The sequence below is a fragment of the Novosphingobium sp. AP12 genome, assembly GCF_000281975.1.
GTDB lineage: Bacteria > Pseudomonadota > Alphaproteobacteria > Sphingomonadales > Sphingomonadaceae > Novosphingobium.
Window position 1 is genome coordinate 1 of the sequence record NZ_AKKE01000070.1, and the last position, 57,671, is coordinate 57,671.

Sequence of the window (57,671 nt, forward strand, 5' to 3'; positions counted from 1 at the left end):
GGCGGGGCTGCCGGTGCGCCGCTTCCACGGCGTCGGCCCGCGCGGCGCAGAGAAGATGGCACGGCTCGGCATCGAGACTGGGGCGGACCTCGCGGCCCGGGACCTCGCCTTCCTGCGCGCTAACTTCGGCAGCTTGGCGGAGTACCTGTTCCGCGCCGCGCGAGGCGTCGACCTGCGGCAAGTGCGCGCCGACCGGCAGCGCAAGTCGGTAGGCGGCGAGCGTACTTTCTTCGAGAACATCGAGGACCCGCAGGCGCTGCGCGAGACGATGGACCACATCGTTGACGTCGTCTGGGAGCGCATCGAGCGTGCGCAGGCCCGCGGCCGGACAGTCACGATGAAGCTGCGCTACGCCGACTTCCAGACCCTCACGCGCGCGCGCTCGCTCTCCCGATCTGTAGCTGACAAGGGCGAATTTTCAGCCATCGGCCATGCACTGCTGGACGATCACCTGCCACTGCCCCAGCCTATCCGGTTGATGGGGCTTACTCTCTCAGGGCTGGAGCGGGAAGAGCAGGAGCTATCGCGGCTGCCTGGCGAACGGCAACTCTCGCTGCTTTAGCTCTCTTGCTTCGATGCTCCTTGCGAGCCTGCGCCGATCGCCGACCAGTAACTGTCCACCCAAAGCGGCAGCGCCGAGCGGTGGCTGCGCAGAACCTCCTCGGGGAGCGCGTCGAGCGGAAAGAATTGGGCTGCGACGATCTCTCGTCCGTCGGGCACTGCTCCGCCGTCCACCTGCCCGGCGACGGTGCGGACCGCATCGTTCGAGCCATGCAAGTCCTGTGGCCGCAACGCGAGCAGGCGTGCCTGAAGCAGGATGCAGCCCGTTTCTTCGCGCAGCTCGCGCATGCCGGCGACCACAGGGTCCTCGCTACGGCGAAGTCCTCCACCAGGGGGCATCCAGACCGGCGGCCCATAGGAATGCCGCACCAGCAAAAGACGGCCAGCCCGGTCGAGCGCCAACACGCGCACACTTCCGTGAGGAGGACGCCATACGCGCCATAGCTGCACCCGGAGAAGGTGCGCCAGCCGGTAGAGGGACCTGTGAAACGGCGCCGGAAGCAGGTTTAGCAGAAGCAGGTGACCTTGTGGCGGGCCGCCTTAAGCAAGCGGGTGATTGGCAGATCGCGCTCACCTTTCATCGCGGCTTCGAACACTGTGCGCTTGTCGGCGCCGCGAATCACAAAGACCATTTCGTCGCTGTCGACCAATGATGGAATAGTGAGCGTAAGCCGGTCGAAGGGTGCCTCGGGGGGCAGCGGGTCAGGGGTCAACTGGCGAACGGCGAGCCTATCGTCCGCGCGCGGATCCGTGTTGGGGAATAGCGACGCCACGTGACCATCTGCACCCATGCCCAGCCAGGCGATCGCAAAATGAGGCGGCTGCGCGTCACGCGTCAATGGGACGATCCGGGCTCCGGCCGGTTCAAGTCGAGCGCGAATTTTCCCGACATTACTGGCGGGATGATCTTCGGGCACGATGCGGTCGTCTCCCGGCCAGACACTGATGCGCTGCCACGGCAAATTGACCCGGGCCAACCTGTCGAAGATGGGAAACGGGGTTGATCCGCCGGGCACGGAGACGGCGATCTCAGCCGAAACTGCAAGGGCAGCGCGAAGGTGCTCAGCGAGCCACGTGGTTATGGCGCCGTCGTCGGCGTCCTCGATCAGTTTGATATCAGGCATGGGGGAGACCTATCACTCCCCCGCCCTTTCCGGAACTCTTACGCGATGATTTCGCGCAGGAACCACGCGCGCTGTTCGGCCTGGTCGGTCCAGTCGTCGATGATGCCGTCGGTGGCGTTGTCGCCCGCTTCACCGGCGAGTTCCTTGGTCGCCTTCAGCGTCTCGACGTAGGCCGAGTTGTCTTCGAACAGCGCCTTGACCATGGCCATCGCGTCGAGCTTCGTGTCGTCCTCGTCCTTAATCGAGGTCTTGGCGGCGATCGCGCCGATCGAAGTCAGCGTGGTGCCGCCCAGCTTGCGCACGCGCTCGGCGATAAGGTCGGTCAGGCCGAAGACCTCGGTCGCCTGCGCGTCGAACAGCAGGTGCAGGTCGTGGAACTGCGGGCCGCGGACATGCCAGTGGAAGTTCTTGGTCTTCACGTAGAGCGCGAAGGTGTCGGCGAGCAGCCCGTTGAGGCTGTCGATCAGAGCGGCCTTCGAGTTGTCCTTGGAAGTCATGTCGATTCCCTCTTCTGCGGTGTGTTGTGAACACGAATACGGACCAGGAACGCGAATGCAAAGCCCCGGTTCGATCGCAATTGTCGATCAGAGAATACCGAATTCCGAAAGGAACATCGCCGTCGCCGTGAGCAGAAGCAAAAGTCCGGCGGCGCGCCGGGTCCAGCGTGCGGCGGGCAGTGCCAGGAGGTCGGGCCGCGCCCAGGCGAAGGCGACCAGGACGGCTCCGCCCGCGGCACCCGCCGCGCCGGCATACCACGGGGCAGCAAAGCCCACGCCCATGCCGAAGATGACGAAGCGCGCCGCGTCGACGATCTGGTGGGCCACCAGCACCAGCGCCAGCGCGCCGAGAGAGTTGGTAGGCTCGCGGGGTGTCTTTCGTGGCGACAGGACCATCGATTCCAGCCCCGCGAGCCCCAACGCGATGGCGGCGAAGATCGTGCGCGCAGGCGGCGGCAGCTGCGCCAGCATAAAACGCGCCGCGTATGCCGCGATGAGCGCCGTGAACACGGAAGCGACGACAGCGACGATCAGCACCGCCGGCCGCCGCCCTTGCCGCGCCGCCAGTCCAGCGACCGTCACCTGGTCCCGCGCGCCGAGACCGGCGAGCAGGACTGCGATCAGGGTGAGATAGAACGCGGGCATTCAGCTCGGCCGCCGCGTCCGGCCCTCACCCCTTCTGACAGGCGACGATGGCGGTAATGACGTTGGCGGTGTCGGCCGGATCGCGCACGCAGACGGTGTCGAGGCCCATGGCCTTAGCGGGATAGTCGTTGCCGCCGGGGAAGATGGCGTCGCCGATGAACAGGATGTCGGCCTCGGCGACACCGCTGTGTTCGGCCAGGCGCCTGAGGCCCCAAGCCTTATCGACGCCCGGCTGGGTCACGTCGACCGAGGTGGCGCCGCCCAGGTTAATCGAGACGCCGGGCAGGCGCTTGACGAGGTCGGCCTGGATCACCTTGCGCTTGGCGAAGTCCGGGTCCCACACTTCCTTCGCTTCGAGCGGGGCCTGCTGGCCGAGCGCGGAGAAGGTGATCTGGCTGCCGCGATCCTCGATCCGTTCGCCCCAGACTTCCTCGGGCGTGAAGCCGGTCGCCGCCAGCGAGGCGTCGAAGGCTTCGAGGATTTCACGTTTCTGATCCTCGGTGAAGAGTTCGGCGTAGATCGGCTGCCACGCGCCCTCGCGGTGGCGGTAGAGCTTGGCGCCGCTGGTCGGCATCATCCACAGACGTGAGACGTCGGCGTGGGCGGGCAGCCGGCTGGCGACCTGCTTTTCGAACTGCGGCCAGTCCCCGCCCGAGATCACCGCGACCTGGGCGACGGTGAGGAGCTGCGCGAAAAGGTCCGCCATCTCATCAGTCAGCGGCTGCTTGCTCAGCGCCAGGGTTCCGTCGAGGTCGAACGCCACGATTTTTTTCATTCCATGCCTTTCGCGCTTGTTCTGCCTGCGCCGCTAACGGCACACCGGTTGCATCCAAAGCGTGTGCCAGACGATCAGGCAAGTGCCAAAGGCGTCCGACACCGTGATGGTTGCGATTTTATTCGCACATGCAAAAAGTTCGGGTCAACAAACCTCTTATGGGGTCGTTGGCCCGAGTGATGCCACTGATTGATGGCGAACATGTTGCACTGCGGCGCCAGGAAAGGGAACATCCCTGCGCTCCGATCGTTGGGTCCTTTCAGGGCGAGTGGCAATTTGCGTCGCCCGGCCGTGCGTGTGCCCTGTTTCGCGCCGCAGTCCAGCGCAGTCTCATGCATTCCGGGGGCGAGACCGAACGACGATGAACGACTTAGACGCCACGCTTTCATCCACTGCGCCCGAGCGGGAGACAGGCGATTCGTTGCCTTTTGACTTGTCTCCACCACAACCGCTTGACCCTGACGCCTCCGCGGTCTTCCTCGATTTCGACGGCACTCTGGTGGAGATCGCCGACCATCCTGACGATGTCATCGTAGCGCCCGGCCTTTCACAGCTTCTCGCTGACCTCGCGCGCCGGCTGGACGGCCGATTCGCCATCGTCACCGGCCGCTCGATTGCCGCACTGGAATTGCTGCTGGGTCCGGTCGAGGTCGCGGTCGCCGGATCGCACGGGGGCGAATTTCGCCGCTCCCCCGCCGCGGACATAGAACCGCTCGCCGAGCCGTTGCCGCCCGAAATCGTCTCTGTTCTGGAAGACTTTGCAACGGCCAACGGCGGGTTGCTGGTCGAGCCCAAGCCGTTCAGCGTCGCGGTCCACTACCGCCATCATCCCGATGCGCTGGAGGGCTTGCTGACCTGCGCGCAGAGCCTTGCCTCGGCCGCCGGGCTGTCAATGAAGCATGGCAAGCAGGTCATCGAACTGGCCATGCCGGGCTCCGACAAGGGCACTGCCGCTGCCCGATTCATGGCCCTTCCCGAATTTGCGGGCAAAACGCCGCTGTTCCTCGGCGACGACGTGACCGACGAGGACGCCTTCCACGCCATGCGCCGTCTTGGCGGACAGGGCGTGCTGGTCGGCCCGATGCGCCCCACCGCCGCCGCGACGCGCCTGCCCGGAGTCGCCGCCGTCCACGCATGGCTGAAAGCCGGGCTCGAAGGAACCACACGCCCATGAACGTACCCGAAGCCGGCACGCTCGGCGCCAACGCCGCGGAAACCGCCACGCCCCTGAGCACGCTCGAGCTATGGCCGATCGGCAACTGCCAGGTCAGCGGGCTGATCGACGAGGCGGGCGCGATCGTCTGGGGCTGCGTGCCGCGCGTCGATGGCGACCCGACATTTTGCGCGCTCCTACGCGGCAACAAGGGGCAGGACGCGGGCACCTGGCGCTTCGAACTGGAGAACCAGGTCTCCGTCAGCCAGCGCTACTTGCGTAACACCCCGATCCTCGTCACCCGGCTTGAGGACTCGAACGGTGGCGCGGTGGACGTGTTCGACTTTGCGCCGCGTTTCGAACGATCGGGTCGGATGTACCGCCCGGTCGCCTTTGCGCGCATCGTCCGGCCAGTGTCAGGCGCGCCGCGCATCCGCACGATCCTCACCCCGATGAGCGGCTACGGGGCAAAGCTCGCCCCGATCACGCAGGGCTCGAACCATATCCGCTACCTGGTCGAGCGCAACGCCATGCGCCTGACGACCGATGCGCCGGTCGGCTACGTGCTCGACGAGCGCTGGTTTCGGCTGGAAAAGGCGATGCACTTCTTCCTCGGCCCCGACGAGCCCTTCGCAGGCGATGTTGAGCACGACGTCGAGACCATGCTCCAGATGACCGGCAACTACTGGCGCCAGTGGGTGCGCGGGCTCGCCACCCCGCTCGACTGGCAGGATGCGGTAATCCGCGCCGCGATCACGCTTAAGCTGTGTCAGCACGAAGAAACCGGCGCGATCGTCGCCGCGCTCACCACATCGATTCCCGAGGCGCCGGGCTCGATGCGCAACTGGGACTATCGCTACTGCTGGATTCGCGACGCCTACTACACGGTGCAGGCGCTCAACCACCTCGGCGCTCTCGACGTGCTGGAGAAGTACCTCGGCTACCTGCGCAACATCGTCGCTGACGCGCCAGGCGGCGTGATCCAGCCGCTCTATGCGGTGAGCGGGGCGAAGGAAATCATCGAATGGGAAGCGCCCGACCTCCCCGGCTATCGTGACACCGGCCCGGTGCGCATCGGCAACGCCGCCTACTACCAAATTCAGAACGACTGCTACGGTCAGATCGTCCTGCCCTCGATCCAGGCGTTCTGGGACCAGCGCCTGCTGCGTATCGCCACCGAGGACGACTTCCGCGAGCTAGAGAAAGTCGGCGAGATGGCGTGGAAGACCCACGACCAGCCCGACGCGGGGTTGTGGGAGCTGCGCACTCGCACGGCGGTCCATACCTATTCTAGCGTGATGAGCTGGGCCGCCTGCGACCGTCTCGCCAACGCCGCCGAGCACCTTGGCCTCCACGACCGAGCCGCGCTGTGGCGAGAGCGGGCGACGACTGTGCGCGCCAACATCGACGAAGGCGCGTGGCATGCGATCGAGGGGCACGACGCGGGCGGCCACTACGCCGCCAGCTTCGGCAGCGGCCAACTCGACGCCAGCCTGCTGCAGATGGTGGAACTGCGCTATCTTCCCGCCGACGATCCCAAGTTCAAGGCCACGCTAAAGGCAGTGCAAAAAGCGCTCAGGCGCGGCGAACACATGTTGCGCTACGACAACGAGGACGATTTCGGCCTGCCCGAAACCGCCTTCAACATCTGCACCTTCTGGCTGATCGAGGCGCTGCACCGCAGCGGCGAGGACGAGGAAGCGCGCCGCATCTTCGAGGCCATGCTCGCCCACCGCACTAGATCGGGCCTGCTATCCGAGGACATGGATTTTGAGACCGGCGAGCTGTGGGGCAACTTCCCGCAGACCTACTCGCTGGTTGGCATCATCAATTGCGCCGGGCAGCTGTCCCGGTCCTGGCGGGACTGGCGCTGACGGCGCCATAGTCCCCCATCCCTGCGCCGGTCGCGGCGTCTGAACATCATGCGCCGTCCAGGCGCGACCGAGGAAGTAACATGAGCCGTCTGATCGTCATCTCCAACCGGGTCAGCGTTCCCAAGGCGGCCGGCGCCGCGGGCGCGCAAGGTGGGCTCGCGGTAGCGCTCAATTCGGCGCTGCGCGAACACCGGGGCATCTGGTTCGGCTGGTCGGGCCAGGAAACCGCCGAGTTCACCGGCCACCTCGACATGCAGCGCAACGACGACGTCACCACCGCAACCATCGACCTCGAGCCGCAGGACATCGACGAATACTACAACGGCTATGCCAACCGCACGCTTTGGCCGCTGTTCCACTACCGCATCGATCTCACCGAATACGACCGTAACTTCGGCGAGGGCTACGAGCGCGTGAACGAGCGTTTCGCCGATTCGGTGCTGCCGCTGATCGAACCCGACGACCTCGTCTGGGTCCACGACTACCATCTGCTGCCGCTCGGCTCGATCCTTCGCGGCAAGGGGGTGAAGAACCGCATGGGCTTGTTCCTGCACACGCCCTGGCCGCCGACCCGCCTGCTCGCCTCGCTGCCATTCCACGAGCGGCTTGTCGCCTCGATGCTGGAATACGACGTGCTCGGCTTCCAGACCGTCGAGTGGCTGGAGAGCTTCCTGCATTATGTGCAGAAGGAAATGGGCCTGAAGGTCAACCTCGACAATTCGATCGACTACAAGGGTCGCAAGGTCGTCGCCCGCGCCTTCCCGATCGGTATCGACTATGCCGAGTTCACCGAAGCCGCCGGCAGCCAGGAGGCCCAAGACGCCTACAAGGCGCTCAAGTCCAGCGTGCGCGGCCGCAAGATCCTCATCGGCGTGGACCGGCTCGACTATTCCAAGGGCCTGGGCGAGCGGTTCGAGGGCTTCGCCCGCTTCCTGTCCGATTATCCCGCGCAGGCCGGCGACGCGGTGCTCCTTCAGATCGCACCGCCAAGCCGGGGCGACGTCGCCAGCTACCAGCAAATCCGCGAGGATCTCGAGCGCAAGACCGGCCACATCAACGGCGCCCATGCCGACGTGAACTTCGTGCCGATCCGCTACGTCAACCGCGGCTACGACCGCGCCATGCTGGCGGGCTACTACCGCGCTGCCGACATTGGCCTCGTTACGCCCCTTCGCGACGGCATGAACCTCGTCGCCAAGGAGTACGTCGCCGCGCAGGATCCCGAGGACCCCGGGGTGCTGATCCTCTCGCAGTTCGCGGGCGCTGCGCTGCAGCTCAAGGACGCGCTGCTGGTCAATCCGCATTCTGTAGAGCACGTCGCCGAGACCATCAAACGCGCGCTGGAAATGCCTCTGCCCGAGCGTAAGCGGCGGCACGCCAAGCTGCTCGCTTCCGTTCGCGACGAGGATGTGATCCATTGGCGCGAGCAGTTCGTCCAGGCGCTGATCGGCAAGGACAAGGCGAAGGACGGTGGCAAGGATGGAGGCAGCAGCGGCCTGTCGCGTGAAGAGGCCGCCTGAGCGCACCCTCCTTTCGTCGACCCTCTGGTTATCGCGGTCCTAACAACAATCATCATAATTTTGATGCTCGCCTGCAACCGTTCTGACCTCTACGACGATTATGGAGTGGGTGCGGGGCAGAGTCTCGCCGGCTGGCGCGGCGAGTCCGAACACGGCCGACCGAAAGATAACAAGAGGACGCCGGGCAACCGGACGGCTGAGAGAAAATGACGGCAATTCTCTATGGCGAGTGCGTAAGCGCCCGCGATACAGCTACTGTGCGGATCTGGGCGCTCGCGAACGAAGGTTGCGACCTCGAGATCGACACGCCGACGGGCATGTTCGACAGTGATGTCGCGCTGTGGATCGGTGCGGTCGGCCCGTTCGCGGCGACCATCACCCAGACCCCGATCGAGCCGAGCGCCCGCCGCGTCGCGGTGCGCTTCAAGGAGCCGCTCGACGGTCGCATCCTCCAGCATTTCAACGCCTGACGCATCAAGCGTCTGAAGAAACGGACTGGCCGCCGATGCCCGGCTTCCGCGGTCTTAAGAGCAGCGGGGGGCGGGCACCACGATGCCGGGTCCTCGACCGTCTCCCGTGCGAGATCGCAATCCGCGCGCCGGAACGATCAAGAGCAACAATTCGACACGGCGCTGCAGATATTGCAGAAATCTTAACCACCTACCCTGTGATGCGGACAGCCCGTTGATTTTCGGCTGATGCGAAACGGCAGGGGCATTCGCGAACTTGTTTGAAACGTTTTGGCCAGCGCTGGAAGCGCGTCGCCACACAACCGCCGAGATCGCGCAGCAGCCGAGCGGTCGCGCTCATGCCAAGCGCATGCTGGCATCCATCCCGCCTACTCTGTTTGCCGTGGATGCATTTTTCTTGAGCACGCCGCGGCAAGGCAGACACCACTTGCGGATCTTGTCCCGGCGACAAGCCCGGACAATCTTGGGGCGCGCGCCCGCGAGCAGGGGCGATGTCACGCCTTACGCTCCATCGATCCAACCACTGCAAGAACGGATTGAACATGCCGCTGGCGCAGCTCCGATCATTTGACGATTTGCTTGTTTGCCCGCGTTGCAAGGAACCGCTTGACCGCAGTGCTCGCGGCAATCTGCGCTGCACGTCTCAGACCTGCTCCATAGGGAACGCCGAGTTTCCCGGCGTCGAGGGCTGTGATCTGCTGGTGGATTTCCAGCGGAGCGTGGTGGACCGCGAGGCGCTGCTCGAAAGCAGCGGCGAGAGCGTCATCGAGCGACGCCCCTGGAAAGAGTTGCTCCAACGTGTCGTCGACGGCGGCAATCGATTTGCGCCTCATTTCGCTGAGGATATCGTGGCGCGCCTTGAGCAATGCGAAACGCACACGCCGACCCTGCTTGTCATTGGCGGGGGGCAGATCGGCAGCGGATCACAAGCCCTCTATAGTTCGCAGAAGGTAAGAATCATTGCTCTGGACGTTTACCTGTCGCCTCATGTCAATATCATCGGCGATGCTCACCACCTGCCGCTTCGCGATGAGAGCATCGATGCAGTATGGATCCAGTCCGTACTGGAGCATGTCACGAAGCCCGAAGCGGTCGTTGCCGAATTACACCGGGTCCTGAGATCTGACGGGTTGGTTTTTGCCGACACCTCTTTCCTCTGGCCGGTCTGCGAAGAAGCATTCGATTTCCAGCGGTTCAGCGCGAGCGCCCATCGCTGGCTGTTCCGCAACTTCGAATTGATTGCCGCAGGCTCCTCGTCCGGACCAGGAACCGTCGCAGCGGTGGCCCTTCGCTACTTGCTCCAGTCGCTGTTGCGCAGCACCCGGCTCGGGCAGATTGCCGCATTCCCCTTCTCCGCACTACGTCTGCTGGATCGCTTCTGCGACAACAGGCGAGCCATCGATGGCGCTGGAGGAACGTTCCTTTACGCCCGCAAGACCGGACAAAGCTTCACCGAGTCCCATCTTGTTGATTACTACGCGGAGCAGCCGCGCTTTCAGGCGAAGAGCCGGCCGCTTCGGCGTTGACCGCGCCTTACCCCCTAATCGCCCTCACCTCCAAAAATTTCGCCGGAAACGCCTGAGGCCTCAAAAGGTTATCCCGAAGTTGCCAAAAGTAGGTATTTTGTCATAGAAAGGGCCTACCCGATCGACGAGGGTGTTTATACCTCCAGAATTCTCCGGATTGACAATGGCGACGCTCCTTTGACGATGGAACTTCCGCGAATAGCGCGCGCACTTGAACACCAAGCCGGCGATCGGACCATCGCGGACGGCGGACTTCCAATCGCCCGCTCGCGCCAGCGCAGGCGGATGCAATGCTACCTGGTGCTACTCACTGCCGATCTGGTCGCGATCCTCGCCGGGTTCGCTCTGGCCGGGCATCTCATTTCAGCGGTCACCGGCATAAGCGCGGCTCTGGATGATGTGGCGCCGGTGCTAGCGATTTTCCTCGTTCTAGCGCTGCACAACGGGTCTTACACGATCGCCACCCTGCAGGAGGCCTGGAGCGGCATTGGCCGCGCGGTGATCGCCTTGTTGATCGCGATCATCACGTCGGTTTTCGCGCAATTCCTGATCCGCCCGCGTATAGAACTTTCTCCAGGAATGCTCAGCGGCGGCGCGGTCTGCGCGGCATTCCTGATTGTCTTGATCCGCCTGCAATTGCGAAAGTTTGTCTTCTGGAACTGCGGCTCCCACGTGATCAACGAGTTGATCATCGACGACGGTGGCCCGCAGCTGACCTTCGATGGCGCTTTCCGCGTGTCCGCCTCAGGAATGGGCCTAAGTCCGGACCTCAGCAATCCTGCAGCGCTTGACCGGTTCGGCCTGGCGCTGCGCAACATCGACCGGGTTGTTATCAGTTGTCCTCCCAGCCGGCGCGCGGCCTGGGCGATGATGCTCAAGGGCGCCAATGTTGATGGAGAGGTCCTTGCTGACGACGTGGCCCGCTTCGGCGCCAAGGGAGCGCGCGTAGCAGAGAACCATGGTCTTCTGCTGGTATCGGCCGGCCCTCTGGGAACCCGCGAACGAGCGATAAAACGTGCGTTCGACGTCGCGTTCGCGGGCAGCGCCATTCTTGCCCTTTCGCCCCTGCTGATCGCGGTTACTTTGGCGGTGAAACTTCAGGACCGCGGACCGGTCTTCTTCATCCAGCGCCGCATGGGCCGAGGCAACCGGTTCTTCAGCATGTACAAGTTCCGCTCGATGACCCACTCCCTCGGCGACGCTCATGGCAATGTCTCGGCAGCGCGCGATGACAAGCGTATCACTCCTGTTGGCCGGTTTATCCGCCGGACCAGCATTGACGAGCTTCCGCAGCTGTTCAACGTTCTGCTCGGCGACATGAGCCTCGTGGGACCGCGTCCGCATGCAACTGGCTCGCTTGCCGGCGACAAGCTGTTCTGGGAGGTGGACCAGCGGTATTGGCAGCGCCATTCGCTGAAGCCCGGCCTGTCCGGCCTGGCACAGGTCCGCGGTTTTCGCGGCGCAACTGATCATGAGTCTGATCTCATTGACCGCCTGCAAGCAGATCTCGAGTACCTCGAAGGCTGGACCATCATGCGGGACATTCAGATCATATTTCTGACCCTGCGAGTCCTCGTGCACGAGAAGGCGTTCTGACAGCCCATGCCTAAAGCGCAGCGGGCCGGATGCCGGCATGCTCTTGGGTGACCGACTTGAACGACCGACCGGCCGGCAAGGCGATGACGCGGTCCAGCTAATCTAGGGAGATGTCCCACTGGTGCACTGCAAGCGAGCTCTCGCCGGTAACCGGTTCCACGCCGATCGCCATGCCGGTGAACCACTCGGTGCCCTTGAGAAGGCGACGGCGCACCATCTCTTCCAGCACATGGTGCATGTCCATGCGGCCAGACGAAAGATCGCCCTTGGCCGGAAAGAACATGAAGTAACGCACTTTGCGGTAGAGGTGCCAAACCCTTCCTTCGGAATCCCTATAGTCAGCGTACCGTTTGCCGGATTTGGCAAATGTGATGGCGGAAGCCGATGCATGTTGGAAAAAACCGAGCTCTGCCACTTGCCGTCCCGGCGGAGATATCGACGATCGCAGGAAAAATTCCTGAAGAACGTTATACTCGCCCTGCCCATGGTGGTGGAGCGAGAACGACGCCGTAAGCCTGCGAATTGAAGAGATTTGCACGGGTGCAACGGCTGTCTTCGGGATGCCGCCGTTATAATTCCCGAATGCAATGTGGTTGTAGGCGTAGACACCGCATCCGTGCACGTTAGGGCTTACGTCCGGCGCCCGCGAGACGATAGAGGTCTGCGCAGGAAAACGGCCTGAATCCAAGACGATGGCGCCCGAAATGTCCCTGCCGACGACGAGGTCCTTCTTCCCATCTGCGCACCAGGGCGCCGCAAAAGCGACGTAACGGCCCTTAGAATAAAATTCGCGGTCGCCAAGTTTAATTCGGCTATCTGAGGCATCCGTCTGGTCCGCGCGAGCTTTGACCGGCGCCGCACAAACGACAAGCTGGAGACCAACAAGCATTCCAAGCCTGACGGCGGATCGGGTAAGGACGGTCATCAGATTCCTCCACGCTCGTGCGGTTCGCCCGGACTGCATGCGAGGCGCCGACGGAAAAAAGCCTTGGTAGGCAAGCCGTTCAGTGATCAACTTCCGCGAGCCGCTGTCGTAAAGCAGCTGGCACTCGGTCCCGATGCTTCCTAAATCGCGTAATCGATCGACTTCTGACTTGCGGCGGAAAGGCATTCGCCGCTTTTCGCTCGCGGGAAGACGGTGCAATCCCATAGCATGATCTCGGTCCATCCGGCGCGGCGGTCGCGGACGTAAAGGAACGCCAGCTTGTCCGGTCGGCCATCAACATAACCGAATACTTTGCATGCGATCTGACCCGTACAGCGGCCAAGCGCCTGGTATGACTGCCGCCCCCCGTCTCCACCCGGCATCATCCAAATCGTGATGGGTTGGCCGGGACGCGGCTGCCCCTGCCCGGCCGCGCCGGCTGGCGGTGCAGGCACCGCATCCGGAGCACCACCGGCTTCAAGAGCGCTGTCCTCGATCGCGCGTGGCAGAAGGGTCTCGGGATCAGTCAGCGAATTGTGAGCCTCGGAAATCACGGCAAGCAAACCAATGGCCGGCTCGTTCTGGCTGTAATGCTGCCGGAAGGCCGCAGGTTTGCCCCAGGCGCCAGCCCAGCGGAAGAACAGGTGGGTATCGACGCTCGTCAGCTTGTCCATGGCACTGCTCCAAACCGGATGAACCCAGTCCGTGTGGTAGTGCGTTGCAAGACCGACTTGCGGAACGACTCCGCCATTCAGCATGACCTCTGCGCGCATGCGAGCAAGAGCGAGATCGCGCGGCGATGGCCGTCTATGCAAGGCCCCGTCGCACGTGAACGTGAACTGGCAGCCGGTCTTTCTCTCAGCCCCCTGGAAGACGACCCCGCACACCGTGCTCGGAAATGCGGGATGGCGCACGCGATTGAGCACTACCTGTGCGACGGCGCGCTGGCCCAGATCACCATTCCCCGCTTCATACCACATCGCGCTCGCAAGGCAGTCGACGGCCCGCATCCTGCTTACGACAGAGCCGCCAAAAAAGAATGCGGGCGCGGCGGCTCCAACACCCGGAGCAAAAGGAGTTCGCAGGTTAGCCAGCCGTGCATCGCTTGGAGCAAGCGTTTCAAAGGTCAATGGCTCGGGTTTAGGGGGGACGCCGAGAAATCCGGCGGGGCCAGGCACATCCGTGAACCGGCCTTGATGCTTCAGGTCGGCCGATTGAGTTCGGTCAGTGCGCGCGATCGCGCTGCCCAGCAGGACGGGAACGAGCAAGAGCAACAGCCGCGCGACCGTTGCCACGCGAATATCGCCTATGGCCCTGACGCCCGCTCGAGCGCGCGAGTTCAGAGTGACTAGCCTTTGCTGCATCGCGGCGACAGTGTCGAATCCGAGACCGGAGTCAATCTCATTTGGGCTGGGACACGCTGAACGGGTCAGTTGAGCGTTCAGACCGCAACGCTGCGTCTCCACTAACATAGCTCGAATCTGCGAAGGCCGACTGCGCATGCTGCGCTGCTGGCCCCGCTAGACAATCCGCGCACAGGGCCTTGCAAGCAGGCAGACGCCGTTATCCGCGAACCGGATGTCGGCGAGGCTGCCGGCGAGCCCGCAGCCGCCCGGCGCGATGGTTTCGCCGCCGATCTGAACCTCACCCTCGCGCGGAATGACCAGCAACGCGGCCGGGTAACGGCTTGCGATCTCGGCGGTCGGGGCGCCAGCCACCTGCTCGAGGACGAACAACGGGCCGTCCACCAGCAGTTGCGAGCCGTGCGCGGGGACATGCTTCGACCAGCGCTCCAGCCGATAAGGCTCGCCCTTGGCCACGGCCACGCCGTCCTCCAGATGCAGCTCCCGCGGGCGGCCGTAGTCGTAGAGACGGTAGGTGATGTCGCTGTTCTGCTGCACCTCAATCAGGCTGACCCCCGCGCCTATGGCATGGACAGTGTTGCCCGGGATGTAGAAGAAGTCGCCCGGGGAAACGTCGTGCCAGGTCATCAGCTCCTCGATCGAGCCGTCAAGCGCGGCAGCGCGCATCGCCTCGTCCGAAATATCCGCGTTGAAGCCAATGCCCAGCTTGCCGCCGGGTTCGGCCGCGACAATCAGCCAGCATTCTTCCTTGCCTTGGCGGCCAAGCCCCTTGGCGATCGTCTGCGCGTCGGTAGGGTGGACCTGTACGGACAGGGCTTCGCTGGTGAAGATGTACTTGACCAGGAGCTCGGGCAACGCGGCGGGAGGCTCGAACCAGATCTCACCGATCCGCATGCCCTCCGCCGCGGAAAAAGGCGCAGGCAGCTTGTCCTTGCCCCACGGCTTCTCGACCTCACGGATCGGCAGCAAGGCGCTCATCTGCAAATGCTCGTCTGTCGGGGATTTGGCATTGCAACAATCAACTCCCAAGCCATGCTGCATTGCAGCAACCTCGCCGCTAAATCTCGTCCAAAACTCAAAATTTGTCTCCTCTCAGCGAGCCCGACTGTATTGCGTTCGCGAAATGGAGCAAGGTTGTTGTAAGTGAACTGCTGCCCCTTACAGGCGCTAAACCAGCGACATCAAGACTTGCCTGGATCAGCCGCGTCAAACCCAACCGCAGCGATTATCCATTACATTATTCGTTCGAAACTCATTAAACACAATACTCCCTCGCAAAATTTCAATTAAATCGCCATTAATCGTAAATATATTTTAAGCTGGGCTAAAACCAGAGGGCGCATTTTTAGCTAAGCAATAGAATTGCCTACAACATATTTTATTCTATTAACTATGATTTTATGATTTCTGTTTTCATCTATACGGCAGAACGAGTTCCTGTGACGGCTGCCATCTGCTGGTTTTTACCCTGGCCCTATCACCTTAGTTGAATTACCCAGGCAGAGGACTGAAAACCGTCAAATCGCAGCCCGTGGTTAACACCCAGACCCGCAGGCGATGTCTTGCATACGGGCCTTTCGCATCTGCGAAATCCCCGCTACGAGGTTGCGAGCAATACGTAACCGTGCCATTCAACAACCCGTACCGGGATGCGCCAAGGGGGCCCAGTGAAGTTTTCAGGTAAATTGGCGGCGATTGTCGCGCTGTCGCTTTCCGCTTGCAGCACGCTGAGCAACACCGACCTTATCACCACTGGCCCACGCTTTCAGGCGATTTCCGCTACGGAAGAGTACAAACTGGGCGTTGGCGATGAGCTCAAGGTCCAAGTTTATGGCGAGAGCACGATAACCGGCGATTATATCGTGAGCCCTGAGGGGTCGATCATGCTGCCCCTCATCGGAAAGCTGATGGCTCGCGGAAAATCTGTGCCGGAGCTCACCTCGGAAGCGGTGCGGCTGTACGGAACCGGTTTCCTGCGCGAGCCGAGCGTGTCGATGCAGGTCAGCAAATATCGCCCGATTTATATTCTCGGCGAAGTTGGAAAACCGGGCCAGTATCCTTTCAGCCCGGGCATGACGGTCCAGAGCGCCATGGCGACCGCAGAAGGCTATGCTCCCCGGGCCAACAAAAAGATTGTTTTCATCCGCAGTGAGGATGGACTTGATGAGGAGGCTTACCAGGTCACACCCATGTTGCGGGTCTACCCGGGCGACACTATTCGTGTCGGCGAACGTTATTTCTGACGCGCCCCTATCCACGTCTGTGCGCCCTCCATTCGGATCGTTTGCTGTGTTCGCGCCGCTCATCGCGCGATCAAGTAGGCTGGCCGTGACCAATCGAACCTCTGTCGCTCGCCATCCAGTAGCAAAACTAGCCGTTGCCGGTGCCATCGGATGCACAATTGCGTCGTTCTACGCGCCGCCCGCGGCTGCCCAGGCCGCAGAGTCGATCATTGTCACGCCCGTCTTGCCATTAGGGTACGACGCGTATCTGGAACACTCAGTCAGTCAACAAGGTGATGGAGAATGGGCCGCGTTGGGCGTGCCCGTTGAATCGTTCGTACTTTTCCCCGAAGTCACCGTCGGCCAAAGCGTGACAACGAATACCTACTCCAGCGGTGCCAATGCAAAAGCGAGCGCGATCGAAATTCTGTCGCCGAAGCTGGTCGCTCGATCGGACTGGTCGCGTCACGCTCTGGTGCTCAACGCAAGCGGAACCTTCAAACGTTTCGTGGGGCAATCGCGGCGCAATGAGGATGTCTGGGACCTTTCAGCAACGAGTGATCTTGACGTAACCGGCGAGCTACGTCTCGAATTTATCGCGCGCGCAAGTCAACTTGCTCTCAATCGCTTCTCCGGCGAAGTTCAACTCGACGCGGCCTCCGTCGTAACGATCCGCCAAGACCAACTGTCAGCGAGCGCTACCTATAGATCTGGGCATGCTCGTAGTGTAGTTACGGCGGAATATTTCAATTTTCGTTACGGCCAGCTGCTGCTGACGGACGGGACCACCCGCGACCAGTCAAATCTGAACCATGATGCCAAACGGTTGACTGGCCAGTTTGAATACAGCTTTACTCCTGATTTGACGCTGTTCACCCAGGCGACTTATGCGGACTTTTCGTTCGACTCCGTCATAATTCCCACAACGCAGAATGCTTCATCATCCGGCACTCGCGTTATTGCAGGTGGGATATTGTCTATCGCCGGCCTCGGACGAGCAACGGTTTCGGCAGGGTATGCCTGGCGCGATTACGATCGCAATGGACTAAAATCTGTAAGTGGCCCATCAGCAGAAGCGCGACTGGAATTCTTTCCATCGCCTCTGACTACCGTCACGATTGATTTCGGTCGGCGCCTAGCTGATGCGAGGCTTATTGATAGCTCAGCCTTCAATATGAGTTATGTCAAACTCAGGCTTGACCATGCCCTCTTACGAAATCTCAAGTTGGCTGCTGAAGGCAACGTCGCGCGGCAAAGTTATTTGAATTCACAGCAGGTCTCGCGCATCCAGAATGCGCTTTTTAGCGCCACTTATCTCGCTTCGCGGCGATTTGAACTGAGTGGCGCCATTTCTTATTCAACGCGTCGCTCGACGCCGGTCAGCACAAACAGTAATGTTGATGAGCTGGTTGGCGGTGTCGCAGCGACATTCAAGCTTTAGAATCGACGGAAGAGCAGGTCCGGACATGGAAATTGCACTAGCACAGCAAAATGATGCTACGCTCGCCGAACTCCTCGGTCGTGCGCGGGACACCCTTCAGCGTAGGTGGAAGACCTTCGCAGTAGTTGCGCTCGGCATCTTTGTCGTTCTCGCGGTAGCGGTCTTCTTCCTGAAGCCCAATTACACTGCAACAGTCCATGTTCGCATCGATCCGACCCGTGATCCTGTCGCGACTCAACGTGGCGATGCTAAGTCTAGCCTTTCCGACGAGTCAATCGATACGGAAGTTTCTGCCTTCTATTCGCTCGCTCTCGCCAAGACCGTGGTCGACGAACTTCGCCTCACCAACGACGCCGCATTTGCTCCGTCGAACGATGACCCGCTGATTCGAACCAGTGAAGACAGAAAGACCGCGGTCGCAACGACCCTCCTCCGCAAACTCGCGGTTTTCCGCGAACAGCAGACCTACGTCTTGAACGTCGCATTCGAAGATCGCGATCCCGTGAAGGCCGCCCAGATCGCAAACTCGTTTGCCTCCAATTATATCAAGGGCGCGGTGGGCTCCCGGACCAGCGTCGCTTCTGCCCAAGCGCAATGGTACCGCGAGCAGCTCGCCGAACTGAGCGGCCAAATCGCACAGGCTGATGGCGCTGCCGCGCGTTTCAAAGCCGCGCACGGGCTTACCGTAGGAACGGTTGACGGGTCATTCCAGGGCACCATCACTGACCAGCAGGTGCCATCCCTGGCAGCAAGCCTCGCAGACGCAGAATCGTCTGCGGCTGCAGCAAAAGCGGAATATCAGGCTGCACGGGCTCAGTCCGCACGCGCCGGTTCCGGCTCGGTCGGCGCCGTGCTGCAGTCTCCGATAATTGCACAGTTGCAGGCGCAGCGGGCTACCGCCGTCCAGCAGCAAACGCAGGCGGCGGCACAATATGGCCCCCGACATCCGGTCAGCCGGCAGAATGCTGATAACGTCGCGTCCATCGACAGACAGATTGCTGCCGCCAGCTCCCGCGTGATATCTTCCCTAGGCTCTGCAGCTGCATCAGCTGATGCCCGTGCCGCAAGTCTTCGAACGGCCCTCGGCCAAGTCGAGAATGTACGTACCGAACAAGCTCGCGCCAGCGTGGTTGCCAATACGCTTGATCGTGATGCCCAGACCAAACGCGACCTTTACAAGCAACTGAGCGAAGAGGCGCAGGGTAGCTTGCAGGCATCGCAAAATTCGATGTCTAGCGCGACGATTGTCGATCAGGCGATCCCGCCCAAAGAACCCAGTTCGCCGAACAAGCCGCTTTATCTGGCCCTTGCTGCAATATTGGGTGCTATGGCCGGCGCTGCTACGATCGCCATTCAGGAAATGCTCTCGGGCTCAATCCGTAGTACTGAAGACATCGAGGAAAAGCTGGGACTGCGCATGCTCGCTGCAGTTCCCTATGTCGAGGACAAGCATCCGGCATCGCTCCTGATGGACCGGCCAACATCGTTCTATGCAGAATCGTTCCGCATCGCGCGTACCGCTCTGTTTGGCTCCAAGGGATGGCCGGCGGAAACGCCGATTATTGCCTTCACCTCGTCGCTTCCTGGAGACGGTAAGACAACTTCGTCGCTTGCCTTTGCCCGCTCGCTTTCTGACACCGAGCGTAGGACCCTTCTGATCGATTGCGACGTGCGGCGCGCAGCCATGCAGGAAGCCTCGGGGATCAATCCAGGGAAACTGGACCTCATCGCCTATCTGCAAGGCAGAGCCAATCCGGATGAGATCACTATCAAGACGGATAGTCCGCACCTCGATGTGATCATGGTCAATGCTCCCTTCTTCAACAGCACCAATCTGTTTGAGAGCGATCGTATGGCGCGTTTGCTGGAAGTGGCGAGACAGAACTATGATCAGATCGTGCTCGATCTCCCACCGATCGTCGGCCTCGCCGATGGCCGAAACCTCGCTGCACTTGCGGATGCAATTGTCTTCGTGGTGAAATGGAACTCCACCCCACTGCCGGCCGCCCGCAATGCCCTCGACGCCCTCCAAGCAATTGGGCGGGAGCCCGCAGGCGTCCTCGTCAACGCAGTCGCCGAGACTTCAGGCATGCTGGCTGGCGGCTATTATCTCGACCGTTACTCGAACTATTATCAGTCGACCTCATCCTGACGGATAGGCTCCGCCGTCGGCAAAGGCAGAACTGACGGTGGGCCTAAAGTCTTTACTCGCCGGTGATCTGGGTAGGTATTTCGCGGCCCTACTCGGATCTGCCGGTAGCTCCGGTGCCCAGTTTCTGCTGACGCTTGTCCTGCTAAAAGGACTGGCAGCGGAGCAGTTCGGTCAATTTGCGTTTCTCTGGTTAGTGGCGCAGTTCATCTGGGCACTGGGTGGAGCTTTATTCTCCGCCCCTTTGGCGCGGATAGTTTCCCAAAACTCCGCTGTGCAAGACCCCGTAGCGCAGGCCACGACATGGATGCAGCTCTGCTTCGGCATTGCATCCATGTTTGGCGGATACGCCTTGGCGTCCAAAGCAGGTCAGGACAGTGCTTCGTCGCTCGCCTACGCTACGCTCGTGCTGGTCGGGGGATTGCGGCTTTACGGACGGGTCGCGTCCTATGCGCACGCCCAGCAAAAGGCTGTCGTTACATCCGACGGACTTTTTACGATCTGCGTTCTTGCCCTGACCGCCCTGCTGTATTTCGTTGAAACTCCAGATGCCACAGTAGCGTTTCTGATCCTTGGCGCAGGCAATTTGATCGGCGTCATCGCGCTCTTCCGCTCCTATGGTTTTGGCCTGCGATTCCCCGGCGTCGGCCCATTGCTTCAGAATTACCGGCACGTTTGGTCCCGATATTCATCGTGGTCCCTCCTTGGTGTGATTGCCACAGAGACTACTGCCAATGCGCATAGTTACGTCGTGACTTTCGCCTTGGGTCCGGCTGCATTCGGTCCCATCGCCGCTAGCAGCGTGTTGATACGCCCTGCCGTGGTCGGCCTAAATGCTCTTTCCGAATTCGAGCGTGCACGAATGTCCCGCATCACCGGCAGTGACCAACACTCAAGGCTGCGCAGGGCCCGGCAGCTCTTCCGCGCCGCCGCATTTACGTTCTGGGTGGTCACAGCCGTTTTCACTTACTGCGTTCTGACCTATGCCAGTGAACGGATGTTTGGTCCTGGCTACGCTCGAAATGCGGTACTTGTGGGCGCCTGGCTCTGGACAGCGCTTCTCTTGATCCGTGTCCTATACCTTCCTGAAACGACTGAAATGCAGTCTCATGGGGCATTCGCGGAATTGGCTTGGCCCCGCATATGGTCAGCTCCTTTCAGTATTTGCGGCGTCATACTGCTCCTTCAAGTCGCGCAGCCGGTATGGTCCCTTGCAGCCATCTGTCTGGGAGAGCTTATCTCAGGTTTCTTGTTGTTAGGTGCGCACAGGAAGGTCTCTAAGAGGTTCACGACGTGACAATCACGATCGCAATCAAAGCCTACAATGAACAGGAGCATATCGCTGCGGCCCTGGAGAGCGCACTGCTTGTAAGCGAACGCCTTTCCGGACGGGTCGTACTCGCCGACAGTGCGTCCACCGATGCCACAGTCGACATTGCTAGCAGATATCCCGTGCAGATCCTCCAGATGACGGACGGTGATCGCAGGTCCTGCGGCGCGGCAGCCCAGCTTGCCTTCCAGGGTGTCGATACGCCCTATTTCTATTTGATGGACGGGGACATGCGTCTCGATGAAACCTTCATCGCAGAAGCGTTGGAATGGCTTGATGCCCATCCTGACTGCGCCGGCGTCGGAGGGGCCGTCGTGGAGACACTGCTGGCGAACCCGGAGTTCAAAATCCGCAACAAGGCAATGGGCCGTGAACATCACCGGCGGACAGGATTAGTCGACAGACTTGATGGCGGGGGCCTGTATCGAACCAACGCCATTCGCGAGGCAGGGTACTTTGCTCATCAGGCCCTGAAATCATATGAGGAGTTTGACCTCGCTGCGCGTCTTCAGGCGAGAGGCTGGAGGCTTGCACGCCTACCGGTCAGGGCGGTAGAGCATACCGGGCATAAAAAGTCCGGTTTCGCAATGCTGCGCTTCCGGTTTTCATCGGGGCAAATGGGAGGCGCTGGCGCGGTTCTTCGGGCTGCCCTGGGCGAACCCCATCTTGGGTTCGTGCTCAAACACCTCACGCAGCTTAGAGTCTTTCTGACGATTCTCGTCTGGTGGATCGCACTGCCTGTTGCCTTGCTGACGGGGGGCGCGCTCGTCGCTCTAGCAATGCTTCTGGCGCCGTTGGGGTTTCTGGCATTGCGCCGAAAGTCGGTTCATTTAGGAGCGTATTCGTTCGTCTACTGGAACCTGTGCACACTCGCCAGTTTACACTCCCTCATGACACGGCAGCCTCGGCCTCACCCTGTCGCTTTCCGCGAAATCAAATCTATACCGATCACTTCAGGGTCTGTTCGAAAGTCGCACTGAGCGCTGAAACGACAGTCGGCCAGCCATAAGTGGCGCGGGTACGAATTCTTGCCTGCGCCTGCTGTTCGCGGAGGCTTTCCTTGTCGAGACTGCTGATCCACTCACACGCATCCGCCACGGCCCTGGCATTCGCTACTACGTGCCCCCCAAGCTTGGTCACCATGTGCTTGGCACCGGCCATGTTCCTGATTATTGGCAAGGTACCGCAAGCCAGGGCTTCAAGCACGATAAGCGGAAAGCTGTCTATGGCTGATAGATGGACAAGAACGTCCGCATCACGAAGCGCTTGCTGCATGTCAGCCTCACTCAGCCAGTCGACCATCTCGACCTCGCTTTCCAGGTCAGATGCGGCAATCATCTCTCGCATGCGCTTCATAGTCGCCTCATCAGAACGACCGATGAGCTGAGCATTGAAAGCAATCCCTCGCTCGCGCAGGCATGCGCAGACTTCGAGCATCTGAAATGAACCCTTGTCTGCCGAAAACCGCCCCGCGTGGATTAGACGCAGTCGGCGTTTCTCGACGCTCGCGCCAGCAGGCGGATCGACCAATGCAGATCCAGGAAGAAAGGTCGAGACGGTCGACAGTACGGCTCCGTTAGGGAGGCTGATCTCACGATCCTGGTCGTCGAACAATAGCCCTATACGATCCGCGATACCCAGTAGGGTCCGGCACAGAAATCGACGCCATGCCACTGTTTGCATCCGACTGTTCGCACCAAAATGCGGCGTCACAAGGGTCGGCAATCCAAGCAATTTTGCCACGAGCAGATACATGAGATCCGGAAGATTGCTGACTTGAACCCAGACCAGGTCTATCCTTCGCCGCGCTCTCGCGAGTGCCATAAATGCCCGTCCCATGTACCAGGCATCTCTAAGGCTCATGTAGGCTGTGTTAGCAGCCAACTGATTAACCGTAAGCCCTTGCCCATAGCTTTCGAGCGCAAGCAGGGCGCGATCACAATAGGATTCAAGACCCCCCGGATGATCAGGGGTGCCGCCGACGAGCCACACATGGACGCCCGCTGCCCCCTGCGGCCTTTCATGTTCCTCATCAACCATCGCTGGAATCAGGGTTCTTTTCGTCCCGGTTCGCCCAACTGAACAGATCCGCGCCTCCGGCCGCAACTCCCCTTCCACCTGCCGTGACGGACCATATCAGCGCAAGGTTGATCATCAGAAAAACCTGACCGATGCTATCTCTGTCGAAGAGGCTGCTCTCGGTCGCATTATGACCGATGGCAAAAACCATTACGCTCATTAGGAGCGCGCCCGCCTGGGCCCTGTTCTGCCGCCAATTCATGAGCCGGACAATCGGCATGATGATTGCCGCGAAAACCACCAAACCAAGACCAACCGGCCCGATCGTCACAAGCAGGTCAAGGTAGCCGTTGTGACCTTCATACACGTTGAGCAGCCAGTCCGAGCCATATTGATTGATTGGACTGGCAGGACCGATGTTCCAGAACGATCCGTAGCCAGCGCCAAAAAACGGGAAATTTCGGTAAAAATTCCACATGGCCGCCCAGATAACCGTTCGGCCAGTAAAGGCAGCGGGATCATTTAACGTCCGTAAAAACGGATCTGAATAGACGTTTTGAACAATTGCCCCAACGAGGGTCAAAATCACTACTGCGCCAATCGCCAATGGCCTGTATTTAAAGCGATACCAGGAATAAAGAAATCCAATCACAAGAGCAGCGCCGCATACTGCGACCGACGTCCGCGAACTGGTAAACCACAGAAAGTAAGATGCGACCCCGATGACAGCCAGCTGGACCAACCGCGGCATCTCATTTCTATCGAAAGTGAAAAGCAGAACGGTCAAGGCTGCCACTAGCCCTGCCATGTTCTTATGCCCCATGATGCCGCGCCAGTCACCCTTGAGGGAATCCTCGCCAAGAGGGTCAAAATTATGAATAGCGATAGAAGGGTAATAAAACACCGCAATAAGATTTGCGATCAACAGGATAACTAGAGAAGAGCGTACAAGAAAAAGCGTAGCTCGGTATCCAAGCTGCCTGACGATCACAAAACAAGACCATAAAACCATAGTAAGCAAAATGACACGGCGAACCGAAATCCGAGGATCGAAGGCCCAAGTGACACTTAACCAGCACCATACAATTGCTATGATAATTGGGACCGGCACCACGGCCAAACGGCGCCAAACCTTGGTGGCACGCACGCTGTAAGCGGCCAACAGTGCTATTGCGATATACCCTAATTGCCGAACGAGTTGGCCGCCACCCGAAACGCCCTCAGATTCATAGGTCATAAGTGGCCCGAGAAGCGTGAGAGTTAGCAGCGCACAGAATGCCACGACCAGCGCGCCCACTTTGACCGGCGCCTCTGATGTCTTTGATCGGGAGCGCCGACGTCGACCGATGGGATTGCCACCCTCACTTGTGCGGCGAACTTCGGGCGCCTGAGCTGTACGACTGGAGACGCGCGGCAAATTAGACCTCTTTAGCAATAGTTCCGAGGAACGCGGAGATGGTCGCACATAGCATAGCATTGTTACCGCTCTTTGTTCGCGGCGTCGATGGCTGCGGCGGGCTCATGATGAGAGCCCGAAGTTCCTCTGCGCTGGTCGCGAAACCAACCCCTTCACGCCCCGCCAGTGCGCGGATGGTTGCCATTTGGTGGTCGTTGCGATGCTCTGCCAGTGACGCTGATCGAGGGAAGAGTATTAAGCTTTTGCCATGGCGCTCCGCCGTAACCAGTGTGCCGATGCCGGCGTGGGCAACGATCAGACTTGCAGACGACACGAGCTTTTCGAACTGCTGGGGAGCAATAACGCGCTGCCACTCCATGTTCCTGGGCTCGTATTTTCCCTTTCCGATCTGGGCGTAGAACGGGCCCGGCAAATCCCCGGCGAGGTCATCGACAAGGCGAACCAAACGATCGAACGGTAACTGAGTCCCGACCGTGAGCAGGATCACAGCAATGCTCCGCCGTAAAGCTTGGAACGGCCATCGGCCAGATGAGGCCACTGCGTTAGCCACAACGAGGTAAAGGGTCGAGCGACGCGGCCACTGAGCGAGGGCTCATCCCAATTCGCGATACTGTCGACCCAGATCGTTTTTGCTCCAAACAGCCGAGCGAGAACGATGCAGAACAGCCCTGGAAGCGCGCCTGTAGTGAGCACTACGTCAGGCCGATAGCGCTTGATCAATTTGAAGCTTGCCATCAGGCACCGCAGCGATCCCAGGAGCTGATCCCTGTTGGAATCTGGGAGTATATTGGCGTCTGCGATGCCATCCCGAACAGGAAGCAAAGGGTTTGTGGTTACATACGTCACTTCGAAAGGCTCCAACGCCGAGCGGAGCAACATCAACTCGTCCCAATGACCGCCGCCTGATGCTACCGCCAAGAGCTTCAGATTTCCATTGCGATCGCCTCGCATACCTGCCTTTCTTCGCCTCGCGCCAGCCAGATAGGGTGGCTTGCTTTGCATCGCCGCCAGGCCAAGCCAACCAGCTCCTAGCACCGGGTCATTTCAAAAGCGATTGGTTCACGCCCCTTTCTGTCGGAGCAAGATCGAAAGCTAAGTTCCGAGCGTCCGGCACCATCGTTCCCTGCCACCAATATTCGGCCGCAAAACAAAGCTAGTTCCAAGCTGGGCGCGCCGGGTCGACCGAACTGCCAAGCCAGCGATCCATCGACCGCAGAGGCCGCATTGCCAAGCCCTTCCAGGAAGGGGAGCGCCGCTTGACATCCACGAGTGTCACGGGCCCAGCCTCTGAAAGTGTATGAAAGCCGTCAGAGAAGGCCGCCGTAGGCGGCGGCGTTAGTAGCGACCCTGCGCTAGCCGACATCGATGGCTCTCCAAGATTTGCTATTGTCAGCAGTTTTAGACCCGAACCGTATGATTTTCGGCAATCCTGGAGCGGCAATACGACCTGGCCGCCCATTTCAAATGCCGTTCCCCCCGGCCGAGCACCTTGCAGATCAGTATAAAATGGATTGCCTTGATGGGGCTGCCACGGCCCGAGAGGCGTGGGCGCTTGCGCAAGATAGAGCTCCGTGAGGCGTTCCAGATTGCTTCCAGCCGGTGCGTAGAACATCCACCAGCTGCCCTTGGCGAATAATAGGGTGGCATCGATTGGAACGACGTCAAGCGTGATGCTCGCAGCGGGTTCCCAAGTCCATGGAAATGCCAGGGCGCGATAGAGCGTTGAGGCACCGGAGCCGCAGGCTTCCGGCAACATCCAGACATCCCCTTCCCATTCGAACACAAACGGGTAGGACAGGTGCCAGGGTTCCTTGAGAACGATCCGGGACTCCATCACATTCAGGGTATTGTCGAGGACGTGCACACCGATTGTGCCGTGCGCGGTCCGATAGTCGAAATTTTCAAAGAACACATGAAGTTCGCCGTTCTTCCAGAGCCCGAACGGGTCTGCGGAGAAACTCAGTTCGCGCGCCGATGGCAACCACCGCATTGCCAGTCCGTCCAAGGTACCAGCCTCCGCAATCTGGCGGATTGGCGCCTCAACAACCATAGGCTGCCAGATGTCCTTGCGAAATTGCATGAATGTCAGCCTATCCGGAGAGTGGCCCAACGGGCACCGCAGCACGTCTAACCTGCGCCAAGAGGCTTCGTCCATAGCAGCCCATAGCGAAGACCCGCCCCCGCCCTAAAAACTGCGGATACATGCGCTTTTGCGGGAAAATTCGCACGATCGCACCCAGCTGCTCACCAACCTTGGCAAATTAGATGACAATCGGCTATTTGGTGTGGCTAGCCGCCAGAAAACCACCGCATTCGAATGACGAAGACGTAAAACCTGATGACGCTGATGGAAACCCGCAAAAATCGCAGTCGCCGACCTGCTTCGCGCAAGACCGCCAAAGGGGAGCGAATCTATGCTATTGGCGATATTCACGGCCGGTACGATCTCCTTCGCGACATTCTGCGTCTAATCGAGGCGCACTCGCGTGGATTACCCGCTCCCGAAAGCCTCCATATTCTGCTCCTGGGCGATGTTGTCGATCGCGGGCCAGATTCCGCCAAAATCCTGCGTTATCTGCACGAGTGGACTCAGCATGCTCGCGGCCAGGTTATGCTGCTCGGCAATCACGAAGAAATGATGCTGCGGGCGCACGCCGGAGACACGCAGGTGATACAGGCCTGGTTACGTGTGGGCGGGCGGGAAACGCTCGAGAGTTTTGGCCTTGTGATCCCTGAAGGCGAGGTTGAGATCACTCCACGTCTCATCTCGGACATTCGTAGAGCCCTTCCGGAAGAATTGATGAAGTTCGTGAAATCGTGGCCGCTGACAGCCCGCTCAGGAGACTACTATTTCTGTCACGCCGGCGTGAAACCGAAGGTTTCGCTCGACAAGCAGAGCAAGAAAGATCTCATCTGGATACGCGACGAATTTTTGCAGAGCTCCAGTGATCACGGTGCACTTGTCGTTCACGGGCATTCGATCACCCCCAACATCGATCGGCAGCATAACCGTGTCGGCATCGACACAGGAGCATACCGGACCGGCGTGCTAACGGCGATCTATGTCGAGGGTGCTGACATGGATTTCATCGCCACTACCTAAACCTGCAGCGAGCCGAGGACTTTTCAAGCCCGGCCGGTGACGTTCGTCACACGGGGTGGTCCTACTCAAGCCAAACCTGCCAATTTTCAATTTCAGCGCTTCCGACACCCTTCATCGGCTCGACCCCAAGCGCCAGGCCTGTTACCCATTCGTTACGATTGATCAGGCCCCTGCCCTCCAACCATCTAAGAGCATGGAGCATATCCACCTTGCCGGAAACGGTATCCTTACCGTCTTTGCGAAGAAACGTGAGATAGGCTTTGTTCTGGGCTACCTGCCATAATCGGCCTGAAGGATCCCGGTACTCACCTAACTGCTTTCCCTCGGCAACGAATCGCCGCGTCTCTTCGGGAGCATGAAGAAACCACCCGATCTCCAACGTTTTGCTGTCGGCATCAGCCGGATCACTGCGCAGATAGAACTCGGTGAGCAAGGTCGCAGCGCCGTATTCAAAACTGCCTTTCCAGCGAAACGCCTGCTCGAAGCGCTGAATTTGGGATACCCGACGAGGTTGGACCTGCTGCTCGGGCAAGCCCCCATCATAATCGCCGAAAGCGAGATGGTCGTAGCCCCAGATGCTCAGTTCTCCTGGCGGCCCGAACGGGGGCCATCGCCAGCCGATCCGGGAATTGGCGGGGAATTTGGCGGGATCTACGCGAATGCTGTCGGCGCGGCTCCCCCACAAACCCGTCAAGGCCTGTCCTGCGCCCCAGGGGCTGACATAGGCCAGATACGCGTCCTGCGTGTATTCTCGCCCCGCTCGCAGTCTGATCCGAGTATCATTCGGCCGGAAATCAAGCGCCGCCACACCCCCGACGAACAGCAGCGCGATTGCGCCGGCACCGAGGGCAAGTTTCGACCATTTAAGCATTCAGTCTCGCTGTGCTGTGAAAAGAACCAATTGCCAATATCGCAAATCAAGATGCACTATTCAGAATGCGCCTTTAGAAATGACCACCTGCGCGGTTCGAAGCAGAATTGTTATGTCACGCAGCAACGACCACCCGTGAACATATTCAAGATCCGCTTGAAGCCTGTTCGAAAGATCGGTCTCAGAGAAAGTATTCCCCCTGTATCCGCGGACTTGCGCAAGACCGGTAAGGCCCGGCTTAACGCAATGCCGGAACCAATAAGATGAATCGACTTCCCAGTATAACTTCGCGGCAGCTTTTGCCCCCCGCGCGTGCGGCCGTGGCCCGACGATGCTCATCGTGCCGGCCAGAACATTGAACAGCTGGGGAAGTTCGTCGATGCTGGTCTTCCTGATGAACCGCCCCACCGCGGTCACGCGGTCATCATCACGGGTCACAAGACGGCTCGCATGAGCATCGCTCATTTCGACCCGCATGCTCCGGAACTTAAATACGCGAAACGTGCGATTGTCCCGCCCGATCCGCTCCTGGATAAAAAGAACCGGCCCAGGAGACGTCACCTTAATGGCGACGACCGTGACGAGCATGATCGGTAGTGTGCAGACGATCGCCAGGACCGACACGGTAATATCGAAGCAGCGCTTCACAAACTCGTCGAAAAGGGCAAGGGATCCACGGGCGACGACCAGGGTCGGCACTCCGTTGGTGCGCGCTACGCTCAGAGGTGCGAGATCGGCAATGTCTGACGACAAAACCTCGGTCAGTACGTTGCAGGATTTCAGGATCGCAACGACCCGGTCCCGCCGGTCACCCGAGCAGGCAACCACGACTCTGTCCGCATTGAGCAGAAGCGAACCGATGCGATCGTAGCGAGCAGGAACATCCTCGCCTTCGGCGAGCCAGTTATCCGCATGTTCAATTATCGAATAGCCGGCCAGGGAGGGGGGCGGGTGACCATCGTGCACGAGTACACTGCAGTAGGGATTGACACCTAAAATTCGCTGAAGATACCGCACCAGGATGATGCGGGTCATGGCGAGCAGCACAAACGCCAAGAGGCAGCCAACCGCGAAATTCACGCGAGAGAACGCTTCCCCGATTTTCAGGAGGAAGGCCACGAGAGTCACGATGCCCACGCTCTGGATTAGCGACATGAAAGAACGCGAAACGCCGAGCCGCTGCTTCCTCAGAATGCTCCCCGAATAGGCTTGGCTCCTCCCCGCGAAACCCAGGTAGACTGGCATAATGGCAAGCGCCATGATAATCCAATGGTGTTTGTCGACCACTTCGTAGAACACTGCCGCGAGGTAGAAAGCGGCGAACAGCGCGGCCACGTCCAGAAATACCAGCAACGCAATGAACTGCCGCCTGCGGCGGCGCTTCGTCCAGACACCGCGCAATTCCGCCTCTTCTGCGGACCACCCCAACGGAAAATTGGAGACAAGCGTCATGGATTCGGCAACCTCACCGCAGGATTGTACCTACGTTCGCCGCAAAAGCGAGCCCGCATTGCGGCCGGCACTTCTTCTGGTACGAGAATAAATTTGCTGCGATTTCACCGGATTGGGCCGCCTGAACCATGGCGCCCCCAAAGGCGAACTCCTACGGGTCAAGGGGAATTGCATCGTGCATGACATCCTGCAGTTTGCGGCCTTCGTAATCGAAAGTCTCAAAACGAGCATCGCCCCCAAGGGCTATGTCATTCGAACGATCCTTCACATTCACCTCGGACTGGTGATCTATCTGGCAGTTTGCGCCGTCCAGAAATCCGGATTACGCTCCCGAACCGGCCTTGCAATGCTATTGATTCTCGAATGCGCAAACGAAGGGGCCGACATTCTGCGTTTCGGACACCATGTCCCTAAGTGGATGTGGACCGATTCCATCGGTGACTTCGTTCACACCCTTACCTGGCCCCTGATCCTCTTTCTCGGCGCAGGCCTTCTAACTCCCGTGAAGCAGAACCGGAACCTGAGCGGAGAGGTCGACACTTCTGGACCGACTTAACTCCACACCCCGCAGATCGCGCTCAAGAGGCTGCTGGTGAAGCGGCAGGGACCCGTGTTACCGCGGCGGGAGTTCCATCGGCCAGCCGGTTGCCGCTGACGCTTGCAACCCTGCCTTCTGGGATTCTGATCGCTGCGCCTATGTTACCATTCACCGTCACCGCACCGGTTCCGGGATCGGAGGGATGGCCAGCGATTTCGATTGCAGCAGCCCCTGCCACTTTGATCCGGTTATTGGTTACAGAAACGGAACGGGTGCGTTCCGACAGCTGGGCAAAAATGGCAATCGCCGCACCTGGCAGCGGCTGACTGGCTTCGATCGTATTGCCCGCTATCGTCATGTCACCGCCGCTGCCACTCAGGACTGGCCGCTCCGTGAAATCGTTTCTCGAGAAGCGAAGAACGTTTTCGCGAACGACGAGATGCTGGGTCGAGCTGTACGCCATGGGGCACAGGACATTCTCCAGCACATTGCCTGTCAATTCCAGCGAGTCGAAGTAGCTCGCAAGGCAAGAGCCAACCCCGTCAGGTCCCCGCCATACAAAGCGATTTCTGCGATAGGCAACGTCGACTGCACCTGTCGATCCGGCGAAGCCGGCGCTGCGCAGAGCAAACAGGGTACGCCCCCTCACTCCGCCCACCTTGCGAGCACCATAACGCTCATGAATGTTTGTTGCGGCGCCATCCTGTACCGCGATATTGTTCTCGAATACCACGTTTTTTGCCGCAAAAAGCGTCGCGTAACAATAATTACCGGCATTTTCGACCGTATTTCCTGTCGCAAGGACGTCGATACATCCTTCGAAATCAATGCCAATATCGGTAACCATCGAGACATGATTTCGCGCGACCAATATATTCTGGCCATTATTTCCATATATCCCGCCGATCGCTCCCGAGAACACATTGTCGCAGACATAGATGTCTCGAGCCCGGCGCAGGAATGCCAGATCACCACCCTGATTGCGGCGTCCGCCGCCGCCCCACCAGCTCACACAGGCAAACCGCCCTTGGCAGTGGGCTACCGCCACCTGCCGCGTGAATTCGAGGCGAGCAAGCTGACAAAAATGCGATTTGGCATCGACCGTGCAATCGTAAACCAGCACATGCTCATTGAGATCGTCGGTATTTGTCGCCGAGAAGCCAGCAAGTACCGCCGGGTCAGTGGCATTATCTCCCTTTGAACGCAGGTACCGCCGCTGCCGCTGTAGAACGTGATTGACCTCGATAAGGCCCATTCGTATCGCGCTGCACCGGGTTACGCTGACGTTGCGAACATTGTACCCCAGCAGAGCCACCCCGTGCGCCCGGCGTGGTTCAGGGCGCTCGAACGTCAGATTGTCGAATCTTATCTCCTGTAAAAAGGCTTTCGCATCGTCTCCAGGCAGTGCTGCGGTGAAGAGGGTCTGCTCGCGGTTCTCCGCGCTGATCACCGGGCGCCCTCCCACGCCGACGATCAGGACCTCATGATCGATTGCCAAGGCGCGCGTGAGGCGCATGCGCGAGCCCTTGTGTCCCGGGATCACTATGACCCGCGCGCCTGAAGCGAGCGCCTTCTCCATCGCGGCCGTATCGTCGGACTTACCATCAAGAGTAGCCCCAAAGCCGCGGATATCCTTGCCTTCGCGCGCCGCCGCTGTCCTGATCCGATCATAAAGCGTGGAGCGCGGCGGAGCCCAAATGGGCCAGTCCGCCGCTTCGCCTCCAGCGCTCTTGGCATCAGCGCTCAGTCCCAGAAGAGGACTCGCGATACCGAGGCCGACAAAGCACCGTCGTGTAAGAGACAAGCGCATTTCCTCGAAGCTCTGTGGGAGCGACAGGCCTACATATTGCGCCTTGACCGGAAATGAACGAGCGTCGAAAGCGGCACGAGACGTTCGCAGCCGGACAGACGGGGGGTTACACTGCTAGCACAGAGCCAACACCGTCCGCTGCCGAACCCGGCAAAAACGGCGCCCAGTTTCTATCCCGCTTTCGTGCTGGCCATGATCTTCCTGCTTGCGCTTCCCAAAGGCGGGATTGCGGCGGGAGGGCTACCCGTGACATTCGGATATGTCATGCTTGGGGCCCTGGCCCCGTTTTCCGTGCTGTCCGCGCTGCGCAATGGCGGGCCCGCTCCGGCTGCGATTGCGAATTTTCTGTTTGGCTATGTGCCGATTTCGGCGCTGGCGATGCTCAAGCTTCTTTCCAGCGGCAGCAGCTACGGATTGGCAATTTACGCCGTGACGCTGGTGATTCTTCCGGCGCTGATGCTTTTGATCCATGCGCCTGTTCTGGAGCGACTAAGCGAAAGGCAGATCGGGGAGCCTGTCAAATGGTGCCTGCGCTTCGTCGTGTTCTGGGGCCTTCTCAATTTTGTTCTTTTCGCGGTATCGAAACGCTTCATCGAAATCCCCTACCTGACGATCAATCCGCTCGACCTCGGAGATATCTACTCCAAAAATAACCGACGCGGCATTCTGATGAAGCTCGTGTCAACATACAATAATGGCAATATCTACGGCGTTTGCATGGTTATGCTGCTGCCGGTTTACTGGTATTTTGAGCGTTCACGGACGTGGCTTTGCCTTTTCGTTCTCGCCATCATCCTGAGTTTGAGCCGGACGGTATGGGCGGGGCTGATTGTCGTCACATTTGGCATGATATTGAGCGGGCAATTGCGCATCAGTCGGCCGGCCGTGTGGTTCTCGCTCGGCAGCGCAATGCTTATGGTCGTTGCGCTCCTGCCCCTGATGGGCTGGACCTCGGATCGAGTCGTCGACACGAACTTGGGCGGCCGCATGGCGCAATGGAATGACGTGGTACTCAGTGCATTCGGCCAGGCAGAAGTGAGAATCAGTGAGGTGCTCTACGCAGGATTGCTACAGAGCTTCGGGATCATTGGGACGCTTCTCGCGCTGGGCGCGCTGGCATTTCCCGTCGTCTATGCGATGATGAACTGGCAACTTTTCACCCCTCTGCGACGCGCAGCGGTGGTCGGGGTCGGTTCCTATCTTCTCATGGCTGCGTCTGACGCGGCCTTCATTTACCCGCCGACGATCGCCATCCTGCTTGCGCTCTGCGCCCTTGCCTATCGCCGCGGCGATCGGTCAGCCTCCGGTAACCCGTCCCGCCACATCGCGGCGCCGAGGCCACTTGGCCCCATTACCCTTGCCCAAGCCGCCGCTCGCCTCCGCTGAGCGCACAGGCGCACGACCTCGCTTCATACGGCTGACACCCGAATCAGGCGAATTACTGCACCTCGATGCCCTGCGCTTGCTGGCGTCCATCGCGATCGTGGTCGTGCATTTCCGCACCAACCTGCTTGCTGCATGGCCAAACAGTTCGGAGGCTTTCAGGCGCCTGGACGGCCTGTCGGTAGGTGTCGACCTGTTCTTTGCAATCTCCGGATTTGTGATCTGCTGGGTTTACCATGATCGCATGACAAGCCTCGCTGAATGGGCGACCTTCTTGCGCCGGCGGGTGGCACGGCTAGTCCCGCTCCATTGGGCAACGTTGCTGTTTTTCGTAGCTGTAGGCATCACAGCGGGGGTCACGGACACCGCATTGTCAAAGCCTTCGAAATACGGCTTCGACTGCCTCTTGCCTAATGTACTGCTGATCCACGCATTCGGGGTCTGCAACGCGCCGTCCTTCAACACCGTTAGCTGGTCGATCAGTGCCGAAATGGCGATGTACGTGTCCTTCCCCTTGCTGCTTGTCATTCTGCGCCGCACGCCCTTCGGATTTCTCGCAGGTTTGGTCTGTCTATTAGCCGTTCTGGAAACCAGTCCGTGGTCTCCGCCCTGGATCGAGAGGACTTACGCTGGGGGCGTGATCCGCGCCGTTCCGGGCTTTTGCCTTGGGATGGCGCTGTTCCAGTTTAACGGTCAGCTAGCTAGAATTCCTGCCGCTCGCGTTCTCCTTGCCGCCAGCCTTGCCGGCTTCGTCCTTGCCGTCGGCTTGGGCGCCCCCAAGGGCGCTCTCGTCCTCATCGTATACCTCGCCGCCGCGCTCGGCGTTGCTGCTGATCGAGGGGGGCAGGCCGGGCCGATTGTCCGGGCGATCGCGCCCGGCGGCCGGTTAACTTATTCAATTTACATGCTGCATCCGATCGTGCAGTCGCTGTTCATCACCCTTCTGGGACGCCGAATTCTCCAGCTCAACCCGTGGCAAACCACCGTGTGGTCGATCGTGGGAATCTTTTTTGCTATTGCGGTAGGCTACCTGTCGCTATGTATGCTGGAAGAACCTGCGCGCAGGATATTGTCGCGTCCTCGCAAGGGGAACGCGGGTAAGACGGAATAAATGCTGCGGCGCAGCATCCCCATGGAGACTGGTTCCTGCGGGAATCTTAAATCCTTCGGGAAGGTGCGTCGTGTTTCATTGCAGGGAGATCGCCGTGAGCGTGAAAATCATTGCTGAAGTGGGTTGCAACCATAAGGGTGATCTCGAGATCGCTAAGGAACTGATCCGCGTCGCCGCGATTTACGCGAAGGCGGACGTGGTGAAGTTCCAGAAACGCAATAACCGCGAGCTTCTGACCGAAGCGCAGTACAATGCGCCGCACCCCAATCCCTCCAATTCCTACGGCGAGACTTACGGGGCTCACCGGGAATTTCTTGAATTTTCGCTGGAGGAGCACCGTGAACTCGCTGCCGAGTGCGCAGCCAACGGCATCGAGTATTCCACGTCGGTATGGGACGTGACATCTGCCCGCGAGATTGCCTTACTCAATCCTGGGCTCATCAAAGTTCCTTCGGCCTGCAACTTGCATTTCGAGATGCTGAACGTGCTCGCCACCGAGTATGCGGGCGAAATTCACCTTTCGCTGGGTATGACAACCAGGGAAGAAGAAGACGCCATCGTCGACTTCCTGGAGGCGCGCGGCCGCGCAAAGGATACGGTCCTTTATGCCTGCACCTCCGGTTATCCGGTGGCTTTCGATGAGCTTTGCCTTCTGGAAATCTCCCGTCTTCAGGAGAAGTTCTCCGATCGCGTCAAACACATCGGATTTTCCGGGCATCATCTCGGCATCGCAGCGGACATGGCAGCCGTTGCGCTGGGCGCAGAGTGGCTGGAACGTCACTTCACGATCGACCGCACCTGGAAGGGCACTGACCACGCCGCTTCGCTCGAACCGGACGGCCTGCGCCGCGTGGTCCGCGATGCACGCGCGGTTTCCCGCTCTTTGACCTATAAACCCACCGAAATTCTCGAAGTCGAGGTCGCGCAGCGCGAAAAGCTCAAGTGGCGGCCCAAGCCGCGAATGGCAGCTTCAGCCTGAACAACCACGCGGCTTCGCCGACGCAAACGAGGGCAGGCGATCGGCGATGCGGCTGACAATCGTGGCAGACAACTCGACTTCCCCAAACTGGGGATGTCGAGCAACGAGCTTTGCACTGCGCGAACTGCTGTCTCGCGACCACGCGATCGTAGGAACGATAGACCGGACGCTGCTCAAGGCCCCGTTTACGGCCAAAGCTCGCGTCCGGCCAGATCTCCATGCCACCATCGTCACGAAGCTGCGCCGGGAGCGGCTACGCCGGCTTCCCGGCATCGGAGCTCTGGCGTTCGGCGCGATCGACTTTCTGGGCGAAACCCACTCACCCAGCCACGCTATCGCCGCAGACGCAGAGCTGCTCTGGGCGAGCAGGAAAACTTCGCCGAAGGCGAACGCGCTCATCGCGCAGATCGAACCGTGCGATGCCATTGTCGTGAATGGCGAGGGGGAAATGATCTTTTCCTCGCCTGCCCGCGACAGTCTTCTCCAGACGCTGACGATATGCGCACTGGCGCGCAAGATGGGCAAACAGGTATTCTGGCTCAACGGCATGGTGTCGGCCGCCCCGGACAGTGAGGTGAATCATGAGACAGTCGAGGTCGCCAGGCAAGTCCTTGGCGGGGCGACAATTGCGGTACGAGACAGTCTCTCTCTGGACGCGGCCCAGAAACTTCTCCCGGGAATGGTCGACCGGTGGTTTCCGGACGCCCTTTTCAATTGGTCGCTGCATTTCGCTGGCGAAGCGACGCTGGCCTACGATTCCTCACGGCTGACGGCTTGGTTCGACCGCACTGGAACGGCGCGGCCGAAATGTACCGATCGTCCGTATCTTGTTCTCTCGGGAAGCTCGCAATCTGCCCGCGACCAGAAACGCGCAGCAGATTGCTACACCGATCTGGCAACTCGCCTTCAGAGCCTTGGACTGCCGTTGCTTCTGGTCGAAACATGCGTTGGAGATTTTTTCCTGCGCGAGGTGGCACGGCGGACCGGTCTGCCATGCCTGAGTGTCGATGCTCCGATTATGGCGGGCGCTGCCCTTTTGGCCAATGCACGCGCGTTTGTCAGCGGCCGCTGGCATCCCGGAATTCTGGCTTCTCTGGGCGGTACTCCGGGCGTGTTCATGGGCTCCAATTCCCACAAGACCGCAGCCCTTCAGCATATGCTAGAATACCCAAACCCCCTAGAATACTCAGCTTTTCCCGACAGCGATACGATCAACGACATCGTCCGGGACACCGCGGACGTACTTGGCCAGGGCCAGGAGTTGCGATTCCGAATTGCCCGGCGATCCGGCAGGCTTGCGAGCGAAGTGCCTGGACTACTGGATATGATCAGATGACCAGCACGCCGCAGGCGACCCAGATCAACGCCCAGCAATCGCCCCTGCCACCTTCGCAGGGCGGCATTTCCATTCTTCGCAACGGTCTGATTGTCATAGGTCCGGACCGACCCCGACTGGTCTTGTCGATTGGCCTCGCGCTCGTGGTTGGATTTCTCGAGACCGTGCTTCTCTACATGGTGGCCGCCATCGCGATCGCCATGTCAGGGAACCACCCTCTCGTGCGTCTCGGCCCCGAACGGTTCGGCCTGCAAGTCCCGCTCGAAATGGCCTGCGCGATCGGCCTGGTGCTTGTGGTCCTTCTTCTCGCGCTTTCGGTCCCACTTGCACGGCTGATGGCTTCGCTCAGCACACGAGCAATGGTGAGGCTGCGCAGCCGCATGCTCGATGCCTATCTTCATTCCAGTCTGACGTACCGTGAATCCCAGCGCGAAGGCCTGCTCCAGCAGCTCGTTGGCGAATACGCGTTGCGGGCTGAGAACTCCGTTCAGCAGCTGTCGCTCGCTGCCGTGGGCATTGCCATGTTTGCGATGGTCCTCGCGGGAGCGATTGCCAGCGCGCCTCTGGCCGCTACGGGCATGGTCGCAGCCTTGGCGCTGTGCGGCGTCCTGTTCGCACCAATTTCGAAACACATCAGGCAAAACGCGAACAGCCCCATTCTTACTAATCGCGAAATTGTCGGCCGCGTGGCCCAGGCATCACGCATGGGCCAGGAAATCTCGGCCTATGACGTCGCTTCCCCAGTCACGCACCAGCTCGAGGCGGATATCCGGCGCGCAGCGACGGCGATGGGCAAAATGCGCTTCGAGGCGCGCCTCATGCCAAACCTGTTCCAGTACGGCGCAATTGGCCTGATTTTCCTGTTTGTCGCGATTCTCGCGAAAATCAGTCCGGGAGAAATGGGCGGTCTGGCACCTTTGGCACTGTTGCTGGTGCGCGCGCTCACATACGTCCGGCAGCTGCAGCGCGCATTCCATACGGCCCGCGAGATGGCGCCCTACATCACAGCAATAGAAAGCGAACTGAAGGCGCTAGAGATGCACCTGCCTCCTCAGGGCACTTTTGAAGGCAAGGAATTTTTGGGCCTCCGGTTCGACCACGTCAGTTACGCGTACAAACCCGGTGAGCCAGCTCTTCGAGATATCTCCTGCACAATCGAGCGCGGAGACATGATCGGCATCGTCGGCCCCTCTGGAAGCGGCAAGAGCACACTTACGGGCCTGATGCTGCGGCTACGATCGCCCAATGGGGGACAGATTTGCATTGGCGGGACAGACCTTGCCGAATTCACGGCGCAGAGCTGGGCACGACTGAGCGGCTATGTCCCGCAGGACAACCGGCTCCTATATGGCACCGTAGCAGACAATATCAGGCTGTTTCGGGAAGGGTTCGATGATGCCTGCGTGATTCGCGCAGCCCAGGCCGCGCACGTGCACGACGAGATCATGGCTCTGCCGCAGCGCTACGAGACACTCATAGGTCCCGGCGCACGCGGCCTTTCTGGGGGGCAGGCCCAGCGACTGTCGATTGCCAGGGCGCTCCTCGCCTCACCGCAACTGATCATCATGGATGAACCCACGAGCGCGCTCGATGCCCGGTCTGAAATGCTCGTCGGTCAGACCCTGGCCGAGCTGAAAGGCGAGACAACGATCGTCCTCGTCGCTCACCGGCCAGCTACACTAGCGCTTTGCGATCGCATTTTCGAGGTTCGCAACGGGCTGCTTCAGGAGCTACCCAAACCCGTAGTAAGGGACGCTTCGACCTGATGACCCGGCCTTCACCTTGTCGTAGATGGGTCAGTCAACAAATTGACCGGAAAGAGACATATGGCCGCATTGCGCGTGCTTCACGTAGCCTCACATGAGATCAATGTCGGCGATGGCGCCCTGAACGAGGCCATAAGAAGCGGGTTGAAAACGCTTTATGGTCAGGACATCGATTTTGATCTGCGCGATGTTGCGGTGTTTCGTGAGGAAATTTCACCTGACGTGCTCGACACCTACGACCTTGTGATCGTCGGTGGAGGCGGCGGCATCTCGAATGGCGCGTTTGCCAGTCGTACCGGGACGCCCATGCCAGTGTCGCTCGATGCCTATAGCAGGACCCGAACACCGTTCGTGTTCGTTGGCCTCGGACACAACCTGTTTAACGGCCAGACATTGAGGTACGCGAGGCAGCTTAGCCAGCTGCTGGAAGTCGTTCGCAGGAAAGGCGATATCTTTTCGGTACGCAACGACGGGTCGCGGTCTCGCCTGCTTGAAGAAATCGGCGCATCCGCCGACATCATAAGGGAAATTCCCGATCCCGGCTTTTTCATCGCGGCTCCGGAACGCTGGCCGAGTGATGCCGGAACCCGGCCCTTCGCCCTCATTCAAATCGCCGGCGATGCTATCAAGGACCGCTTGCCCACAAGCCGGGCTGGCGCCCTTCTCAACCGCCTGAAGCGTAAGGGCTCCAGCTCCCCCCTCACCGATATCATCACACAGGTTGCCCACCATCTTTGGCGAAAACATGGGCTCGACATCCTGTTGACCCCCCACATCCACCACGACGTACCATTATGTTCGGACGTCCTGCGAAATCTCTATTCTGCTGCCGGCAGGAATTCGGTCCACCGGCCGTTCCGAATGGGGGGGACACCGCATCCCATGCATGCGAACGAATTCTTTGGCCGTTATCGCGCGGCACGCCTTGTCATCGGCATGCGGGGACATGCGGTCATCTGCGGCATCGGCATGCGCTGCCCGACGATCGCGCTATCCAGTCATCCCAAAGTGGGAGACTTTCTCGAGAGCTGCGATCTCGCGGACTGGTCAGTGCCGCTGTCATCCAACTCGGCATCAGCGCTGATAGAACGCTCCGACGCGCTCTTGGCTAACGATGAAGGCTACTTCGCCGCGCGCGATCACGCGACCAAGCCCTTTCAAGAGCGCTTTAACCAGTTACTGGCCGACGCTCTCACCATTGCCACCAAAAGAAGGCAACTTCGCCTCAGACTCCAAAGCCCGGTTCGGGCGGTGGGGGCCTGATGCTGCGGCCAGAGATGCTCGCTTTCCTGCCAGTCGTCACCAAGACACGCGAACTGGAAGCCAGGGTCCTGATGGCCGCCCACCTGGTCAAACGCGGTTTTTCAGTGGTCCTGGGAGATCCCAGTTTCGTCGACTACCGGGCACGCCACGCGCGCAATGCCGTCTGCTTTAGTCCCCTGCTCGTACCGGCAGCGGAAAAGCGGCTGATTGCGCTCAAGGCCCGCGGCCATACAATCATCGCCTGGGATGAAGAAGGTCTGGTATATCCTGACCCGCAATGGTATTTTTCGAACCGGGTAGGGGCAGGCCCGGCAAAACTGGCTGACGCGCTGATCGCCTGGGGTGATCAGGCCGCCTCAGACTGGCTAATGACACTGCCCGCTAATGCCCATTTACCGTTGCCGCTTGGCAACGGCAGACTCGATTTACTGCGTTTTCCTTACCGTGAGCTTTATTCTGCGAAGGCGGAGGAACTCAAGGATCGCTACGGAGTCTATGCGCTTGTGAATACGAACTTCGACCTCATCAATCATGCCGACGGTGAAGGAGGCCTGCTGAAGCGCCTTCGTGCCGGGGGCCGGATCCGGGATGGGCGTGACGAAGAGAAGTTCGCGCTTTGGGGAGAGTTCCGACAGGCCATGTTCGATGCTTTCATGGTGGGCCTGCCCGCGCTGCACGAGGCCCTGCCCCACATGAATTTCGTGATCCGACCCCATCCCAGCGAAGATGTGGGCCCCTACCGCGAACTGGCAGCCCGCCATGAGCGCATTTTCGTCGAGCCGGCTAATGACCCTGTTTTTGCGTGGATCATCGGCGCTCAGGCCATCATCCACAACAGTTGCACGACTGCCGTTGAGGCATTCATGCTGGAAACGCCTCCCCTGGCCTATGTCCCCCCGCACACGCCTGGGATGGGTATGGATTCGCCGCTGCCGAACCTTCTGAGCATCCAATGCGAGAGCTGGGATGAGATTATCGAACGCCTTCGCATGTTGCCTGCCGAAAGCCGTCACGCGTGGATCACGCCCGCTCAGCTAACGGCAGCAAAGGGCTACATCGGCAGCCTCGAGGGCGACCATTCTGTATCGCGCCTGGCTGAACTCGCTTTCCGGATGGCAGAAGCTAAACCACCAGCCAGATTGGGCAGACCGCCCTTTGCCCGCCGCTTCAAGCGAAAGCTGGGTCACGCTGCGGATGCCGCCGGCCTGCGCCAGCGGGTCAAACCCGATGATCAGCGGCGCTTTCCCGGCATCGGGAAAAACGAGATGGCAGCGCTGGCGGCCTCGATCGGGAATCTCGCCGGGGTCACTCTGAAAACCACTGAGATAGAACCGAGCACTTATCTGATCGAGGAACGCTGCTAGGCTGCAGACGGGCACCTCGACAGGAATTCCGGGAGGAATATGCGATGACCGAAGTGCTGCAATTGAGTGCGAACGATGACCCGGGCCATCCCGGCTCACACCCGCTTTCCCGGCCAGACAAGGTTCTCCTTGTCTGCGACAACCGGGACGAACTCAATTGGGGCTGCAGGGCCACGAGCATCGCGCTTCATGATCTGATCGAGCGGCACTACAAGGTGTCCGGTCGCATTGGCAGGCGGGATGTCCTCCACAAGGAAAGCCGGATAGCAGCGATCTCGCGCTTTTCCGGTCATCGCCTCAATCCATTGCTGCGGGCAGTCGCCAACGCGGTGGTGCAACGGTCAGATTACATTTCGGGCGACATTGAACGCTCGGCACGGCAAATCCTCGCAAACAAGCAGCACAGCGCGTTTTTCAAGGAACTGGTGGCAAAATTCGAAGACGCTGACCGGATCGTCGTCAATGGTGAGGGGAGCATGGTCTTCAAAAGCCAGGAACGACGGGATGTCCGCTTCCAGTTGACGATGCTTGAGGTTGCCAGGTTGCTCGGCAAGCCGGCGTATTACGTAAACGCGATGATCTCGGATTTCCCGGATGAACCCCGCAATAAGGAAACGTGGGAAAAGTGCCGCAGGTATCTCTCGCGGTGTGCGGGGGTTCAGGTCCGCGATCGTCAATCCTTTGCCCTACTCAATCAGATGCGTCTCGACACGAAAACGATGGTCGCACCCGACGCTCTTTTCAGTGCGGCGGACTCGGGGCGTTTCCCCCGGCCCCATCCCCGCAAGATCCCCGGACGCATGCTCGCTTCGTTTCCGGAAGAGCCCGGCAACCTGGCATGGTCGTTCGAAGAACCGTACATCTGCGTGGGGGGGTCCTCCTATTTTCGATCGCGGGGGAGGTTCGCTGAAGGCAAGTCCTTTTATTCTGCCCTTGCAGAACTGATTGACCACCTGGGCTATCGCTGCGTCTTCGTTCAGACCTGCACGGGCGACGCGTTCTTGGAGCCGATTGCCCAGTCGTCTGGCTGTGACTTCATCCCGGTGCATACAGGAATTTTCGCCGGGGGAGCTATCCTGGCCCATGCCCATGCGTTTATTTCAGGCCGCTATCATCCAAGTATCCTCGCTTCCGTTGGCGGTACGCCCTGCGTGTTCCTAGAATCCAACTCACACAAGATGGCTAGCCTGCGACATTGGCTTGGTGATGTGCCCGAAGAAATTCAGTACCGCGATGAGCATGCCCTGACGATGATCAGGCGCGAACTCACGCGGATTGCTGAGCACGGGACGGAGCTGCGCCGTCAAATACGGCAGACAGCCCGCGAACTGTCGGCCTGCGCAAAAGAAATACCAGCAATGCTGGTCGACGCAGGGACCGCCAGCGGTACCCAGGTCGCTGCATAAATCGTTCTCTTTTCTGGAGACCGTTCCGTTAGCAACACATCTGATCTCGCCGCGCCCGGACGGGAACTGCGACTGCTGACGGCGGTCCGCGGCTTTGCCGCCCTGTGGGTCTTCGCCGGGCATTCCGTAAATCTCGCCGCCGCGAAGCTTCCCATCGTTGACCAGCCGTCCATGGCAGTCGACATCTTCATCGTGCTGTCCGGCTTCGTCATGGTCTATACCTCCCGCGCCCGCGGCGACGCAGGACCAGCTTCATCCTCGAAGGCATATTGGGATTTCATGCGGCGGCGGTTCTGGCGCCTATCGCCAGCCTTCTTCGTCGTCTTTGCAGTTGCTCTGGGACTGGCAGAGTGGACCGGGCATCTGCGGGAAAGTCTGACAGCGCTCGGGTCCCCCGCCCCACAGGGCGAGCGGTATACCGACCACAGTCCGTCCAACGTTCTGCTGCACCTGTCTTATCTTTTTGGCCTCTTTCCCGCTTTTTCGTCACGATCGCCGATCCCCGATTGGAGCATCTCTCTGGAGATGCAATTCTACGTTGTCTTTCCGCTCCTCTTTGCTGTGACCGAACGCCATCGCTGGAAAGGTGTGACCGTGGCCCTAGCTCTCGGTGTGCTGCTTCTCCTTGCCCTGCCCGGCTATTTCGAGGCTTTCTCAAAGCCCTCGGCCCTGCCGATGAAATTAAACCTGTTCCTGGCAGGGATGGTACTCGCTGGCCTCGCGAGAGAACCGTCTGCCGGCGAGGTGGGACGGCAGTCCGCGCTCATTATAGGCGCTGCGGTGCTCCTGGCTCTGGTGCCAAGCGATGGTAGCATTCTGGCCCCACGTAATATCGTGCGGCCCGGCCTGGTGCTGGCCTTGGCTCTCCTCATCCTTTGCGAGGTTGGCAGAGCAACGACATGGCCCCTCCCGCTGCTGCGCTCGCGCGGTATCCAGTACATTGGCGATATATCGTACTCGCTTTACCTAGTGCACCTTGTCATCCTCGTCCCGGTTGAGGCGATCCTTGCAGGTGTAACCGGGCTTTCCGGCCTGCTTCTCGCCGGACTGTCATTGGCGGTGGCAATGCCACTCGTGCTTGCGGCGTCGTCTGTCTTGTACCATTTCGTTGAAAAGCCCGGTATTGCCGCCGGAAAGTGGATCGGGCGCCGGCAGCAAAGACGCCGGGACATGCGATATCCAAGCTTTCCTCCGGCAGAGTGATTTTCGAGAACCCATGAACGCGAAACATATCGCCTTGGTTGGTACTGGGGGGTCGTCGGGCGACACGCTGGCTCTCGTAGAGGCTGCGATCCGCGCTCAGGAGCCGGCTTCAACCTTCGTCTTTATCGACACGCAGCCCTTCAACCTGCGCACCCGCGGCTACACCCGCTACAATGGCACCGGGCAAGTGCAGGTCCTCTCTCCCGAGAACTGCGGGGTCCACGCCTACACCGGCAGCCAGACAACCAACCTGATGTTGAACGGTGGGCCGCTCGCCTATCGCAAGCTCTTAACCCGATGTGCCCAGGCAATTGGCCCGAAGGCCGATGTCCTAGTGCTTTGTCATGACCGGATGTATGTCGAAACCGCACTGGTCAGAGCCGCGAAAGCCAGAGGTATCCCGACGGTGCTCCTCCAGGAAGGGCCTTTTTGCGCCATTGGCAGCACCCGGGCGCAGAGCTCGATGCTGCGCGCAAAAGCGGCCCTGGCGCCGCTCATCAACATGTCGCGCCTTGTACCCGCCATTCCCGATTACGGAATGGCGGGGCACGACCTCGTTATTGCCGTTTCAGAGACCTACCGCGACAGATGGATCAATGCGGGACTCGATCCCCGGGCCGTAAAGGTCGCCGGCGTCCCCCGATTTGATCGACTGTACAGTTCGCCGCCCGGCGGCGAGACCAGGCCCCCGCGTCCAAAAGCCGCGCAGACCCTACGCCTGCTCTACATCACACAGCCTTTTGCCGCCCACGGAAAGGTTTCTCACGAGGCGGCACGCACCGCGCTCGACGTGATGATCGCCGGTCTCAACCTCGCGCGTCGCAACATTTCCTTCGACCTCACCATACGCGCACATCCGCGCTCGACTGGAGATGACGTCGCGCACCTTCGCACAGGTCTCGAATTCGCGGCGACCATGGATGACGGCACGGCCAGCATCGACGTTGAAATCGGTCGGGCCGACGCGGTCATCGGGCATTATTCTACCGGGCTTCTCGAAAGCCTCATGCTGGGTTGCCCCGCGATCTGCGTTCCGGTGCCCGAGCACGGTTTTGCCGAACGAGCCGAAGCCGAGAAGCAGATCTGGCTCACCGCAACCGGAGTTCCGGTTGCACGCACAGCCGATGAACTGACAACGGCCATCGGTCTGGTCGCTCGAGGCGAGGCCCTGACTGAAATCAATTGGCCGCGCCTCGGCGAAGAGACGGGCCCTACCGACGGCTCGGCCTGCGAGGTCGCGGCCCGCGCGATCCTGATAGCCGCCGATTTCTCCTAGCGCTGATCACCCGTCACACAGAACACTCCGGCTTGCCCCAGCCGTCTCGGAATTTCAGTCCCGCCAGATCCCGCGTTACCGGCAGTGGATTGTATTTCCAGCCTGACAGTATGGTTTCCATCTGGTCGAGACCGAACAGGCCAGGAAGGAAAACACTGCGATTGAAGCGCGCTAGGTCGAGAAGCCCCGTCGAAACTGCTGCGCCGTACCCAAAGTAAGACCAATCGCACGCATGCTCGAAGAGCCCCCGAACGTCAGGCTCCAGGATTACGCCCGAAGCCGCAGCATCGTCGCTGAGGCGTGCCCGATCCTCGCGCGGGTGTGCGAGGTAGCGGACTGGAATTTCAATACCTTGGGCGAGCCGGCCAAGGCCCTGCCGGAACCGACGCTGCGTGATCAGGCGATCCTCAACCAGAGGCGAGCCGATGAGCAGGAATTCAGGGCGAACATGTCGGCCAGGCGCCGGGCTGGGAAGAACGAGATTTGCGTGCTCAAACCTGTCTCTCACCGTCGCCCGGCGACGGTCCATGCGTCGCCGGATGATCTGCGACGGATAGAATCCTGCCATGGCCTGAATCACGCCTCTGGCACCATACCAAAGATCACTAGTAAGATCGACGTAGTGTGAGAGCCCGTCTTCCCACAGCTCAACCTCCCTGATGCCCGGAAGCGAACAGACAAACCTCTCGAGGGGTTCTCCTTCGAGAAATATGATGACCTTGTCGACTTGGTGATCGCGAAGCGTCGCCGCCACCGCATCGTAATAGGCGCGGTTGTGGCGCCGGGCCCGGACCAGGCTCATGGGGCTGCGTCCGGGCAGGCTTTCCCGGCCGAGCCGAATGGCCCGGCGGCCATAGGCCTGCTCGACGGCGCTTGCCATAAGCTCATCCCGGTAAAAGACGATGTCAGGCCGGGCGTCGTTCGCCTGAAGGAATTGCAGGTGCAGCTTGCTGCGTGGCAGGGCGGCCAGCGTCACGCCACGGGCGCTCGCGCGGATGTCGCATAAGGCAGGGATCCGGCTATGATGGCATCGCTGAGGGCCCGTACCGCGCCGCGGCCGCCATCGGCATCGAGCACCAGATCCGCCGCGTCCAGCGCTGCCGGATGCGCGTCGCGAGGCGCCGCGGAAAGCCCAGCATACCGCATGCACTCGACATCGTTGATGTCATTTCCGACGTACAGACAGTCGCCAGGTTCAAACGCCTGCTCGCTGAGCCAGCTTTTCAGCAGCTCTAGCTTATTGTCGATGCCATGATGCACTTCGAGTTTGAGCTTGCGGCAGCGGGCCGCGACGACGGCATTTTTCTCCTTGGATATTACGACCATCGGAATGCCAAGCGACCTCAGAATCTCGATACCCATGCCATCGCGGCGCGAACATGCGACGCTTTCGCGCCCGTCCTGGTCTACAAAGACCCTGTCATCGGTCATGACACCGTCGAAATCGAAGACGATGGCTTTCGGGCGATCAGATTGCCCGCCTTGGTCGATGCGAGGGGCGCGCAGCGCGAGGAGCTGCTCGGCAAGCACCAAGTCTTCAGGCTCGTCAATCTCAAGCCGATTCTCGGCAGGCGTTTCGTGAAGCACCGTCTTTCCGAAAAATCGGTGCCGGTTTTCGCGAAATCCCGGCACGCGCATCGCATAAACGGCGCCCGTCTCGATGAATTCGGGCCGGCGCTCCTGCCTCATAAGCCTCACCGATTTGTCGTGATTGACCGGCTCAGCTTCGCCCTGGCTATCCCGCGACCAAAGGAAATAGTGAAACGCGGCCACTGCTACTGCCGTATCTGCTTGCCCATCAATTAACGCGGCGACGGTCCCATCGATATCCTCGCTCGTTGTCAGCGGCGAGGTGCACTGAACGAGAAGAATCACTTCAGGGACGTAGCCTTCGAGTGCAAGCACATCGAGAGCGTGCACGAGGGCATCTTCCGATTTCGCCAGGTCACCAGACAGTTTTTCAGGGCGCTCAATGACGTCGGCACCGTAACGGCGGGCCACCGCAGCAATCTCATGGTCATCTGTGGAAACAACTACCCGGCTAACACGCTGGGCGGTCCGCGCCGCTTCAATTGCATAGGCAATCAGGGGCTTTCCGCCCACCTCCCGGATGTTTTTCCCCGGGATTCCCTTTGACCCACCACGCGCGGGTATAACCGCCAATACCTGTCCAATCAAAAGCCGGTTCCTTGCTCGCGGCGGGGCGCCGCCTGATCGTTTTCGACGAATGCCATGTTGCAGTGCGATAGGATATTGACGCGGGCAACGCAAAACCTACGGTGCTCGACAACAGGGACTTGCACGAAGCCGCGGTTGCGAGCTAGCGCCGCGGGAAGACGCGGCAGTGTAAGGAAAAACGGGGTGACCTACCGGTGATGAAACTAGTGCCCTGCGCAACACTGCTCCTGCTCGGCGCATGTGCTGCGAGCCCAACTCCTCGGCCCGGCTCCGCGATCGAGCAGACCAGTGATCTTCCGGCGCCAGACCCCCGCGACATCGGCGGATCGATGCAGAACGTCTATTACGTCGGGCCTGCGGACAAGCTCTCTATATTCGTATCGGATCTGCCCGACATGACGCAGACGGTTATGGTCGATCCCTCCGGCAACGTCTCGCTTCCTATCGTTGGCCAGCTTAGGGCCGGCGGTCTCACCACCGAACAGATCCGGGCAGAAATTACCCGTCGTCTCGCTGCGAATGTGCTCGTGCACCCGACAGTCAGCGTCGGCATGGTGGAGACCACTAGCCAGAAGATCACGATCGACGGCGCCGTCAGCCGCCCAGGGGCATTTGCCGTCACGGGCAGCACTACGCTTGTTAGGGCGCTTGCGGTGGCCGGTGGCCCGAGTGGCCTCGCAAATCCGCACGAAGTCATTGTTTACCGAAAGGTAGGCGACAAGCAGATGGCCGCGCTATTCGACCTCAAGATGATCCGACAAGGCGATCTCAACGATCCGGTGATCTACGGCAACGATGTCATAATGGTGGGCACCTCCCGCACGAGACAGGCCCTGCGTGACATTGGATTGCTGTTCCCGCTGCTGGGCGCATTCTACACCGTCAATCGTATCACCTAGTAGAGCCGTCATGGTCAACGAATCAGGAGCAAATGCCGTGGCGAACACCGTCAGTCTCGCGGACGCCGAAACGGGTCCGCTTCGACGCTCGACTTTCGAACACGGCGACCACTGGACCGATGGCGGCGAACCTGTGCGCAACGCGGTTTCGACTCTGATCAGGCACTGGCGCCTGATTGCAGCGTGCACCGCTGTCACCATTGCCATCGCGCTTGTCGTCACACTTCTGATGAAGCCGACGTACACCGCGCGTGCTACCTTTGAAGTGCAGAGCGACGCTCCGCCGGTGACTACGACAGACGGTTCGGAACAGGGCCGGCCTGATGGTGCCTTCCTCCAGACCCAACTGGCTCTCTTGAACAGCCAGGCCCTATCGAATCTTGTCGTGGATCGGCTTAAGCTCGACAAGAACGCTGCATTCATGGGCGACGACGACGAGGTTTCCGGACCATCTGCTGCCGGGACAGCGGTTCGCCGCAAGCAGATCGCGGCAAGCAAGGTGCGCGCTGGCCTCGCCACTCAAGTTCTTGAAAATTCATCGGTCATCGAAGTCAGCTTCAGCGGTGAGGATCCCCGCCTGGCAGCGGACATCTCGAATGCTGTCGTCGAGCAGTTCTTCCTGTCGAGTGTCGAACGGCGTTTTGCCGCGTCAAACTATGTTCGTGATTTCCTGGGTCAGCGCCTTGCACAGCTCAAGGGGAAGCTGGAGAGCTCGGAGCGCGCGCTGATCGGGTACGCAGGCGAAAACGGCATCCTTTCGATTCCGACGCAAAACGGCGGAGAGGCTGGCGGTTCGCAGTCGCTCGAGACCGTTGGCCTTCCTGCACTCATCGAACGGGTGGCACAGGCGCGTGCCCAGCGGATCGTTGCTGAACAGAACTGGCGCATGGCTAGCTCGCGCAACGGATACAACCTGCCCGCCATGCAGGACAACCCGCAGGTCAGCACGCTCACCCAGGAACTCGCGAAGCTCGAAGCGGAGTATGAAGAGAAAAGCAAAACCTTCAAGCCAGGCTACGGCCCGATGGAGGAGCTCCACAGCCGGATCCAGCAGACCGAGGCGCAGATCGCCCGGCTTCGCGATCAGAACATCTCGGCCCTTCATGCGTCCTTCGACCTCGCAGTCCAACAGGAACAGGCCCTGGAGAGCCAGCTTCGCGAAACCCGCGGTTCGGTTTTCGAGACGCAGAATCGCGGCGTGGGATATGCAACGCTCCAGCGCGAGGTGCAGACCAATCGCGCGCTCTATGATGCGCTGCTTCAGCGCTTCAAGGAAATCGGCATTTCGAATGGAGGAAGCAACCGCTTCGCCATTGTCGATCGGGCGCTTCCTCCGCGCGCTCCGGTAAGCCCGAACCTGCCAATCAACCTCCTGATCGCCATCGTCGCCGGCCTTGGCATCGGTATGGGTGTCGCCTTTGCGCGGGACGCGATCGTGGAGCGCGTCAGCACTCCGAACGATGTGGCTCAGAAGCTACGTCTGCCGCTTCTGGGCATCACTCCAATGGTCGCAGATGACCTCGATGGTCAGCTGCGTGAACAGAAGTCTGCAGTTCATGAAGCCTACTTCTCGATCGAGACCGCGTTGCGGCTCGCATCCCCCAACGGCATGCCCAAGAGCATTCTTGTAGTCAGCACGGATGTCGGTGAAGGTAAATCCACGACGTCGCTGGGCCTTGCCAACAGCCTGAGCGAGCGCGGTGTCCGCACTCTGCTTATCGACGCGGACATGCGCCGACCAGGACTGCACAAGCGAGTCGGTATTGCAAACGTTAAGGGGCTTTCTGCAGTACTGTCAGGTGAAGCAGACGCGTCGGAGGCCATTGTGCGTCCTTCCAACTATGATTTTGACCTCCTGCCGGCCGGGCCTCTCACGCACAATCCCGCGCAGATGCTCGCCACACAGTTCGCCCGTGTGTTGACCGATTTGGGCGCGAGATATGACGTGATCGTCGTCGACTCGGCCCCAATCCTCGGGCTCGCCGACGCGCCGATCCTGGCAAATCTTACTGAAGGCGTCGTTTACGTGGTAGAAGCGGGCCGGAACCGCCCGGCGGCGATCCGGACGGCAATTCAGCGCCTAAGCAATTCACATGCCCTCCTTTACGGGGTCGTCATGACGAAAATCGGGCAACGTGCGTCCGGCTACGACTATGCCTATGCGAGCTATCACTACGATTACGGCAGCGAGAGCTAAGCTCCAAAGCTAGGCTTTACGCGCTTAAGCGAGCCGGCGCCTCCGGGTGCCGGCTGCTGCTGTGCACGACTTCCGGTGGCAGGAGTTGGCGATATATCTGCAATATCTTCTCGTGCATTGTCTGCGACGTAAAGAGCTCCAGAAACCGCGCGCGCCCCCGACGTCCCATTTCACGCAGCATTTCAGAATCGAGGCTCGATAGAGTGCGCGACCATGCCTCGCTGTCATTGGGCGAAACCAGAATCCCGGTCACGCCGGGGACAACAAGGTCGCACAGTCCATCGACATCGCTGGCAATGACCGCCCTTCCATTCCGCATGGCTTCGAGCGCGACCAGCCCAAATCCCTCCCAACGGGACGGCACCACGACGGCCAGACAGGCTTCATAGAAAGGTTTGAGGTCGCGTCGCCGCCGCCAGCCCACGGCGGTAACGGTCTCAGGGTCACTGGGCCGCGGTTCCGGGCCCACGGCAACCACATGAACGTCGGCATCGCCCAGACGCCCCATAGCCTCCAGCAGGACGTCAAAGCCCTTTTGGCGGCAGTCGCGCCCTGCGAACAGAAGAGGCAACCCGGCACTCCCCTCGTTGCGCCGCCAATTGCCGGTCGAAGGGGTTACGGCGATGCCGTTGTGAATGGTTACGAGGCGTTCCCTAGGTAAGCCGTGCGCAACGGCAGAATCGTGCTCGTACCGGGAGATGCACAGGATCGCGTCGGTTCGGCTCGCAAGCAGGCGCTCGATAGAGCCGTAAACCGCCTGCGACCTGGGCGAGACCCGCATGTTGAAGGACCAGCCATGTGAGCAGTACACAATCGGCGTTCGTCGGTACCTGCCAAAGCGCGCGACGAGCCTGCCCACCAGGCCCGCGTAGCTCCCATGCAAATGGATGATATCTGGGTTGATGGAGACCAGAGCTCGGCGGGCAGCTTTCGCAAAGCCCCACAGCGAGCCAAAATCGCGCCGGCTCGACGGAAAGGTCAAAACGCTGACGTCTTCCAGGTCCTCCAGGAAGGAAACCTGATCCTGCGGAGCGAGAACGTAGATCGACTCGTTTCCCCACTCGCGACCCTGCAAGGCAAGCAGTTCGCAGATGTGCGCCGCAGTGCCACCCTGAAGGATCTGCGCAATGTGCAGGATTTTCAACCAGAGCCAGCCTTTCCGTCCAGGGCATCCGAAAAAACGCTGCTGCGTCCTCCGTAGGGAGTACCCACTAAGGGAAACTACCGTATTTCGGTGGCGGGCCCAATGCTTAAAATCTGCAGGGCGCATCGTTTCGGCGGGATGGTGATTGTTCCTCTAATCGCCTGCTTACCATCAATTTTGGCGGCCTGGATGCCCGCAACGCTCGCTCCTTTGCCCCTCTCCCCGCAGGAAATATCCAGGCGCGGCGAGGCGTGCCCGTCCGAATCTTTCTGCCTATCTGGCGAGGTAAGGGTAAGGCTGTGGGAGCCCGGGCTAAGAGCCACGACCTGAGCCAGCCTGCCGTCCCTCGGCAGCCAGCCAAACGGGAACAGCGACCGATCATTGAATTGGAATGCGCCGTCGATGGCAGAAAGCTGCGGGTCTCCCGCTTTGGCCCCGTGCATTAGACGCCATGCATCCAGCACTGTCGGCAGGGCTCCTGAAGCATTCGAGCGTTCGAGGTAGCCGAGCGCATCTGGTACCGCCAAGGGCACTTTGTGCCTCGCCAGTGCTCGGAACAATTCTATCTGGGCAGCGGCTCGCGCCTGATTCTCCGGGTTGAGCCGTGCCAGGAAGATTGATTTCCACGAAGGCGATTCCGCGAGCCGGATCGCGATTTCGTCACGAAATCCGGCGTCCGGCAGAAGGTTGATCACTTGGTCCATAACCGTCTGACTGCTCGCGGCGTTGCGCCGGAGCAGCGCGTCCGCTGCGCGGGCCGCTGTTTCCGCAGATCCGGTCTCAACGGCGCGCCTGAACACATATTGCTGAACCGCTTCATCCCGCCAGCCGAGGCGAGCTGCGCTCAGGAATGCGCTGTCGGCACGCGCAATGTCACCCCTCTGCAGCGCCGAGTATCCGATCAGCGCCCAAGCCCGAGCGGAGTACGTGTTGAGCCATAGAGCCCGCTGCGCATGATATGTCGCTTCCCCTGCCCATTCCCCGTCGCCGATAAGCTGTTGCGCTCTCGCTAGGTGGGCCCGTGACGAAAGCGGTGTTATCCGGAGCGCAAGAGCCGGACGGCCTCCGCCGACCAGAATGTCCGCGACGCCAGTCTGCGCAACCAGTGCCACCAGCAATAACCCAGCCGCCGTCAACCAGAACCGAGGCTTGTAGATCGCAGTCGCCTTGATAGCAGTTTGCGGGCTCGGATGGCGCGTGACTGGTCTCGGGACGTTGACTGAGGATCGCGAGGCAAAGGCGAACGAGAGCAACAGGCATGCCACGCTGCCAATCGCGAAATCGCGAAGCGGATAATCAACGAGGGAATGGAGTATCGGAACAGCAAGGCAGCAAAGCACCGCCTGAGCGAGTTTTTCCCCTTGCCGGCCCAGTTGGACAAACCGGATGGCCAAGCTAATCAGTGCGCCCCCCACCAGCATGACCCCCGGAAGGCCAAGCTCAATCGGGACCTGCAGTACTTCGCTATGCGCATGATTTATGAAGACCCCCGACACATCTTCAAGCGCTTCAACGCTGGCGTAAGCCTGCGCGAACGTGCCTGCCCCGCTCCCGACAGGGAAAACCTCCCGCAGCGCGACGAGCGATTCGCGCCAGATCAGAATTCGGTCGAATGATCCGCCTTCGCCAAGAAATCGAAGAAACGACATATGGCCAACCGGCGTGAATAACATGAGCGCTAGCAGTGCCGAGAATACGGCCCCTGCGCTCAGCAACGCTGCCTTGCGCGAGCCGGAGCGCTGCAGCAGGAGCATGCCTGCCAGCACGAAAAGCAGCAGGATGCCTGCTCGCGATCGCGTGGCAATCACGCCAGCGGCGAATACGATCGCCAGAGCATAAAGAGTCAGTCGTTCGAGCCTCGCAGGGCTCGCCCCCGCAAGCGCAACAGCCAGTCCCGCAGCGATCACCAGCAGATCTGCTTCGTGATTGCGATTTCCGAAAAAACCGGTCAGCGTCCCTGGTACGGCGTCTGGCTGTAGATAAAACCGGCTGTCGGGATGGACCATCTGGGCAAACCCGAACAGCAGTCCTGCCATCGCCAAAGCAAGCACGAGGTAGATGAGCCCAACTCTTCCATTCTGGCTGAGCGTCGCGGCGCCCCAGAAAACAGCGACGTAGCCGCTGGCCAGCAGGAAAGAGTGCCAGGTTGATTCGACATCGAGCGTGAGCGGATGCCAGTTGTTAACCTGGAGAAATGACGCGGCGTTGAGCAAAGGCGCTTGCCCCGCGAGCGCTCCCGCTGCGCGAAGCGGGATAGGGATCATTTGCGCGAGGGGTATCGCCGCGATCGCGAGGCCCATCAGCCAGGCGGCCTTTGTCAGACGGCGCCGTGTGCAGTTGCTGTTAATGACGGCAATACAAGCGGACCAAGCGGCCACCAGCACGATACTGAACGCTCCCGGTGAGAGTGCGCTGCTGCCCGCCAAGATAACGGATAGGCACAGGGCAAGGGCCATAGGCCACCACAACCGCAAGTCTGCAAACAGCCCGACCGTGTGCGAACCAGGACGTACTCTGTGCATAGATTCTCCCAGCTCGAAGCGGTGGCATACTGACGCATTTTCCTGATTGCAAATGCCCGAACCGCAGGCTCACCCCTGCAAGGAAGCGGTTTTGCAAACCCGTCAGCACAGGCGGTACTGCTGGGGCGGCGATCTGAAGCCGGGCGCAATCATTTCTCCGCAAGGGGGTACGTCATCAGGCCAAGGAATGGCCGGGAAAAAGCAGTCACTTAAGGGGCTCACAAGCGGAGCGAAACCAGATAACGCCGATCCGACAGGGCTCGAAGGACGTGCCAACGCGCTACGTCACCGAACGCCTTGCGGTTATTTCGCGGATAGGCTATTCGAGTGGAGTAATGAAGACCGTGCTTTGAATTCGGGGAGGCGTGCTACCGCTCCTTCGGCATCAGGGCTTCAAAAGGGGTAAGAGATCATGCAGAAGCTTCGTAATGTGGCAATTGCCAGCGCTGTTTCGATTATGCTTATGACTGCTGGTGCCGCGAACGCTTCGGTGCGCCCTGGCGGCGCGCAGTTTGCCAAATCGGCGCCCCTTCAGACTGGGGAACGCAAGTCGCAGGATGTTGCGCAGGACAACTCCCTTCGCATGAGCACCGGGACAACGGTTCTCGCAGCAGCAGTTCTCGTCGGGATCGGTTTGGCTTTCCTCATCGATGACAAGGACAAGGACGAACCCGTCAGCCCTTCCTGACAGGTGGATCCACGTTCGGACTGGCGTTGTCAGTCCCTGTGCTGGACAGTTTGGCAGAATTAAATTCAAGTAGCCGCTGTGCGATACGCAGCGGCTATTTTCGTTTCTGAGCCACGATCGGTGAATTTCACTGCTTCAAGGGCGCAGGATTGGTAACGTCGGCCATAAGGTTCTGCAACCGGCCTCGCACGATTAGCCTATGAGCAAGCCACTGCGACCCCTGCGCGGTCAGATGTCCGCCGTCGAATTTGACAGGGATCCCTGACGGCAACTGCGTCATGCATACGTTTGACCGGCACTCTACTCCTGAGAGAGCAATGAAGGGAACACCTGCTGCATCGGCAGCGGCTGCAAGCTGCCGGTCTATGCCAGCAGTTCGGGTTACGCGGTACCTGTTAACAAGTCCTGCGTCTCCCCGAATTCGGGCCGCAGCCAGCAGCCGGGGGACATCTTCCCGGTAAGTGACGCCCCGCCCCATGAGCAGCACCGGTATCGACCGACGTTTGAACCAGGCAAGCGTGTCCGCGACCTGGGGAACATCATCGGGTTTCCATGCTCCCGACAGTATGACGAGCCGAAATCGCTGATGCAGCAGAACTTGGCGGTAAGCGAGGTCAGCAGCCTGCCGGCACCGCTGGTCCGATGCCTGCAAGGAGGCGAGCGTGAGGCGGCAGCTCGCAACGGTCAGCTGGCCAAAATGGATATCCGGTAATTCATGAGCCAGTCCATACCACAGATGAGCAGCATGACTGTCTCCCAACACCAGGACATTCGGACGATGGGGATCCGCCTTCAAACAGCTTTCCAGGTCGATGCTCTGGCCGGTCCGATCGGTTAAGAAGCAGGTTCCCTCACGAAAGGCAGGTCGCGGATCGTAATCGAGGAACGATGCAAGTTGGACAGTCTCTGCATCGAAGCGTTGGGGCACCCCCTTTGTCGTCATCAGGAGCACTGAAAGGGCGACCGCCGCAACGGCTCCCGCGCAGACGGATCGCGAAACGGCCTGCCGGGTGATGATTGCGCCCCGAAACGGCTGCTCGATAAATCGCCACGACAGCCATGCGAGCACGAACATGATCGCAATGAGTATCCAACGCGCCGGAGCAGCAGGTGGAAGAGCGAGCTTGGCGAAGACCAGAACCGGCCAGTGCCACAAATAGAGCGAGAACGAGATTTTACCGACAAAGCGGACCGGCGGCGCTGAAAGCAACTTCGAGGCGATGCCCGAAGGTCCAATAGGAGCGATAATCAGTGCGACGCCAAGGCAGGCTGGCAGCGCGGCGAGCCCGGGACGAATGCCTGCAGAGCCGCCGAAAAAAACGGCGGCCGCAATCAGAAGCAGGCCCGTTATGCCTGCACCATGTGACACGGAGTTAGATGGCTGATTTGATTCGCTCTGTCCGAAGCAGGCTGCCAGGCTGGCCCCCACGCCCAGTTCCCAAGCGCGAAAGGGCAGGAGGTAGAAAGCTGCTGCGGGGTCGCGGAATATTGCCCAACTGTAAACTGCGAGCGAACCCACCGTCGACACGACGAGCACAGCCGCGAGGTGGCGGCGGAAATATCTCACCAGCACGCTCAGCAGAACTGGTAGCAGGAGGTAGAACTGCTCCTCGACACCCAGTGACCACATATGCAACAAGGGGAGGTTACCGCTGTCGGCCTCGAAATAGTTCTGCGTAGAATAGAAGTATATGTTCGCCGCAGACAGGACAGTGGCCAAGGCCGCCTCGCCGACTTTTCTGGCATCAGGCGGCGTCAGGATAAGCAGTGCCAGCACTAGCGACACCAGGACGACAGCCAGGGTCGCGGGCAGAATCCTTCTCACTCTTCGTTCAAAGAAACGCAGGAACGAGAACGTCCCACCATCCATCTCGCGCAGCAGTATCCCTGTTATCAGGTATCCCGAGATAACGAAGAATACGTCCACCCCCACAAAGCCGCCGGAAAAAAGCGCCAGCCCGGCGTGGAACAACAGTACAGCCAGCACGGCTACGCAGCGCAGTCCATCAATCTCGGCTCGGTATGTGGATGTCACTCCAGCGGTCCCCGTTGCATGATTCCAGCCGTGCACAGGCTGCCGCTGCTCCGCGAAAGGATACTGTTGCGGACTGCATTAGCATGATCAAGATGCCGAGCTGATCGACGAAATCAATCATCGCGGCGGCAAGAGCGTTGCATTGCTGCCGAAGTGGCGCAAGGGGAACCTGATTTCGCGCGCGATGAGACGAATTGGTGCTGCCAGACATGCAAGAGTTCCCCCAGAAAACTGCATATCGAATTGCTGGCATGCGGGCCATGTCCGGCCATCTGTCCAAGCTGCTGAGGATTCTGATTGCCAGCTGGGGCCTGATGAGTTGCATGGCACAAGCGCAAGATGCGCTGCCCTGGCCAGAGCGGATCCAAGTTCAGATCGCCCGGATCTCGGGGATAGGCTGGCGCCTTGAGGACGCTGCCGATCGTGTTTGCACGAACCGGTTGGCGCCTATTGGCGCGGAATTCGATTACATCGGCGCCTACACCGCCCGCGATCGGCCATTCATCAGACAGGTACTTAGGCTCGGAGACGCACCGCAG

General features: G+C 60.1%; 48 protein-coding genes and 1 pseudogene (1 of these 49 running past the window's edge). 28 read left to right on the forward strand and 21 right to left on the reverse strand.

Annotated elements, in window-relative coordinates; all coding sequences use genetic code 11:
* Nucleotides 1-562, forward strand: a pseudogene (locus PMI02_RS12400) (DNA polymerase IV); the annotation flags it as partial.
* On the opposite strand, the gene PMI02_RS12405 reads toward PMI02_RS12400, so the two are convergent.
* The 5 genes from PMI02_RS12405 to PMI02_RS12425 form a co-directional block, all read right to left on the reverse strand.
* Nucleotides 559-1,011 carry an NUDIX domain-containing protein gene (locus tag PMI02_RS12405; protein ID WP_369751230.1) on the reverse strand — a complete coding sequence of 151 codons (453 nt, stop codon included), beginning with the start codon at nucleotides 1,009-1,011 and terminating at the stop codon, nucleotides 559-561. The pseudogene PMI02_RS12400 and the gene PMI02_RS12405 overlap by 4 nt on opposite strands.
* A 56-nt stretch (nucleotides 1,012-1,067) precedes the next feature.
* The gene (locus tag PMI02_RS12410) at nucleotides 1,068-1,685 is read right to left on the reverse strand and encodes a 6-phosphogluconolactonase (RefSeq protein WP_007683117.1); all 618 of its coding nucleotides are present in this window, start codon (nucleotides 1,683-1,685) and stop codon (nucleotides 1,068-1,070) included.
* A gap of 38 nt (nucleotides 1,686-1,723) precedes the next feature.
* Complete coding sequence (locus PMI02_RS12415; RefSeq protein ID WP_007683118.1) at nucleotides 1,724-2,182, reverse strand: Dps family protein; 459 nt, start codon at nucleotides 2,180-2,182, stop codon at nucleotides 1,724-1,726.
* Nucleotides 2,183-2,269: 87 nt separating this feature from the next.
* The gene (locus PMI02_RS12420; RefSeq protein ID WP_007683120.1) at nucleotides 2,270-2,827 is read right to left on the reverse strand and encodes a hypothetical protein; all 558 of its coding nucleotides are present in this window, start codon (nucleotides 2,825-2,827) and stop codon (nucleotides 2,270-2,272) included.
* 25 nt (nucleotides 2,828-2,852) lie between these two features.
* On the reverse strand, nucleotides 2,853-3,602 hold the full coding sequence (locus tag PMI02_RS12425; RefSeq protein WP_007683121.1) for an HAD-IIB family hydrolase: 750 nt from the start codon (nucleotides 3,600-3,602) through the stop codon (nucleotides 2,853-2,855).
* A 433-nt stretch (nucleotides 3,603-4,035) separates the two neighbouring features.
* Here PMI02_RS12425 and otsB point away from each other — a divergent pair, with 433 nt between their 5' ends.
* The 6 genes from otsB (at nucleotide 4,036) to PMI02_RS12455 (ending at nucleotide 11,741) form a co-directional block, all read left to right on the forward strand.
* Nucleotides 4,036-4,776, forward strand: coding sequence for a trehalose-phosphatase (gene otsB, locus PMI02_RS12430; protein WP_036503640.1), 741 nt, complete (start codon nucleotides 4,036-4,038; stop codon nucleotides 4,774-4,776).
* On the forward strand, nucleotides 4,773-6,629 hold the full coding sequence (locus PMI02_RS12435) for a glycoside hydrolase family 15 protein (RefSeq protein WP_007683124.1): 1,857 nt from the start codon (nucleotides 4,773-4,775) through the stop codon (nucleotides 6,627-6,629). The genes otsB and PMI02_RS12435 overlap by 4 nt, the downstream gene beginning before the upstream one ends.
* Before the next feature lie 80 nt (nucleotides 6,630-6,709).
* Entirely contained in the window at nucleotides 6,710-8,149 is a 1,440-nt protein-coding gene (gene otsA, locus PMI02_RS12440; RefSeq protein ID WP_007683126.1) for an alpha,alpha-trehalose-phosphate synthase (UDP-forming), read from the forward strand.
* Nucleotides 8,150-8,355: 206 nt separating this feature from the next.
* A complete protein-coding gene (locus PMI02_RS12445) occupies nucleotides 8,356-8,619 on the forward strand; it encodes a hypothetical protein (RefSeq protein ID WP_007683127.1) in 264 nt (87 codons plus the stop codon).
* A 542-nt stretch (nucleotides 8,620-9,161) separates the two neighbouring features.
* Entirely contained in the window at nucleotides 9,162-10,145 is a 984-nt protein-coding gene (locus PMI02_RS12450; protein WP_007683128.1) for a class I SAM-dependent methyltransferase, read from the forward strand.
* A gap of 285 nt (nucleotides 10,146-10,430) precedes the next feature.
* Complete coding sequence (locus tag PMI02_RS12455; protein ID WP_007683129.1) at nucleotides 10,431-11,741, forward strand: sugar transferase; 1,311 nt, start codon at nucleotides 10,431-10,433, stop codon at nucleotides 11,739-11,741.
* Nucleotides 11,742-11,838: 97 nt separating this feature from the next.
* Here PMI02_RS12455 and PMI02_RS12460 read toward each other — a convergent pair whose 3' ends face one another.
* The 3 genes from PMI02_RS12460 to PMI02_RS12470 form a co-directional block, all read right to left on the reverse strand.
* Nucleotides 11,839-12,666, reverse strand: a complete 828-nt coding sequence (locus tag PMI02_RS12460; RefSeq protein ID WP_007683130.1) for a hypothetical protein — start codon at nucleotides 12,664-12,666, stop codon at nucleotides 11,839-11,841.
* 140 nt (nucleotides 12,667-12,806) lie between these two features.
* Nucleotides 12,807-13,961: a cell wall hydrolase gene (locus tag PMI02_RS26405; RefSeq protein ID WP_157222503.1), complete on the reverse strand. Its 1,155-nt coding sequence runs from the start codon at nucleotides 13,959-13,961 to the stop codon at nucleotides 12,807-12,809.
* Between the two features lie 225 nt (nucleotides 13,962-14,186).
* Nucleotides 14,187-15,008, reverse strand: a complete 822-nt coding sequence (locus PMI02_RS12470) for a class I mannose-6-phosphate isomerase (RefSeq protein ID WP_036503643.1) — start codon at nucleotides 15,006-15,008, stop codon at nucleotides 14,187-14,189.
* A 689-nt stretch (nucleotides 15,009-15,697) separates the two neighbouring features.
* Here PMI02_RS12470 and PMI02_RS12475 point away from each other — a divergent pair.
* The 5 genes from PMI02_RS12475 to PMI02_RS12500 all read left to right on the forward strand — a co-directional run bounded on the left by PMI02_RS12475 (nucleotide 15,698) and on the right by PMI02_RS12500 (nucleotide 22,152).
* Nucleotides 15,698-16,273 (forward strand): polysaccharide biosynthesis/export family protein, encoded by a 576-nt coding sequence (locus PMI02_RS12475; protein ID WP_007683135.1) that lies wholly within the window; start codon nucleotides 15,698-15,700, stop codon nucleotides 16,271-16,273.
* 85 nt (nucleotides 16,274-16,358) lie between these two features.
* Nucleotides 16,359-17,693, forward strand: coding sequence for an outer membrane beta-barrel protein (locus tag PMI02_RS26410; protein ID WP_007683137.1), 1,335 nt, complete (start codon nucleotides 16,359-16,361; stop codon nucleotides 17,691-17,693).
* Nucleotides 17,694-17,718: 25 nt separating this feature from the next.
* On the forward strand, nucleotides 17,719-19,845 hold the full coding sequence (locus PMI02_RS26415; RefSeq protein WP_007683139.1) for an AAA family ATPase: 2,127 nt from the start codon (nucleotides 17,719-17,721) through the stop codon (nucleotides 19,843-19,845).
* Between the two features lie 37 nt (nucleotides 19,846-19,882).
* Nucleotides 19,883-21,139, forward strand: a complete 1,257-nt coding sequence (locus PMI02_RS12495; RefSeq protein ID WP_007683140.1) for a hypothetical protein — start codon at nucleotides 19,883-19,885, stop codon at nucleotides 21,137-21,139.
* The gene (locus PMI02_RS12500) at nucleotides 21,136-22,152 is read left to right on the forward strand and encodes a glycosyltransferase (protein ID WP_007683141.1); all 1,017 of its coding nucleotides are present in this window, start codon (nucleotides 21,136-21,138) and stop codon (nucleotides 22,150-22,152) included. Before PMI02_RS12495 ends, PMI02_RS12500 begins: the two co-directional genes overlap by 4 nt.
* Here the strand turns inward: PMI02_RS12500 and PMI02_RS12505 are convergent.
* The 5 genes from PMI02_RS12505 to PMI02_RS12525 form a co-directional block, all read right to left on the reverse strand.
* On the reverse strand, nucleotides 22,121-23,212 hold the full coding sequence (locus PMI02_RS12505; RefSeq protein WP_036503654.1) for a glycosyltransferase family 4 protein: 1,092 nt from the start codon (nucleotides 23,210-23,212) through the stop codon (nucleotides 22,121-22,123). The two genes, PMI02_RS12500 and PMI02_RS12505, sit on opposite strands and share 32 nt — an antisense overlap.
* Nucleotides 23,205-24,488, reverse strand: coding sequence for an O-antigen ligase (locus PMI02_RS26420; protein ID WP_157222505.1), 1,284 nt, complete (start codon nucleotides 24,486-24,488; stop codon nucleotides 23,205-23,207). The genes PMI02_RS12505 and PMI02_RS26420 overlap by 8 nt, the downstream gene beginning before the upstream one ends.
* 121 nt (nucleotides 24,489-24,609) lie before the next feature.
* The gene (locus PMI02_RS12515) at nucleotides 24,610-25,095 is read right to left on the reverse strand and encodes a glycosyltransferase (protein ID WP_007683144.1); all 486 of its coding nucleotides are present in this window, start codon (nucleotides 25,093-25,095) and stop codon (nucleotides 24,610-24,612) included.
* On the reverse strand, nucleotides 25,092-25,610 hold the full coding sequence (locus tag PMI02_RS28385; protein WP_369751231.1) for a glucuronosyltransferase: 519 nt from the start codon (nucleotides 25,608-25,610) through the stop codon (nucleotides 25,092-25,094). The genes PMI02_RS12515 and PMI02_RS28385 overlap by 4 nt, the downstream gene beginning before the upstream one ends.
* 151 nt (nucleotides 25,611-25,761) lie before the next feature.
* Nucleotides 25,762-26,688 carry a hypothetical protein gene (locus PMI02_RS12525; RefSeq protein WP_007683146.1) on the reverse strand — a complete coding sequence of 309 codons (927 nt, stop codon included), beginning with the start codon at nucleotides 26,686-26,688 and terminating at the stop codon, nucleotides 25,762-25,764.
* 258 nt (nucleotides 26,689-26,946) lie between these two features.
* Between PMI02_RS12525 and PMI02_RS12530 the strand changes: the two genes are divergently transcribed.
* Nucleotides 26,947-27,711, forward strand: coding sequence for a metallophosphoesterase family protein (locus PMI02_RS12530; RefSeq protein WP_007683147.1), 765 nt, complete (start codon nucleotides 26,947-26,949; stop codon nucleotides 27,709-27,711).
* Between the two features lie 61 nt (nucleotides 27,712-27,772).
* Here PMI02_RS12530 and PMI02_RS12535 read toward each other — a convergent pair whose 3' ends face one another.
* The gene (locus tag PMI02_RS12535) at nucleotides 27,773-28,582 is read right to left on the reverse strand and encodes a hypothetical protein (RefSeq protein WP_007683149.1); all 810 of its coding nucleotides are present in this window, start codon (nucleotides 28,580-28,582) and stop codon (nucleotides 27,773-27,775) included.
* A gap of 60 nt (nucleotides 28,583-28,642) precedes the next feature.
* Nucleotides 28,643-30,034: an exopolysaccharide biosynthesis polyprenyl glycosylphosphotransferase gene (locus tag PMI02_RS12540; protein ID WP_007683150.1), complete on the reverse strand. Its 1,392-nt coding sequence runs from the start codon at nucleotides 30,032-30,034 to the stop codon at nucleotides 28,643-28,645.
* Between the two features lie 175 nt (nucleotides 30,035-30,209).
* On the opposite strand from PMI02_RS12540, the gene PMI02_RS12545 reads away from it, so the two are divergent.
* On the forward strand, nucleotides 30,210-30,590 hold the full coding sequence (locus PMI02_RS12545; RefSeq protein ID WP_157222506.1) for a hypothetical protein: 381 nt from the start codon (nucleotides 30,210-30,212) through the stop codon (nucleotides 30,588-30,590).
* 22 nt (nucleotides 30,591-30,612) lie between these two features.
* On the opposite strand, the gene PMI02_RS27120 is transcribed toward PMI02_RS12545, so the two are convergent.
* Nucleotides 30,613-32,376, reverse strand: coding sequence for a right-handed parallel beta-helix repeat-containing protein (locus PMI02_RS27120; RefSeq protein WP_157222507.1), 1,764 nt, complete (start codon nucleotides 32,374-32,376; stop codon nucleotides 30,613-30,615).
* Nucleotides 32,377-32,565: 189 nt separating this feature from the next.
* Between PMI02_RS27120 and PMI02_RS27125 the strand changes: the two genes are divergently transcribed.
* From PMI02_RS27125 to PMI02_RS12600, 10 genes are all read left to right on the forward strand, one after another.
* Complete coding sequence (locus PMI02_RS27125; protein WP_036503662.1) at nucleotides 32,566-33,768, forward strand: hypothetical protein; 1,203 nt, start codon at nucleotides 32,566-32,568, stop codon at nucleotides 33,766-33,768.
* Entirely contained in the window at nucleotides 33,740-34,876 is a 1,137-nt protein-coding gene (locus PMI02_RS12560; protein WP_157222508.1) for an acyltransferase, read from the forward strand. Before PMI02_RS27125 ends, PMI02_RS12560 begins: the two co-directional genes overlap by 29 nt.
* Nucleotides 34,877-34,970: 94 nt before the next feature.
* The gene (locus PMI02_RS12565; RefSeq protein WP_007683156.1) at nucleotides 34,971-35,855 is read left to right on the forward strand and encodes an N-acetylneuraminate synthase family protein; all 885 of its coding nucleotides are present in this window, start codon (nucleotides 34,971-34,973) and stop codon (nucleotides 35,853-35,855) included.
* Between the two features lie 46 nt (nucleotides 35,856-35,901).
* The gene (locus PMI02_RS12570) at nucleotides 35,902-37,191 is read left to right on the forward strand and encodes a polysaccharide pyruvyl transferase family protein (protein WP_007683157.1); all 1,290 of its coding nucleotides are present in this window, start codon (nucleotides 35,902-35,904) and stop codon (nucleotides 37,189-37,191) included.
* Entirely contained in the window at nucleotides 37,188-38,957 is a 1,770-nt protein-coding gene (locus PMI02_RS25900) for an ABC transporter ATP-binding protein (protein WP_007683158.1), read from the forward strand. The genes PMI02_RS12570 and PMI02_RS25900 overlap by 4 nt, the downstream gene beginning before the upstream one ends.
* Before the next feature lie 60 nt (nucleotides 38,958-39,017).
* Complete coding sequence (locus tag PMI02_RS12580) at nucleotides 39,018-40,220, forward strand: polysaccharide pyruvyl transferase family protein (RefSeq protein ID WP_007683159.1); 1,203 nt, start codon at nucleotides 39,018-39,020, stop codon at nucleotides 40,218-40,220.
* Complete coding sequence (locus tag PMI02_RS12585) at nucleotides 40,220-41,584, forward strand: surface carbohydrate biosynthesis protein (protein WP_007683160.1); 1,365 nt, start codon at nucleotides 40,220-40,222, stop codon at nucleotides 41,582-41,584. The genes PMI02_RS12580 and PMI02_RS12585 overlap by 1 nt, the downstream gene beginning before the upstream one ends.
* A 44-nt stretch (nucleotides 41,585-41,628) precedes the next feature.
* On the forward strand, nucleotides 41,629-42,990 hold the full coding sequence (locus PMI02_RS12590) for a polysaccharide pyruvyl transferase family protein (protein ID WP_007683164.1): 1,362 nt from the start codon (nucleotides 41,629-41,631) through the stop codon (nucleotides 42,988-42,990).
* Nucleotides 42,991-43,065: 75 nt separating this feature from the next.
* The gene (locus tag PMI02_RS12595) at nucleotides 43,066-44,193 is read left to right on the forward strand and encodes an acyltransferase (RefSeq protein WP_255348713.1); all 1,128 of its coding nucleotides are present in this window, start codon (nucleotides 43,066-43,068) and stop codon (nucleotides 44,191-44,193) included.
* A 13-nt stretch (nucleotides 44,194-44,206) separates the two neighbouring features.
* A complete protein-coding gene (locus PMI02_RS12600; protein WP_007683167.1) occupies nucleotides 44,207-45,469 on the forward strand; it encodes a hypothetical protein in 1,263 nt (420 codons plus the stop codon).
* A 13-nt stretch (nucleotides 45,470-45,482) separates the two neighbouring features.
* On the opposite strand, the gene PMI02_RS12605 is transcribed toward PMI02_RS12600, so the two are convergent.
* Both PMI02_RS12605 and PMI02_RS12610 read right to left on the reverse strand, forming a co-directional pair.
* Entirely contained in the window at nucleotides 45,483-46,445 is a 963-nt protein-coding gene (locus PMI02_RS12605) for a hypothetical protein (RefSeq protein ID WP_007683168.1), read from the reverse strand.
* A complete protein-coding gene (locus tag PMI02_RS12610; RefSeq protein WP_036503665.1) occupies nucleotides 46,442-47,647 on the reverse strand; it encodes an acylneuraminate cytidylyltransferase in 1,206 nt (401 codons plus the stop codon). Before PMI02_RS12610 ends, PMI02_RS12605 begins: the two co-directional genes overlap by 4 nt.
* Nucleotides 47,648-47,976: 329 nt before the next feature.
* On the opposite strand from PMI02_RS12610, the gene PMI02_RS12615 reads away from it, so the two are divergent.
* Nucleotides 47,977-48,546, forward strand: coding sequence for a polysaccharide biosynthesis/export family protein (locus PMI02_RS12615; protein WP_007683173.1), 570 nt, complete (start codon nucleotides 47,977-47,979; stop codon nucleotides 48,544-48,546).
* 37 nt (nucleotides 48,547-48,583) lie between these two features.
* Entirely contained in the window at nucleotides 48,584-50,743 is a 2,160-nt protein-coding gene (locus tag PMI02_RS12620; RefSeq protein ID WP_036503667.1) for a polysaccharide biosynthesis tyrosine autokinase, read from the forward strand.
* A 16-nt stretch (nucleotides 50,744-50,759) separates the two neighbouring features.
* Here the strand turns inward: PMI02_RS12620 and PMI02_RS12625 are convergent, their stop codons facing one another.
* Nucleotides 50,760-51,887, reverse strand: coding sequence for a glycosyltransferase (locus PMI02_RS12625; RefSeq protein ID WP_007683178.1), 1,128 nt, complete (start codon nucleotides 51,885-51,887; stop codon nucleotides 50,760-50,762).
* A gap of 77 nt (nucleotides 51,888-51,964) precedes the next feature.
* A complete protein-coding gene (locus PMI02_RS12630; RefSeq protein ID WP_157222510.1) occupies nucleotides 51,965-54,343 on the reverse strand; it encodes an O-antigen ligase in 2,379 nt (792 codons plus the stop codon).
* A 478-nt stretch (nucleotides 54,344-54,821) separates the two neighbouring features.
* Between PMI02_RS12630 and PMI02_RS12635 the strand changes: the two genes are divergently transcribed.
* Nucleotides 54,822-55,097, forward strand: coding sequence for a hypothetical protein (locus PMI02_RS12635; RefSeq protein ID WP_007683181.1), 276 nt, complete (start codon nucleotides 54,822-54,824; stop codon nucleotides 55,095-55,097).
* 127 nt (nucleotides 55,098-55,224) lie between these two features.
* On the opposite strand, the gene PMI02_RS12640 is transcribed toward PMI02_RS12635, so the two are convergent.
* Entirely contained in the window at nucleotides 55,225-57,132 is a 1,908-nt protein-coding gene (locus PMI02_RS12640; protein WP_007683183.1) for an acyltransferase family protein, read from the reverse strand.
* 260 nt (nucleotides 57,133-57,392) lie between these two features.
* Here PMI02_RS12640 and PMI02_RS12645 point away from each other — a divergent pair, with 260 nt between their 5' ends.
* Nucleotides 57,393-57,671, forward strand: partial view of a M48 family metallopeptidase gene (locus PMI02_RS12645; RefSeq protein ID WP_007683185.1) — the 5' end (the start) only. Its footprint extends 672 nt past the window's final position; only the first 279 of its 951 coding nucleotides appear in the window; the start codon lies at nucleotides 57,393-57,395; its stop codon lies off the right edge, out of view.

Coding starts and splice junctions, on each gene's coding strand:
- PMI02_RS12420 (WP_007683120.1), bottom strand. CDS start 2,827: ATGCCCGCGTTCTATCTCACCCTGATCGCAGTCCTGCTCGCCGGTCTC.
- PMI02_RS12410 (WP_007683117.1), bottom strand. CDS start 1,685: ATGCCTGATATCAAACTGATCGAGGACGCCGACGACGGCGCCATAACC.
- PMI02_RS12590 (WP_007683164.1), top strand. CDS start 41,629: ATGACCGAAGTGCTGCAATTGAGTGCGAACGATGACCCGGGCCATCCC.
- PMI02_RS12540 (WP_007683150.1), bottom strand. CDS start 30,034: ATGACGCTTGTCTCCAATTTTCCGTTGGGGTGGTCCGCAGAAGAGGCG.
- PMI02_RS12570 (WP_007683157.1), top strand. CDS start 35,902: ATGCGGCTGACAATCGTGGCAGACAACTCGACTTCCCCAAACTGGGGA.
- PMI02_RS12530 (WP_007683147.1), top strand. CDS start 26,947: ATGACGCTGATGGAAACCCGCAAAAATCGCAGTCGCCGACCTGCTTCG.
- PMI02_RS12445 (WP_007683127.1), top strand. CDS start 8,356: ATGACGGCAATTCTCTATGGCGAGTGCGTAAGCGCCCGCGATACAGCT.
- PMI02_RS12415 (WP_007683118.1), bottom strand. CDS start 2,182: ATGACTTCCAAGGACAACTCGAAGGCCGCTCTGATCGACAGCCTCAAC.
- PMI02_RS28385 (WP_369751231.1), bottom strand. CDS start 25,610: ATGCAAAGCAAGCCACCCTATCTGGCTGGCGCGAGGCGAAGAAAGGCA.
- PMI02_RS12460 (WP_007683130.1), bottom strand. CDS start 12,666: ATGACCGTCCTTACCCGATCCGCCGTCAGGCTTGGAATGCTTGTTGGT.
- PMI02_RS12600 (WP_007683167.1), top strand. CDS start 44,207: ATGAACGCGAAACATATCGCCTTGGTTGGTACTGGGGGGTCGTCGGGC.
- PMI02_RS12635 (WP_007683181.1), top strand. CDS start 54,822: ATGCAGAAGCTTCGTAATGTGGCAATTGCCAGCGCTGTTTCGATTATG.
- PMI02_RS12425 (WP_007683121.1), bottom strand. CDS start 3,602: ATGAAAAAAATCGTGGCGTTCGACCTCGACGGAACCCTGGCGCTGAGC.
- PMI02_RS12450 (WP_007683128.1), top strand. CDS start 9,162: ATGCCGCTGGCGCAGCTCCGATCATTTGACGATTTGCTTGTTTGCCCG.
- PMI02_RS12585 (WP_007683160.1), top strand. CDS start 40,220: ATGCTGCGGCCAGAGATGCTCGCTTTCCTGCCAGTCGTCACCAAGACA.
- PMI02_RS12505 (WP_036503654.1), bottom strand. CDS start 23,212: ATGGTTGATGAGGAACATGAAAGGCCGCAGGGGGCAGCGGGCGTCCAT.
- PMI02_RS12455 (WP_007683129.1), top strand. CDS start 10,431: ATGCAATGCTACCTGGTGCTACTCACTGCCGATCTGGTCGCGATCCTC.
- otsA (WP_007683126.1), top strand. CDS start 6,710: ATGAGCCGTCTGATCGTCATCTCCAACCGGGTCAGCGTTCCCAAGGCG.
- PMI02_RS26415 (WP_007683139.1), top strand. CDS start 17,719: ATGGAAATTGCACTAGCACAGCAAAATGATGCTACGCTCGCCGAACTC.
- PMI02_RS25900 (WP_007683158.1), top strand. CDS start 37,188: ATGACCAGCACGCCGCAGGCGACCCAGATCAACGCCCAGCAATCGCCC.
- PMI02_RS12580 (WP_007683159.1), top strand. CDS start 39,018: ATGGCCGCATTGCGCGTGCTTCACGTAGCCTCACATGAGATCAATGTC.
- PMI02_RS12630 (WP_157222510.1), bottom strand. CDS start 54,343: ATGGCCCTTGCCCTGTGCCTATCCGTTATCTTGGCGGGCAGCAGCGCA.
- PMI02_RS12525 (WP_007683146.1), bottom strand. CDS start 26,688: ATGCAATTTCGCAAGGACATCTGGCAGCCTATGGTTGTTGAGGCGCCA.
- PMI02_RS12535 (WP_007683149.1), bottom strand. CDS start 28,582: ATGCTTAAATGGTCGAAACTTGCCCTCGGTGCCGGCGCAATCGCGCTG.
- PMI02_RS12615 (WP_007683173.1), top strand. CDS start 47,977: ATGCAGAACGTCTATTACGTCGGGCCTGCGGACAAGCTCTCTATATTC.
- PMI02_RS12470 (WP_036503643.1), bottom strand. CDS start 15,008: ATGAGCGCCTTGCTGCCGATCCGTGAGGTCGAGAAGCCGTGGGGCAAG.
- PMI02_RS12435 (WP_007683124.1), top strand. CDS start 4,773: ATGAACGTACCCGAAGCCGGCACGCTCGGCGCCAACGCCGCGGAAACC.